This is a genomic window from Pseudoalteromonas sp. NZS71 (assembly GCF_015864715.1).
Classification (GTDB): Bacteria; Pseudomonadota; Gammaproteobacteria; order Enterobacterales; family Alteromonadaceae; genus Pseudoalteromonas; species Pseudoalteromonas arctica.
This window is the reverse complement of the sequence record NZ_JADYWS010000019.1, coordinates 57,672-106,042: the sequence shown is the minus strand read 5'-3', so window position 1 is coordinate 106,042 and position 48,371 is coordinate 57,672. Positions and strand designations below refer to the sequence as shown.

Here is a 48,371-nt window from a genome sequence, read left to right as displayed (position 1 = left end):
AAAGATGATAAGGGTATTGTGAAGCAACCAAAAGATCAGTCAACCGATCAAAAATACCTTAACTGATCGGTGTTAGCTATTAGCGGCTTTTACTGTAAAGCTTTAAACTTTGTTAAATTTTAAACTGGCCAACAAGCTGGCCTAAGTTTTCACCACGCGCAGCTAAATGCTGGCCTACCGAAGAGGTAGTTTTGCTTGAAATAGTTAGTTCATTAACGATTTCTTGAATGGCAAATACATTACGGTTTATTTCTTCTGTAACGCTACTTTGCTCCAGCGCCGCTGTCGCAATTTGCGTACTCATGTCGTTAATTGATCTAACTGAGGTTGTTACCGCACCTAAACTTTCTGAAATAGCACGAGACGATTCTACTGAGCGATTACAACTATTCTGACTCGCTTGCATTGCGGCTACAGCATCCGATACTAAATTATGTAACTCACTCAACATTTCACTAATCTCTAATGTGCTAACTTGAGTACGACTTGCTAAGCTTCTTACCTCATCAGCAACAACAGCAAACCCTCGCCCTTGCTCACCTGCTCGTGCAGCTTCTATTGCAGCATTAAGTGCAAGTAAATTTGTTTGCTCGGCAATTCCACCAATTACGCTTAGTACACTATTAATCTTTTTAGATTGATCACTGAGTGAATCAACTTGTTCTGCGGCTAAGTTTATCTCGCCCATTAGGTTAGACACCTCACTGAGTGAAATATCAACACACTCTTGAGCTTTAGCAACTTCTTGCGTTGCCGCTTGGGTTGACTCTGCCACTTGATTCGTATTTTGAGCCACCTCATGAGAAGTAGCCGACATTTCGGTAATAGCCGTCGCAACAAGGTCTGTTTCATGATTGTGATTAAGTAGCTTGTCTTCAATTAACCGTGTTTGTGTATTTATATCACTAGAGGCTGTTTTTACATCGTGTGTTACATCAACCACATTGGCAATAATGCCATGTAGCTTACTTACAAACATATTAAATGCTTCGCCAAGTTGGCCTATTTCATCGTTAGTATCAATATCTAAACGTTTGGTTAAATCGCCCTCACCTTTTGCAATATCGTCAAGGCTTTGCGCCATGCGCTGTATTGGTTTTACCATTGTATTTGCGGCAACTAACGCACATACAATAGTTAACACAACCCAAAATAAAGCAATTAGCAATAAGGTCACTACCTTATCATTCATGTGCTCTTGCATTGCTGTTTGATATTTAAGTAGTTCTGCGCCTATATCATCCATATATGCGCCAGTACCAATCATCCAGTTTGTACCTGGGATCATTGCTGCATAGCCCATTTTTTCAACTAAGCCTGTGGTATTTGGTTTTTGAAAATGATAGTTAAAAGCGCCACCGCCTTTTCTAGCTTGATCTAATAAGCCCACTATTATTTTTTTACCGTTAGGGTCAGTCATCCCTATTTTGTTTTGCCCTTCAATAGCATCACCTAATAATGCATGAAAAACACTAACGCCATTTGTGTCGTATATAAAAAAGTAACCACCTTGACCAAATGTTAAATCTCTTAAAGCGTTTTTAGCATCTTGCTCAGAGCCATTTGCTATTTGATAGCGCACAATTTTACTGGCAATTTCCACCTCGGTGCTTAGCAACGTTTGTTTGTCACTTATTAGTTTAGTTTGAAATGCTTCAAAATTTTGTTGCTGATTTTTATTCTCTAAATAATAAGAACTCAGCATCAAGCTAATCAAAAGTAGCATTAAGGGCAATATAGCTAATAACAACAGTTTGTTTTTCAAGCTTAAATTACTCATTATTTCTCCGGGGTATATAAATGCATATATAGCGACAATAGCCAAAAATTAAATTACGGCTGTTTACATTGTTTTATTGGGTTTAAAAGCATAGTAAATAAAAACAAATTGGTGGGAGTAAACTCATACTATGCTCAATTAGCAGATATTATAGTCACAAGGAAGGTATTTGGACACTAAAAACACTGAGACCTTCGTATTAATTAATATATAATTTGCCACTCTTTCATTAGAGATTTAAAGTTCTAGCAGCTGCATTGATCTAAACTTAATTTTATAGCGTACTGAGACGGCTAATCACCAGCTATGTAATGAGTTAACGCACGACTCATGTTAGTATTGATTTTAGGTTCATATAAATAATGAACATATAGATATTAAACTTCCATTAACATATAATAACCCTATATTACTAATACCAAACAACTAGAAAATCGGAACGCATCACTTTGAGTCACAGTTATAATCTAATAAAAATGAATTATTAATGAAATATATTTTATACCTTGCACTTTTAGTGTCTGCTCATGCATTCTCAGCACCTGTAAATAATAGTATCGCTTTTTACTACTCAGCGCCGATGCCATTAGCCGAAATGACCTTTTATTCTCGCGTTGTAGTCCAGCCTGATCTTGTGACTGAGCACGAACTTAATTGGTTTAAACAGCGTAATATTGCTGTTTATGCTTATTTAAGTGTTGGTGAGTCGTTTAATCAAAGTGAGTCATCACTTAGCATAAACCCCAACTGGAATAGCCACATTGCGGATTTAACATCAGCACATTGGCAACAATATATTGCAAATAGCGCTGCGGCATTAAAAGCACGTGGCTTTAGCGGCTTATTTTTAGATACCCTTGATAGCTATCAGCTATTAGATGCTACACACAGTAAACCCGATCAACAAGCTGGGTTAGTCACCATAATAAGCTCACTATCTGAGACTTTTGATAAGCACCTTATTCTTAACCGGGGCTTTGAGTTATTGCCTAAACTCGCTAATTTAGCTAAAGACTTAGTTGCTGAGGGTTTGTATAGCCACTTTAATCCAACCGACAATAGCTATAAGCTGACCAACAAAAACGACCAAGATTGGCTAAGCGCACAATTAAAAACAGCACAAGACTTAGGCCTTAACGTCCAAGTTATTGATTATGCAAAACCCGATAATCGCCTCGCTATGGCACAAAATATTATAGACGCCGGTTTTAATCCATGGGTAACCGATGGTCACCTGCAAACATGGGGAACATCATCAATTACACCGGTGCCTAGGCGCATTTTGATCCCTTATAACAGTAACGTAAAGCCACTCATTTACACTACCGTACATTTAAAGCTTGCGACCATGATTGAGTATTTGGGGTATATACCTGATTACATAGATATGGCAAAGCGCGATTTACCTTTGGTTGACCCTAGCTTACATGCCGGTATTATTTCGTGGACCTCAAGCGACGCATTTTACACACCAACACTTACCAATTGGCTTGAAGCTAATTTAGGTGTGGTGCCAGAGCTTATTTTAGGCGAGTTACCACAATCAACTAAATTATTATTAAGCTTGGGTATTGAGTCGTTAAACACACTGCCTGAAGGTCCATATAAACAAGATAGCTTTGCACCTTGGCTCAAAGGAGAATCCACAACACCTCCCCCTATTGTTAAACCATACTTACTCAAATTAGCAACTGATGCGACTCCTTTAATTACAATAAAATCATCAGATGACACAATAGTTGTACAAGCTGCTAAAACTAAATATGGTGCAGTCGTCGTTGCTCCTTGGCTAATTGATACATTTCCGATGGAAGGCAGCAAATGGGTTATTGATCCGCGTACACTACTAACTCAAGCTATGGGACTACCACCTATATTAGTGCCAGATACAACCACCGAAAGTGGCAGGCGAATGCTTACGCTGCATATAGATGGAGATGGATTTACAAGTGTTGCCCATTACGAAGGTAAGCCTTATTCAGCAGAAGTGATTCGAGATGAAATAATTAAACGCTATAAACTGCCTTTGACGTCATCTGTGATCCAAGCTGACATTGAAGAAGGCGGTATTCACTCTAAACAAAGTGCCAAACTTGAAGGCATTGCACGTAGTATTTTTAACCTACCTTACGTAGAAGTTGCTTCGCATACTTATAGTCACCCCTATTTTTGGACAGCACTGTCTGGGCGAAAAAAAATAGATGAAGACGACACCGATTACGGTTTTCATCTAGATGTACCTGGCTACAACACTATCAGCCTTAAAAAAGAAATTACAGATTCAATAAAGTACATTGATGAAAAGCTCACACCTAAAAATAAAAAAACAGTGATGATACTTTGGTCTGGTGATGCAACTCCTGGTCCTAAAGCACTTGAACTTGCTCGTGATGCAGGTGTGTTAAATGTCAACGGTGGTAACACTGATGTAAATGCCGATAATCCTAGTCTTACACATATATCACCTATTGGCCGACCTGAGCGTGATTTGCTGTATCAAATTTATGCCCCCATATTAAATGAAAATGTTTACACAAACCTATGGCATGGCCCTTATTACGGCTTTAGACGCTTAACCGAAACATTCGAAATAACAGAAAAGCCATATAGGTTAAAACCTTACACTATTTATTATCACTTTTATTCAGGTGAAGTTCTTGCGGGCTTAGACGCTCTTAAACACAACATTGATTATGTTTTAGCAAGGCCAAATACACCGGTGCATTTAAGCCATTATGCAAAAGTAGCAAAAGATTTTTACTTTTCTGCACTTGCAAAAAACAATAATAATGAATGGTTATTTAGCTCAAAGTACATTCGTACTCTACGGATACCTACCGATTTTGATGTGCCAAACATAGCTCAAAGTGAAGGTGTATCGGGTGTAACTGAAAAAGGTGACTACATACATATTATAAATAACATAGCTCGCCTTAGCTTTGATCACAGCCAAAATAGTAAAAAACCTTATTTAGCGTCTGCAAATGTTGTTATTAATAACTGGCAAGTTAACGGGCCTGTTAGTTTTAAAGCGTGGGTACCCGCTTCACTTGATTTAATGAATGCACGCTCTTGCGAATTTGTATCTAATTTGGGTGAGCACTTTAAAGGTGTAACACGCGCTAATGTGACACACTTTAATCTACCAAAGGGTCAATTTTATGGTTATCTTAACTGCAATGGAGTCGCTCGATAATGAATGCTAAAAAGCGCCCTCAGTTAATTTCTGTAAAAACAATATTAGCAATATTAGCTGTAAGTTGTTTTGCACTTTATGCATTATTTCCTCACACCTTATTTTTTGAAGATGATGAACTTTCACAAGATTATACCTTTGAAAAATCGTACCTTAATGCAGCGCTCAACACAGAGCCCGACAATGAAAAGCTTCGCGCAAAATTAGTTGAGCTGCATATAGGGCTTAGTGAGTATTCACAAGCCACTAACGAGCTTGAAAAACTACCTAGAGGTGAGCGCAAAGCGACGCTTGAAATAAAGCTGCTTTACTCATTATGGCTAGCAAGCGGGGCTAATATTGACGACCGTTTTGAAGAACTATCTTTAAAAATTGGTGCTCATAAAAATTGGAACGAACAAATACTAACTATTGCAAAAGCAGTTGGGTTAAACGCAAAAGTTGCTCAGTACTATCAAAAAAATAAACAGCCACTCCTTGCAGCCGATTACTGGTTAAGCGCAGGGGAACCTGACAAAGCACTCGCAATTTATAAAACAAATATAAATGCTGACATTGCAGTTAAAGCGATTGAAACTGCACTGGGCGCAAATAACCCGATTCAAGCTTATGCATGGTGGAAAACCTATGGTGACAAAGCCGATGTTAAACGCACCCTTTATTTAGCTAACCTAGCTGGCAATACAGAAGATGCAGCTCAAGCCATTGAAAGCTTATTAAAAGCTGAGCCAAATAACACCGACTACTTAACAAAAGCAATGCACCTGCGTTTAGCAAATGGAAATGCAAAAGAGGCTGAACAATTACTCGCAAAATTATTACTACAGAGCCCAGATGACAAAGAGCTACACTTACTAAATTGGAAGATAAAACGCTGGCAAAACAAGCCTAAAGAAGCGCTTCGAGAATTTAAATGGCTAATGTCTAACAAAGCCGTAACCCCTGCGATGCTTACCGACAGTATTAACGATGCCACCGCTTTATATTTATACCAAGATGCTAATGATATATACGAATACAAGGCGCAAAACAGAAGTCTGAAAGGCAATGGTTTTGCTAATTGGATGCAAGCTAACGAATTTATTGGTAACACAAAGCAAGAGTTAAACAATATTGAACGCTTTGAGCAAATAAATGGTAAAAGTGCATTATCACAATATTGGAAAGCAAAAGTACTTCACGATACTGGTAATTTAGAAGCGCTAAGAGCCCTGTGGCCTATATATAAAGGGCCTAAAAATGAAGAAGATTTACTTTGGATTGCCCGCGCATTTTGGCTAAACGATGACTTTGCTACAGCTCTGCAAGTACTAAAAAGTAAGCAACAAAGTTCTGATGATGAGTTTTGGAGCGCCAATGTAGATATGGCTACGCGAGTCAAAGACAAAGCTCATGAGCTATATGCATTAGAGCAGTTACAAAAAATAAGCCCTTTAAGCGTAGGCGACATGCTGCACTACCAACAACTGCGCTTTGAAGGTCGGCCTCAGGAGCTTCTTGATTATTTATGGAAAAGCGAGTCGCAAACTGACCGTCAATTGATTCAAATTGCATTATTAAGCACACAAGTAAATGATGCTAAATCAGTTGCACGTATTCATGCTGAACTTGATAAACAACGATATAATAAAGCTCTCTATCCTGCTTGGTTAATTCTTTCAAATTGGTATCAAAACCAAAGTGATTTAAATTCAGCTTATACAACTTTAAACCGCGCTGCTAAATTAAGCGAATATGACTCTGATGTTGTGCTTGCACAAGGTTGGTTAGCGCTGCAAATGCATGACACTGTAATGATTGGCCGCATTTTAACGCGCTATTCTCAAGGCGACACTTCCTATGCGTGGACGCAGCTCTTAGCTAGCTTATCTATTTATGATAAATCATATAACAGTGCCTACTTTTATTTGCGTAAATTGGTCATTGCAGAGCCAAGTGACTTAACAACACTGGTTAACTTAGCCGATGTAATGAAACAACTTGGCTACTATGCAAATGCTGCTGAACTTAATCACTATTTACTGCAACACTTACCTAAAGATAAATATGCATACAGAGGCCTAATGTTCCGCTGGGCGGGCGCGATGGCTGTTCCTCATTTAATGCAATTAAATACAATGGAAGAACTTGCTCCCTACACTATTGGTGAGCCCCAAACAAACTGGTGGTTAGCGCGCAGGGCTGCACAAAAATTAGAGCCATGGCAAAAACTACAACTTTATATGACCAACGGCGAATTTAATAAAGCGAAACAGCTTATAGCTGAAGGTTCACTAAGCAAATTAGATGAGCTAAACGCCCTACTCTATTTAAAACAACCCTATGCCACCATGCAACGTTGGTACGAAGAACTTGCTGGCGAGGCAAATGAATCGCAATTGAGTTTACTCAGAAATGCACGCGCATCCTATTTTAGAGCGCTTGAAATAAACCTATCGCCAGAGGCTGGTTTAAACAGTAGCCAGTACGATGTAAACGTTTATTTTCCTTATGCTAATGGGCAATGGAAATTAAGTTTAAGTAATCAGCAAAATCTTGATAACAACGGATTACTGTTTGCGATAGAAGATAAGATGACATTTGGTCGTTGGTATTTTGATGCAAAAATAGATTCTCACCAAGGCAGCTTAGTTAGCCGTCAAGGTTTTAGCTTAGACTCTCGTTATCAATGGGATTCGCGTACACAGGTAGGTTTAAAGCTTGAATATAATGTTGAAAACCGCCAATCAGAAGCGCTACTTAGCTATGCTCAGCTAGATAAAGCCACGGCCTATGTTAACTACAATATTGATGGTAGACAAAACGTACAGCTATCAGCAGCAGCGGTGTCTTTTTCTCGAAGAAGCGATGGAAGCTCACTAATAAATGGCCAAGAATATAATGCACGTTACCAATACAGCATTTTAAAAGACCGCCCAATTTGGAACGCTTATTTTAGTGCGCAATGGCAAGACTTTGAACGTGTAAATGCATTAATAAATACAGAATCAAGACCTCTAAGAGTTGACCTTCAACCATTTAGACGTTTTGCACTAGGGACCTCATTTGCTTCAACTGGTTCTTTAGAACCTCCTTATTTAGGCGCAAGCCCTTCATGGTTATTTGATATAAGTACTGGCTATCAAACACTTAACGATACAGTAGATGTATCAGTTTCAAGTGGCGCTGGTTGGTCTGTACTGGGCGATGATTTATTTAAATTACAGCTGGGTTACCAAAGTAGTAATAAAGTGGGTAACTCAGATACACAATTACAATTAGGTTATTACGTACATTTTTAATGTTAGGAGAGAGTATGTTTCGTTTAATTATACCGTGTTTGGTATTACTATTATCAGCATGTACCACCAGCAGAGTTGCTGATGATGTAGAGCTTAGCCCTTCAAAAATTGTGGCATTAATGCCACTTGTTAATCATGCTCAAACACCGCTTGCAGGTGAGCGTGCTGAAGATATTTTAGCCAGTATTTGGCAACAAAATAAATTACCAACTCTTATACGCGCACCTCGCGTAAACACCAAAGAGCTTCCACCACTGGACGATCAATACCGTTTAGACAATGCTATGCAGTGGTTAAGCACTCAACAAGCTGACTATGTACTAACAGGCAGCATTGAAGAGTGGCGCTACAAAGCTGGGCTTGACGGCGAACCCGTTGTTGCACTTACATTATCACTCACTGAAAATGGACAAACAACGCCGATTTGGACGGGTACTATTGCTAAAAGTGGTTGGGGCCGCGATAGCATTGCAGCAACAGCACAAGATGTGATTGCCGATTTAATTTCTTATATAGAGGTTAGTGAGTGAAAACACATTTCCTTAGACCAAGAGACGTTCCTGAGCTACAAATATGGGCTGAGGTATTTATATTTACCGCGCTTGCTTTAGGGCTGCCTGTATTATTTAACGCAGAGGACCCATTTTGGACTGAGGGAGGGTTTTCGTGGCCTGTACTTGGCCCACTTTTAGTTTCTCTACGCTATGGCTTTTCAAAAGGCTTTATTAGTATTTTATGTTTGCTTGTTGGTCAACTTTTTTTACTTCAAGCAAATATTTTATCACCACAAAGCGACTTCAATATTAACGCCATGATTGGCTACATTATTGTAATTATGATCACTGGCGAATTTAGAGATGTATGGGAGCGTACTAATCAGCAGCAAAGTATTCAGCTTGAGTACGTAACCGATCGCCTTGAAACATTTACTCGTCAGTATCACTTAATTAATTCATCTCACGATAGAATAGAGCAAATGCTTGCTGGCCATACGTTAAGTTTGCGTGAATCGCTACAAGCAGTAAGAACCTCTATCGGGCTATTAAAAGAAAGAAGGCTTGATAGCGCAGCGCAAAAAATAATCGACCTATTCGTTGAATATGGTTTATTAGAAAGAGCGGGTTTATATAAAGTTGAAAACGACACTGTTTTAGAGCCTCCACTTGCCTCTATTGGCCAAATGGGTCAAATAGCTGAAAATGATCCTCTTATATTAGCGATGATTGAAGAAAAAGAATTAGTATCAGTAAAAGACGCAAAAACTGCGTTAGGTATAAGTAAATACCATATGGCAATCCCACTTATCGACGTAAATAATACAATTTATGGCGCTATTTTAGTTGAAAGAGTACAATTTTTTGCGCTTAAAAATACCACTCTTACACTACTTGCTGTTATGGCTGGGCATATTGGCGACCTACTGCGCCATGAAATAACAAACCCAGTAATGACGTATGAAGAGTCTCCGTACTTTATTCGCCAAGTTAAACGCGCGAATAAAGAAGCAAAACGATACAACATTCCATCGCAGCTGCTAAAAATAAAAGCCAATAATATTACTGATAAATCGACTCAACTTATGAGTTATTTAAGTGAAGCACGCCGTGGTTTAGACATTTATTTGTATGATAATCAAAATCAGGTATTACTGCTATTAATGCCATTAGCTGATGAACTTGAAAAAGCAGGCTTTATTGCCCGAATGAACACCTGGTGTAAAGAGCGTACGGGTAACACTTTAGCTGAGCTTGATATTGTTATTGAGCAACAACTTGCACTACCAATAAGCTCAGATGATATAAAGAGATTGGTTTCACTTTCATGATTATAATTATTGTAGCGGCTATTTTAGGGTGTATTTGCCAGTACTTTGCACTAATAGAAGTACTGGAAACACCTAATTGGTTTTTAGCTATATTATTGCATGCTATTGCTAGCATCCTTTTTGCTATTGTTAGTTATGTTTTTATACCTAAAAAATACAAAACGACTCCTTATAGCTCTTTGCTACTCATGTTTTTATTATTGTTTACATTACCAGTACTTGGAATTATAGGTGTTGTAGTAGCGCTTACGTTTGCTCTTTGTAAACCTCTCAAAAACGACGAGATAGAAATAGAAGAGCATAAAATACCTGAGCTTCCTTTTGAAGCCAGAGCAATATCAGCAAACCCGACCTATTCTATTGGCGGACTTAAAGCAATTTTGAAGCACGCGAATGAACCAAATAAACGTTTAAGTGCTGTAATGGCAGCTCGTCACATGAGTGACTCACAAGCTATTCCTATTTTAAAGCTAGCACTTAAAGATTTAGAAGATGATATTCGACTACTCGCCTACTCAACCCTTGATGGTAAAGAAACCAAACTCAACGAAAAAATCAGTTTGTATCAGCAAGAAATAGCCGTTACGACTAAGCAGCCTAAATTGAGCCATTTACAAAAACAGCTAGCCGAACTGTATTGGGAACTAAGCTATTTAGGTTTAGCCCAAGGTGCACTGCGTAAATACGTTTTAGAAAAAGCAGAAGCACTTGCAGAGCAAAGTATTGAGCACGTAAAAACACCTGCAACCTTTATATTTTTAGGCCGTATATCTTTAGCCTTAGACAAATACGAAATAGCCCATGAGTACTTACTTAAAGCAACTGAGTTTGGTATGGCAAGGCGTCATGTTCTCCCTTATAAAGCCGAAGTTGCCTTTTGTATGAACAAGTTTGACGACTGTAAACGCTATTTAAAAGAACTCCCAGAACAACCTAAAGGCAGTGAATTACGTCATTTGCAGGAGTATTGGAATGAGTAATAAAAATGCAGACATTTTACTGCTTTTGGAAGGTACCTACCCTTACGTACGTGGTGGTGTATCTAGTTGGGTTCATCAAATAATTGAAGGGTTACCTCATTATAACTTTGAGCTTGTTTTTATAGGTGGAGCACCAGAGCATTATGGCGAGATTCAATATACTTTACCTGAAAACGTTACCAAGCTGCATGTTCATTATTTAGTGGAAAATGATACTTCTGAAATAAAAGCCAAGCATGGGGTTAAATATAAAAAAGAGCTCTTTGATTTCTGGCAACAACTACAAAATTATTTTAGAGATTGTAACGAGCCTATCCCGACTGAATTGTTAAAATTTGCATTTGAAACTTTGGCTAAAAAAGACGGTATTAACGAAGCCGACTTTTTATATAGTGAATCATCATGGCAAGTGCTCACTAATTACTATTCAACTTTTTGTGATGAATCCTCTTTTATTGACTTTTTTTGGTCATACCGCAATTTATATAAACCGCTATTTAAAATAGCCGAAATTGCACGTGGACTTCCAAAAGTTAAACTTATTCACTCAATATCTACCGGGTATGCTGGTATTTTAGGATCTGGTGCCAGTGTAATAAGCGATACTCCCTTTTTGTTGACCGAGCATGGTATTTACACCAAAGAGAGAAAAATAGATCTTATTCAAGCCAGTTGGATCAAAGAGTCTGAACAAAGCCTAGGTAAAAACTTAAATACCGAGATGGGCTTTATTCGCCGAATGTGGATCAGCTTTTTTGAGCAAATAGGCCGAACAACATACCAAGAAGCAGATAAGATCATTTCGCTATACGACGGTAACAGACAGCGCCAAATAAAAGATGGTGCAGCGCCTGAAAAAGCATTTGTTGTACCTAATGGCATTAAAACAGTGCGCCTTATTGAAGCGCTTGATCAGCGTCCAAAACAGATACCACCGGTTGTTGGGTTAATTGGACGTGTAGTGCCTATAAAAGATATTAAAACCTTTATACGTGCGATTAAAGAAGCGCAATCGATATTACCAGAGGTCGAAGGCTGGATCATCGGCCCTTATGAAGAAGATCCGCAATATTACAAAGAATGTGAACTACTTGTAGGCAGCCTTGATTTACAAAACAGTGTTAAGTTTTTAGGTATGCAAGATATTACTAAAATTTTGCCTAAGCTCGGAATTGTTGCTTTAACCTCGATTTCCGAAGCGCAGCCTTTAGTACTTTTAGAAGCAATGGCGGCCGGTGTGCCTGTACTTGCTAGTGATGTTGGCTCGTGCCGCGAAATAATCGAAGGCGGAACCGATGAAGATAAAGCATTAGGTAAAGCCGGTGAAGTTGTCTCAATTGCTTCTCCGAGCGAAACAGCAAAGCAAATATCAAACATGCTAACAAATGAACAAACTTGGCTTGAGTATCAACAAAGCGGCCTAGACCGCGTACAAAAATTTTATGACGAGAGCCACATGTTTGCCCGTTACGATAAACTTTATAAGGATACAATGGCATGGCCGGAATAGGTTTTGAGATACGAAAAATTCTCAAAAAAAATACCCTGCTCTCAGTTTTTGAAGCATACGGCTACGCAGGTTTAATAGGCTCAGGCCCCTGGCTGCTCTCTATTGTAGCGTTAATGCTAATTGGTATTTTAAGTTTAGGAATTGTATTACCTAAAGTACTTATTATTCAATTTTTAACGCTTGTTACCTACATGATGGCCGCCTCACTTATTTTAACGGGTGGCTTGCAGTTATTACTAACTCGGTTTATTGCCGATTTGTTTTTTCAAAAAGAAGAGGCAAAAGTACTCCCTAATTTACTTGGTGCACAACTTGTAACAACAATAGCTGCGTTATTGGTGGGCTTAGCTGTATGGCCTATGCTCCCTATACCCGTTGTTACTAAGATTATAATTTTAGGTGCCTTTGTAAGCTTATGTAATCAGTGGCTTGGCGCTATTTTTCTATCGGGTATGAAAGAATACCGGTTAATTTTAATAACCATGCTAAGTGGTTACGCCTTTATGGTATTGCTTGCATATTTATTAAGAGACTGGCAGTTAGACGGCTTATTTTTTGCATTTTTTGCTGGCGAAGCACTGCTCTTTTTTAGCTTTTTATTTATGATTATTCGCCGCTACCCAGGTGAAAAACTTATAAGCTTTGACTTTTTAAGCAATAAAAAAGTGTATTACAGCCTATTCTTTTGTGGTCTGTTTTATAACATTGGTGTATGGGCTGATAAAATCATTTTTTGGTATTCTCCAAGCACATCAATTCAAATTATTGGCACATTAAGAGCCAGCCCAATTTATGACTTACCTATATTTTTGGCTTATTTGTCTATTATTCCCGGTATGGCAGTATTTTTAGTAAAAATGGAAACCGACTTTGTAGAAGAGTACGACCGTTTTTACACCGCTATTCGTGGTGGCTCATCTCTTGAAGAGATCTACATATTAAAAGACAGTATGATCCAAACTGCGCGTGCCGGTTTATACGATATATTTAAAATTCAGGGTATTACCGTTGCCTGCTTATTATTATGGGGTGAGCAAATACTTACCTTTATTGGCATTGATCCAAACTATAAAACGCTTTTATTTATTGATGTAGTCGGTGTAGGGGTACAGGTTATATTTTTATCTATTTTAAATATTTTGTTTTATTTAGATAAACGCTCAACCGTCCTATTTTTAGCTGGGCTATTTCTGGTAATAAACGTTGTTTTAACTTTGCTATCAATCGCTTTTGGGCCGCAGTTTTATGGTTACGGCTTTGCACTCTCAACTATTATTACCTCTGTTGTTGGGTTATTTTGGCTTTCTAAACAATTTGAAGATTTAGAATACGAAACGTTTATGCTGCAATAATATATTATACTTAATAAGAGCGAGGATAGACTAAATCAGTACAAGCACTTACAGCTTAAACATAATATTGAAAAGGAAGTATTTAAATGGAAAAAGGAATTACAACACGTTTTAATATCTTAGCCACAATAGCCTTATGGGCTATAAGCTTTGTCTTTGCATTAACTAATTATGAAGTAGGAAGTACACACGAATCAAATGCCCTTATAGATATGTATATTGACTCTTTGATTGTAAAAACGACGTTACTTTTAGCGACATGGATCGCTAGTGCGTTAGTTTTATCAAAGTTATTTAACGAAATTTGGAATCGTTTATTTTCAGATATTTTTAATGTCCGCCAAATTAACTTTAGCGAATCGTACACATTTAGCATCTTAATGACATGGGCGTTGTTATCTTAATGCTATTAGCTTTTGATAAGCTTGTCTCAAAAAGTGTTGGTAATATGAGTTTTACCAGCACTTTTTAAATATGCTAGGTGATAATTGCGCTAATATATTTATTAATATAACTATTTACTCACCCAACGCGCTTTAAAACCACGCGTATCAACATGTATAAATGCGCCTCGGTGCGACTTAGGTCCATAAATACCTAAACCACCTAGTAAACCTTTAAATGATTCACGTCTAGCTAACGACTCCACTATATCGGCCATAGCTTTAGCGTCACCAATTGAATGCTTACCGTCATTATTTAAATCATCCATACGGTAGTTGCCATCGTTATCTATAAAAATATCGGCAGCATCACCAAATACATGTCGGCTAAGTTTTACATTACCAATTGATTTGTTGTAGTACGGAGTTCTATAACCGCTCATAACCACCATATTACTAACCGGTATACCTTCTAAAATCAGTTCTTTTCGTATTTTCTCTAGTTTAAGTAGCAACTTATTTTGTAAAAATAAATACTTTGGGTGCTTACTTCGCTGCTTACTAACAAATTCCTTTAGTGAAAAGTGAGGTGATATTTTTACGTTTTCATTTTCAGGCGTCACCTTAACAAAGCCATCGGGCACTATGTAGTGTAAAGTGTCTTTAATCTGTGAAGGTTTAGGATAGTGCCCAATGTGGTAATACTTGAGCTTTCCTCCTTCGACATTGTCTGCCGGTACTTTTACAAATACGTTGATTTTCATACGCTGTTTTTTATCGGGCGACTCAATAATTACCGTTGTTAAACCAGGCTCTTTGGGTGCTTGCCATTGCCAGCGGTTGGTGTCTGTAAGCTTAGATTTTCCTTGAGTGTTAATTAGCGTGTAAGCATTTTTTGATTGCGCAAAAAGCACTTCAAACTCAACTTGCTCTTTGGGCATTACAAATACTGAAAACACCGAATATGGCATAACTATATCGTTAATTTTTAGGCTAAATTCTGCATCTTCAAAGTTGGCTTTGTTTTTTATATCAACTACCTGATGTGCAGGCTTTGTAAGCGCTGCAGCAAATACACTATTGCCAAATATAATTGTGAATATGGCGATAGAAATGTAATGAATAAATTGCATAAACCCTCTCATTATTTATTTTTTAACAAAGCGGCAATCACCGACTGTTCATCATTTTTTAATAGTGCTTTTTTATCGCGTTGATATATGTCATCTCTAAAGTTAACCAGCTTATTTTCGTCAACCCATGCAGTCCAATAAACTAAATGAATAGGAAGAGGCTCATCTAAATAAAACGTCTGAGTACTGTTTTGAACAAGTGCGCTGTCCATATTATTGAGTGTCTGTGCTTCTCCTTCGTGCTTAATAATTTCACGCGCTAACGAAAAAGGCTTTTCTATTCTTATACAGCCATGCGATAAGGCTCGGTTTGCTTGGCTAAAACGGTGCTTTGCTGGTGTATCGTGAACATAAATTGCTTCGGCATTGGGAAATAAATACTTAACTTCCCCTAGAGGGTTTTCTTCACCAGCACGTTTTACTAAAAAGTGATCAAATTGGTACGGCTTAATAGAATCCCAATCAATATTGCTTGGATTAACAGTTTGTGAGTCTAGGTAGCTGTTTTTTCTAATTTCAATGTTATTTTTTACAAGGTAGTCAGGATCCTCGGCTACCTTTGGAGCAATTTCTTTGGTGGCAATTGATGTGGGTATACGCCATTCAGGATTAACTACAAACTTTTCTATTTCGTCGCTAAATGCAGGTGTTTCCCAACTTGGTTTACCTACAATTACGTTATTTTTTAATTTTACATCGCCAGCTTTTACAAATCGTAAGCTGTATTCTGGAATATTTACATACACATATTGCTCATCACTTGCGCCTGCAAAGTTAGTTATTCTATAAAAGTTAAGTTTTAATTTATCGAGTTTTTGCTGTGCGGGCACATTAAGCGATGCAAAAGTACGCTTACCCACTCGGCCATCAACTTTTAAACCATGGCGGCTTTGAAATTGCTTAACAGCTTGCTCTAAATCTTTATCAAACGTGCATATAGCTTCGTCGCACACATTAGTTTTTAAGTCACGCTCTTGATATAAGCGCTGTGCAAGTAAGCTCACCTCTTTATTACTGCCCAGTTCAAGCAATTCGTCGTGATATAAGTGTGTAAAACCACCTTTGTTAACTATTTCTTGATACCAATTAATAGCTTTTTCTGTACGTTCAATTAACTGCGCTGAATATTGGTCAAAGTAGTAGGTGTCATCAGCTTGCATGTACTTTTGTGAGTTGTAAGTAGTTAGTGAAGAGTTAGCGAGTACCACACTTTCAAGCTCATCGGCAGCGAGTGTTGGTGCTGAGCATAAGCCGCTCATGCCAATAAATAATGCAGTTTTTAAAGTAAAGCCCTTTGCTTTAGTAAGCGCTTGATTTGAAAATGACTCCTTCACTATGTACCTCCTCGCTAAATATCGTTGATAAATGCTTTTGTACTTACCACTAAGTAGTACACTGGAGGTGCAACGGTAATGCCAAATTAAAGTTTCAAAATAAACAATTGAAATTTAATGACTTTTTAAAAACCCTTATTCTAAACGTTAATAAATTAAATTAAAGAATATGTAATTAATATGCTCAAGTGTGTAAAGTTGCTATGGCAATTAATCTTTTAAAAAAGCTAAAAAACCACGTTCATAACGACTCAAGTACTTTGTTTTTCGTGGTAATGAAAGGGACTCTCTCCACGCAGTTTGAGTATCTTCATCTTCTTTACACAGCGTAATTAAATCGGGATGCACATAAGATTTGCGTGCTATAGCTGGAGTATTACCAAGTTGCTCAGATACGCTATCAAGCATGCTTTTTAAAGTAAGCGCCCCTTTAGCTTTAGCTAATTGTTTGAATGCAATAACGCTTGCTCGCCAAGTTCTAAAGTGTTTTGCACTAAACTCCTCGCCCATTATTTGCTGAATGTATTGGTTTATTTCGCTTGATGTAACATTTGTGCGCTCACCTTCATTTATATACTGAAATAAATGCTGCCCGGGTAAATCTTGTAAGTCTTTTATAACATGGCTAAGCACCCTGTCGGTTATATTTACTTCACGTTCTTTACCTGATTTGGCACGATATTTTAGCTGAATATTTTTGCCCGTGAGTTTTGCATGGCGTGTTCGTAATGTTGTCGCACCAAAACTTTTATTTTGCTTTACGTTACGCTCGTTACCTACCCTCAACGCACCTAAATCCATAAGTCTTACAACTGCAGCTAAAGTGCGTTCAATATTAAGCTCATCGCCTTGTAAGTCTGTTTCTAAACGCGCTCTTAACAAAGGGAGTTTATTACCAAATACTCCACATGCTTGATATTTTTTTGCTTCTTGTTGCGCCCTAAATTCAGGATGGTAGCGGTATTGCTTTCGCCCCTTACTATCAAATCCTGTCGCTAAAATATGTCCGTTTTCTTCTGGGCAAAACCAGGCGTTTTTATAGGCAGGCGGAAATGCCAATCCATTCAAACGATCAATCACATTTTGCTCTTTTATTTGCTTACCGATTGGATCAAAGTAAAGCCAACTTTTATGTTTAAGTTTACGAGTGATCCCTGGTAAATTATCGTCTACATAAATTAGCTTCATTAACCCTCCAGTTATATTTAAGCATGCGTCGGAATATAAAATGTATCACTTTAAAATAACCTTAAACTGAACAAGATTATTGATATATAATAAAAAACCAACAACAATTATAAATACTTAATATATATTAATAATTCTATTTAGGTTTTCGTAAAAGCAGGTCGAACTTACGCGCCAGCAACAAGTCTATTACGATTAAACTCAATGCACTTAGCGCTAAAAAAAGCTACTTGAGATAGATTTATTATCCTAAGTTCAGATTAATTACACTTTGTCCCCGCAATTGGGGTGCTGTTTAAATGGAGAATTCAATGGCTTTTGATTATGGATCGATTGATCTTGGACTAAAAAACCCCTTCAAACTGGAAGGTAAAGTAACAGCATTAAGAGGACTCATTGAGTCTATAGCAGGTATTAGTTTACTTGTTATTGCTGCGGGCTCTGTGAAAGAAGATACAACCGCGGGTTGGATTTTAATGGTGTTTGGCATGCTTATTTTAGCATTCGGCATTCGCTCACTATCGGCAGGTATTTACGCAACACTTAAATACTTTGTAGGTAGAAACCACCCAACTTCACTTGCTTATAACTACAGTAAATCGCAAGCATCAACCGCTCAAGAAGAACAAAAAGAAGTAGCCTACACAGCGCAATCACTTGAAGAAATGCTGGTTGGTCGTAAAAACAGTACATTTAAAGAGCCTAATGGTTTTTTATCACGCTTACTTCACAGCTTAATCCCTAAGTTATTGTTTCTACCATATCCTATTCGAAATGTTGCCCAGCGATTATTTGGCTCATGGGTAAGCACCTTTGTCGCCCTTATTGCTTATGGCCTTGTTGCATTCGTATCTTTGTCGGGCTTTACCGGTGAAGCTGGGGAATTAGCATTTCCGGTCTATAGTGCAATATTAATGTTTTACGTGCTTTTTTCTTGGCGCTCTACAGGTAAACCTATCTCTCGAAATGCAGAAAAGAATATTGAAGCACTTGGTACTGGTGCACTTGCTAAAATTATTTCGTTATCTTTTATTTTACCCATCGCTATTGGTCTTTCTATGTCATGGTTGATGAAAGAACAACACATTAGCAAACAAGAAATAGATGGCTGGATTGAGCAACTACCTAGTCTTCATGCTGGCATGTACTTAATTGCGATTATTGTATTAGCCACTCTGAGCTGCGCAATTGCTTTTATTATGATTAAAGCGCGTTTAAATGCAGTTACACCTTCGGCTGAAGTATCAGAACTACGTGAAAACTGGCAAGAGTCTGTTCATCCAGACGAAATTTTTATAAACCTAGACAACCTAGTAATGGCTAACCGTCGTTATAAAGAAGTACCTAACAGAGTTTATCGCGAATTAGATCCTAAGCTTCAAGAACAAATTGAAGGTAAAGGCGGTTTTAAAGGTGAAATGATCCAAGAGATTCAACCTAAACTGCACTCAATAGACTTAGGTAAAAACTTTACGCTAGCAAGGTTACTTGCTTTAGTAAGTGGTAACTTGCTTTATATTATAGCCTTAGCGTTTACTGTGTTTTTAGCGTATTCGTTTATTAATATTTATCATTACGTTGACGCTGCAAATATTAGTAGCTTTAAACAAGTATTTAATAACCAACATGTTATTCAATTTAGTGAGCTATTAATGACAAGCTTTCACTTATTGCTAATAGGTATACTTATTAAAGCATTTGCGCAATTGCTTACAAATACAGCTCATCTATTTTTTGCTGAAATGCAGTTTGAATCACTACTAGTGTACTTTAAATGCGAAGGCACATTTACTGAGTCTAAAATATCAACAGGTACTGGTATTCACGATAGTACTCGCTCAGAAAATACTTTAGTACGCAGTAGCATAACGCCTTGGATTATTGTTTCTCGTGTTATTTCTACTACGTTTGCAGCAACAGGTATGAAAAATCTTGAACATCCTCGCCATATTATGGAAATGCATAAAGACGAAGGACAATTGCAAGCAATCAAAAAAGACGTTATCGCGTTCTTGAAAGACCGTGAATCTATCGCCTCAATCACCAGTGAGCGTGATTTAGGTAATGCGTCACAAATACATCAATTAAATCAGCAAACGCGTGCTATACCTACTCAGCAAGCGATAGCTAAAGATGACGAAGAAGCTGCAGGGTATTTAAGACAAGAAGAAAACTTATCTCCCGAGCCAAAGGGTTAATTAACTTAAACTCTGGGTTATTAGTATTAATGCCACCTTGTAAATTAGGTGGCATTTTTTTTAACCTCTATTCAATACTTTTTAACTTTATTACCTCTTTTGCACTCAACAACATGATTAATATTGGATTAGTTCACAAAGCCCTTGCTTTATGTGCCAAAACACAAATAATGAAAGGATTAATTACAGGGTAAGAATGAGGACAATGAGCTATATACTAACCACCCAATGTGCTGATGACGTAGGCTTAATAGCTAAAATTACAGGGCTTTGCCATAAAAATAATTTAAACATTACGCGTAACAACGAATTTGTAGATAAAGACGCGCAGCGATTTTTTATGCGTACAGAGCTTACAGGCGAGCCACAAAGCGACTTTTTAGATCAACTACGCGCACTGTTGCCACAAGGCGCTAAACTTGCCCTACATTGCGGTGCAAAAACTAAAGTAGTTTTACTTGCAACTAAAGAAGCCCATTGTTTAGGTGGTATGTTGCTAAAGCAATTTGAACAAACTCTTAATATTGAAGTATTAGCCGTTATTGCTAACTACGCTGATTTAGAGCCTTTAGCAAAAGGGTTTGATGTGCCCTTTCATGTTGTATCGCACGAAGGACTAACTCGTAGCGAGCACGATCAAAAAGTAGGTGATTTAATTGCCAGCTACAACCCTAATATTATTGGTCTTGCCAAATACATGCGTATTTTAAGCCCTGAATTTGTGGGTCGCTTTGAAGGCAAAATAATTAATATTCATCATTCATTTTTACCCGCATTTATAGGTGCTAAACCTTATCATCAAGCATTTGAGCGCGGCGTAAAAATCATTGGTGCTACCGCTCACTTTGTGAATAATGAGCTTGATGAAGGCCCTATTATTTTGCAGGATGTAACAAGCGTTACACATGCTAATACCGCCGAAATGATGGCTAAAATGGGTAAAGATGTAGAGAAAACAGTGTTTTGTAAAGCACTCCAACTTGCATCAGAGCATAAGCTATTTATTAATGGTAATAAAACTGTAGTGTTTTCTTAGCATTGTACCAATTCGCTTAATTAAGTAGTTTATTTTGAGGTAATAAAACAGTGTTGATAACAAGGTATGCATTTTGTTATTAACCTGAATTCTGATTAACTATTCTACACATAAAAATATGCCAGCATTGTTGCTGGCATTTTTTTGCTCATAAATAAGCAAGTGACTTTTTAAATGTAAATTATGCCTGCTCTATTGGCTCGAGTTTTAATTTCGCGGCAATTAAAACTGCTTGGGTACGATTGTACACGCCGAGTTTTCTAAATATGGCTGTAATGTGTGCTTTTACTGTTGCTTCTGATATGTGCAGTTCATAAGCAATTTGCTTATTAAGTAAACCTTCGTGCAGATATTGCAGCACTCGGTATTGTTGAGGTGTTAATGAGGCAACTTGCGCTGCTATTTCTCGGTCTTCACCTTCAATTTCAGCTACTTTGTTTTTTAGCTCTTTTGGTAGCCATGTATCGCCTTCAAGTATTTGGTTAATTGCACTGGCAATATCATCAGACGATGACGATTTAGGAATAAAACCCATAGCGCCGTAACCCATTACTTTAGAAACTATATTAGCGTCTTCACTACCCGAAACAACGGCAATAGGTAAGCTTGGGTATTCTTCTCTAATACGAATAAGACCATATAAATCACCATTACCTGGCATGTGAAGGTCTAGCAGTAATATATCAAGATCCTCTTGCTCGCTTAACACTTGCAGTGTGCTGTCAAAATCGGATGATTCAAAAACCTCTAAACCTTCAAATTTTGCGCTCAATGCGCCCTTTAGTGCTTCACGAAATAACGGATGGTCGTCCGCTATTAAAAACTGACTCATGGTTCACTCCTAATAAATTCGGCTGCCAGTTAGGTATAAAACCATTACTGACAGCCGATATACTACGTTTAGAATCAACTTGTAATCAAGTTTTTAACGCACATTTAACGATTTAATCTGTTCTCGATTAGTTCATCGACTACAGATGGATCTGCAAGCGTTGACGTATCACCGAGTTGTTGGTGCTCATTTGCAGCGATTTTACGTAAAATACGACGCATAATCTTGCCTGAGCGCGTTTTAGGTAAACCTGGAGACCATTGAATCATATCTGGTGATGCTATTGGGCTAAGCTCTTTACGAACCCAGTTACGTACCTCTTTAGTTAATTCATCGCTTACTGTTACACCTTCGTTTGGCGTAATATAAACATAAATACCTTGGCCTTTAATGTCATGCGGGTAACCTACAACAGCGGCTTCTGCTACTGCTGGATGTGATACAAGAGCACTTTCAATCTCCGCAGTACCTAAGCGATGGCCTGATACGTTAAGTACATCGTCCACACGTCCTGTGATCCAGTAATAACCGTCTTCATCACGACGACACCCATCACCAGTAAAGTAAACACCTGGGTAGGCGCTAAAATAAGTTTGTTCAAAACGTTCATGGTCGTTGTAAACAGTTCGCGCTTGCGATGGCCAACTATCTAAAATAACTAAATTACCATCTACGGCACCTTCGAGTGTATTACCTTCAGCATCAAATAATGCTGGCGCAATACCAAAAAATGGATGGGTTGCAGAGCCAGGCTTTGTATCAGTTGCACCCGGTAAAGGCGTAATCATTATGCCACCGGTTTCTGTTTGCCACCACGTATCAACAATCGGACAATTAGATTTACCAATACTCTCGTAATACCACGTCCATGCTTCTGGATTAATTGGCTCACCCACCGAGCCTAAAATACGTAAACTATCGCGATTTGACGAAGCAGTTGGCTCATCACCTTTCGCCATTAGCGCACGAATTGCTGTAGGCGCAGTATATAAAATAGTTACACCGTGTTTATCAACAATTTCGCCCATACGTCCTGCAGTTGGATAAGTTGGTACACCTTCAAATAATACTTGTGTACAACCGTTTACTAATGGCCCGTATGCAATGTAACTGTGGCCTGTGATCCAACCTACATCGGCACTACACCAATACACATCGTCTTCTTTTAAATCAAATACGTATTCATGTGTCATTGATGAGTAAACTAAGTAGCCGCCAGTCGTATGCACAACCCCCTTCGGCTGACCTGTTGAACCTGACGTATATAGAATAAACAATGGATCTTCAGCGTTCATTGGCTCTGGTTCACACTTTGCTGGTAAATCAGCAACTAGGTCATGCCACCATATATCGTGCTCATTCCAATCAACTTCACCGCCGGTTAATTGGTGCACAATAACATGCTCAATTGAGGTTACAGTTTCTTGCGCTACCGCTTCATCTACATTTGCTTTTAATGGAACACAATTACCTGCTCTGCGCCCTTCATCCGAAGTAATAACTATTTTGGCACCCGAATCTCGAATACGATCTGCAATCGCAGAAGGTGAAAAGCCACCAAATACAACCGAATGAATAGCACCAATACGTGCACAAGCTTGCATTGCATAAACCGCTTGTGGGGTCATAGGCATATAAATCGCTACACGATCACCTTTTTGAACACCTAGCTTTTTTAAACCATTGGCAAACTTGGCTACTTCATCATGCAATTGTTGATAAGTAATATTCTCACTTTGAGATGGGCTGTCACCTTCCCAAATAAGCGCAGTTTTGTCTGCTTTGGTTTTTAAGTGACGATCGATACAATTGTACGAAGCATTAAGGTAGCCATCCTCATACCATTTAATATTTATATGGCCTTTGTCGAATGATGTGTTTTTAACTTTTGTATAAGGGGTAGACCAATCAAGACGTTTGCCATGCTCACGCCAAAAACTTTCTGGGTCATCAATAGATTGCTTGTAAAGCGTATTATATTTATTTTTATCTACAAGAGTCGCATCTTTAATATGCGCAGGAACTGGATAGATACTTTGTGACATCTTAGTCTCCATTTAAATTACTTGCCTTAAGCTTTTATCAAGGATTACTCAGCAGTGCTACATTAAGTATTAGACCTTAGTTGTACACCCCTTCAATTTCCTCATTTGTAGTTTATAATCCTTCTGCTTTCAATTTTTTTACATAAATAATACAACGCGTTAAATGTAAGTAAATACAAACTAATCTGTTCTCAAACCTTAGTCTTATAGACCAATAGGTAATTGAGTAAATATTGCACATATTCAACAGTGTTCTCGTACTCTAAATAAAGATATTTTGTTGTACTTACTAAAATGCTTTATTTAACGAATGAAAATAGAAAGTGAATGAAAGCCAAATTAACAACCCTTTTTATTCGTAAGTAATACTCGTAGCAAGTAATACAAATATCTATGAAAAAAAAGTAATAAATAACAAGTAGCCTATAAAGGACACCACAATGAAATTTACCCCATTAAAAACATTGGCAGCAAGCGCTGTACTATGTGCACTATCAAGTACTGCATACGCGGCAACTGCTGCAAAAATTGGTGATACCGAATTTACTTACGGTGGATACATTAAACTCGACTCTATGTGGAGTGATTATTCAGCGGGTGCGCCTGCAGGTTCAAACGTAGGTCGTGACTTTTACGTACCAAGTACGCTAACAGTTGGCGACGATAACAGCTCAGATGCTGTGTTTGATATGCATGCTCGCGAGTCACGCTTTAACTTTGGCACAGCCACTGTTATGGATAACGGTAAGACCGTTAACACTAAAATTGAGATTGATTTTTTAGCCTCAGCTGCTGGCGGCAATGAACGTGTATCAAACTCTTATGCTCCACGTATTCGCCATGCGTTTGTGACATACGACGGTTGGTTATTTGGTCAAACATGGTCTAACTTTCAAAACGTGGGTGCCCTTGCTGAAACGCTTGATTTTGTAGGCCCAGCTGAAGGCACTATATTTGTTCGACAATCGCAAATTAAATATACCACTGGCGCATGGTCTTTCTCATTAGAGAACCCAGAAAGTACAATTTCTACTACTAGCGGTATGGTAGTGACTGATGATGCATCATTGCCTGACTTTACAGCTCGTTACACACACAAAGCTGATTGGGGTAACATTGTTGTTGCAGCACTTGCTCGCCAACTTACCTATAAGGTAGGCAGTGTTGATGCAGATGAAACATCTTTTGGTATTAGTGCGTCGGGTAAAATAAACCTTGGTGAAGACAACCTTAAATTTATGCTTACTCAAGGTAAAGGCTTAGGCCGTTACGTAGGCTTAAACGTTGCTCACGGCGCAGTACTTAATGGCGATGAACTAGATGCCATTGATTCGACTTCTGGTTTTGTTGCTTACCAGCACAAGTGGACAAGCCAATGGCGTTCAACATTCTTATACTCTTTCTTCTCTGCTGATAACAACACTGATTTATTAGCTATTTCTGGTGATCCGACTGAATCAAGCCAAAGCTATAGCGCTAACATTTTATATTCCCCTGTTAAACGCCTAACATTTGGAGCTGAGCTAAAACATGCTGAGCGTGAAACTGAAAGTGGCGTAGATGGCGATTTAGATCGTTTACAATTCTCTGTTAAATACTCTTTTTAATAACTAAAAAGCTAACTACTTTAAATAAGCGGCCTAGGCCGCTTTTTTTATAATTCAATTTAAGTTAAAAAAAACAACCATATTTTTATAAGTCATATCGCTTATCCTAATCATAATATTATTTACAGACTAAGTAATTTTCCCTAAAACAGCGTAAACGCGTTTACAAATGATAATAGTTTTTGTTTGAGTTTGTTAATTCTAAATAGTAGAATGTCCCAATTATTTAAATAAACTCAAATAATATTAAATATTAATTAAGGGAAAACATGAAACTCAATCGCACTTTTGCACTTTCTTCATTAGTTTTAGCTATGGGTTTTTCAGCTCAAGCGCAAGAAACACCAACTAAGAATACAGTTGAAAATAACAATGAACAAATGGAAGAAATATTAATAGTAGGTGTACGCCAAGATCGAGTTAGCCAAGGTGCTACCGGTTTAACTATGGAGCTTAACGAAACACCACAATCTATTAGTGTAATTGGCGCAGAGCAACTTCAAAACTTTGCAGCAAATAGTATTAATGACGCATTGAAAATGGCTACGGGTATTACTGTAGAACAAGGTGAAACTAACCGCACACGATACACGTCTCGTGGTTTTGATATTAAAAGCACTCAAGTTGATGGTGTTGGTCTACCTAATAACTGGGGCCTTGTTACTGGTGCTATGGAAAGTTACGGTTATGAAAAAATAGAAGTTATTCGTGGTGCTAATGGGCAATTAACAGGCGTTGGTAATGCAGCTGGTACTATTAATTATGTTCGAAAACGCCCAACAAATGAGAATGAAGGTGAAGTAGGTATTTCTGTAGGTACTTATGGTTTAAAGCGCTTACAAGCTGATTATTCATTTTTATTAACAGATTCTGGTAGCTGGGCTGCACGTGTTGTTGGGGCTGCAGAAAGCTCTGATTCATACCTTGATGGTTTAGAAAACGATCGTACTTACTTCTCTGCTGTAGTTGATGGACAACTTACTGGTAATTCAACACTTTCATTTGGTGCTTCACATCAAGATGCGAATACAGATGGAACCATGTGGGGAGGATTACCACTTTCATATGCCGATGGCACACAAGCGCAGTGGGATGTAAGTACAAGTACAACCCAAGAGTGGACTAAATGGGATACTCTTAATACCACAGCTTTTATTGAATATACTTATGTATTCGATAATAACTGGGAAATTAAAACAACTTATAATTACCAAGACTCAGAAGATCAAAGTAAATTACTTTACCTTTATGACGCTTATGGAATGTTTGATAGTGAAACTAATTTAGGTTTAGTCAGTATTCCTGGACGATATGATACAGAATTCTCAGCTGATTTATTTGATATAACAGCTAAAGGTGAGTACAGCTTGTTTGGTCAAGAGCATGAGTTAATGCTTGGTGGTAGTATTTCACAAAGTACATCTTACTCTTTTACTAACTCTTACGATGCAGCAACAACTGAAGCTTATGGTTTAGCGCCTGCTTTTCCATACGCATTAGATGCGATTGCTGAACCTATTTGGGGTGAACGAACTAAGTATGCTGATATTGATGTTACTTTAAAGCGTTTTTTTGGTTCTACTAAATTAAACCTAACAAGTGACTTATTTGTTATTGCGGGCTTTAACGCTATCGATTATGAGCGCACAGGCTTTAGCCAAGGCGTTGATATAGATAATGATGAAAGTGAGGTAAGCCCTTACCTTGCAACAACGTATGCAATTAATGATGATGTTAATGTATATGTAAGCTATTCCGATATTTATCAGCCACAAGAGCAGTACGATTACGATGGTAACTTTTTAGATCCAAGTAAAGGTGTTAATTACGAAGTTGGAGTGAAAACTCAATGGTTTGATGATCAACTACTTGCAACCTTTGCCGTATTTAGTGCAAAACAAGATAATATTGCAACTTATGCAGGGCTAAACGCATCTGGATTTACTTACTATAAAGGAGCTGATCAAGATACCCAAGGCTTTGAATTAGAATTAACCGGACACATAACTGATGATCTAAATGCTGTATTTGCATATACATACTTAGATATAAATGATGACGCAGGCGACAGTTCTCATGAATGGGAACCTGAAAATGTTGTTAATTTTTCATTAGATTATACGCTGCCTCAACTACCTGAGTTTCAGTTTGGTTTAGCCGGTAAATGGCAATCAAAAACAGAAAATATAGCCAGCAATGTTAAGCAGGATTCTTATTTACTTATGAACGCATTTGCTCGATGGGATGCTAGCGAAGACTTATCAATTCAAGCTAACATTGATAACATCACAGATGAAAAACATATTACTAGCTTAGCTAATGTCGGTTTTTATGGCTCTCCTATTAGCGGAAAAGTTAGCTTAACTTATCGCTTTTAAAGTTCTATTTTAATTAGGTCGCATTCTTTAACTATTAGGGCGTGCTTATCTTTGGTGGTTGAATTTGCAGCAGCATGTTTGGTTTTTAGGCAAGGCAGAGCCTATATAGTGTGGTTATTCCCCATAAATAGGCAATAACGCAGCATAAATACCAAACATGCGCTGCCCTTTGGGTTCTTTCTAGGGACGATTAACTCTTTGTTGCTCGATTTTTACTTAGTCCACTAGGTTACAAATCTCACGCCGCGATTTAACCGCCCCTAGATTGAACAAATTTTAATCCACAAAGATCAACACGCCCTAAAGAATGCTTTTATCTGATTAAAACGTATAGCGTATGATCGCTCTGCTCTTCATTTAGTATAGTAATTACTAATACAGTGCCTACTCATGCGCGATGTAACCGTAGATTTTTATAGGTTAAATTAAAAAACGACACATTTTTAATGTGTCGTTTTTATTTTTATCCGCTTTAAGTTTTTAATAACAAAAAAACGCTAATCATTACTGATTAACGCTTTTTAAAGCTCGGGTCAAATCAAGCTTAAAAACTCATTTGAGGCTGTTAAAGATCAGCGTCATCGCCCAACTTATCTTCACCATCATCTGGTTCAATAGTTGCTTTTAATAAAAGCATTTCGCGTAACTTGCCTTCAATCTCATCTGCAATTTCTGGGTTTTCTTTCAAAAACTTAATTGAGTTAGATTTACCTTGGCCAACCTTGTTGCCACAGTAGCTATACCAAGCACCAGCTTTTTCAACAATTTTATGCTTAACGCCTAGGTCAATTAGCTCGCCTTGCTTAGAAATACCTTCACCATACATGATGATAAATTCAGCTTGTTTAAACGGCGGCGCTACTTTGTTTTTAACAATTTTAACGCGAGTTTCGTTACCAACAACTTCATCGCCTTCTTTAACAGAACCAATACGACGAATATCAATACGTACCGATGCGTAAAACTTAAGTGCATTACCACCCGTTGTTGTTTCTGGGTTACCAAACATAACACCAATTTTCATACGGATTTGGTTAATGAAAATACATAACGTGTTAGAGCGTTTAATGTTACCAGTAAGCTTACGTAATGCTTGCGACATTAAACGTGCTTGTAAGCCCATGTGCGAGTCGCCCATGTCGCCTTCAATTTCAGCTTTTGGTGTTAGTGCAGCAACCGAGTCAATTACAACAACGTCTACCGCGCTTGAGCGTACTAACATGTCACAAATTTCTAGTGCTTGCTCACCAGTATCTGGTTGAGATACAAATAATTCATCTATATTTACACCCAATTTCTGGGCATATACTGGATCTAGAGCATGCTCTGCATCAATAAAGGCACATGTTTTGCCTTCTTTTTGTGCCTCTGCGATAACTTGTAAAGTAAGCGTTGTTTTACCAGATGACTCAGGTCCGTATACTTCAACAATACGTCCCATAGGTAAACCACCTATGCCTAAAGCAATATCAATACCTAATGAGCCTGTAGATACAGATTCAATGTTTAACGCTTTGTTATCACCCAATTTCATAATTGAGCCTTTACCAAATTGACGTTCAATTTGTGATAGTGCAGCGTCCAACGCTTTTTGTTTGTTATCGTTCATTTTATTCTCCAAATCCAGCTAATGGAATCAAGTATACTGTATGAAATCACAGTATCAAGCTAATTTTTTTATTTTATCTCATCTATTACACTTTTCAATGCAAATACAATAGCTTGCAGTCTAACTTGAGCCCTATCGCCAGAGAATACTTGTTTAAAGGTCAGTACTTTGTCATTAATTTGTATGCCAAACCACACAAGTCCCACAGGTTTACCTTCTGTTGCCCCGCCAGGTCCTGCAATACCCGATACAGCTATAGATATATTTGCATTTGTTGCTTTAATAGCACCTAATGCCATTTCACGCACTGTTTGTTCGCTCACAGCACCGTACTTTGCTAATGTGCTTGCACTTACATTTAGCAAATCTTGCTTTGCTTGGTTGCTGTAAGTCACAAATGCGCGGTCAATATAAGCAGAGCTTCCGGGCGTATCTGTAAGGGCATAACTCACTCCGCCACCAGTACATGACTCAGCACTAGTGATCCATAAGCATTTATCCGTTAAAATAGCGCCTAATTGCGCAGCAAGTGTTTTAATCTCTTGATGTAATTCCATATTCAGCCTTTGGGTAAATACATGTCGTTTGATCTTTATGCACCACACACTATAAAACAACAAACCCCTATGATGCAGCAGTATCTAAAAATAAAATCAGAGCATCGCGATATTTTATTGTTTTATCGTATGGGCGATTTTTACGAACTCTTTTTTGATGACGCTAAACGCGCCGCTCAATTACTCGATATTTCGCAAACACATCGCGGTAAAGCCGGTGGCGATCCTATCCCTATGGCGGGCGTGCCTTATCATGCAGTAGAAAACTACCTAGCACGCTTAGTTCAAATGGGTGAATCAGTGGCTATTTGTGAGCAAGTTGGTGACCCTGCAACCAGTAAAGGTCCTGTCGATCGTAAAGTTGTTCGTATAGTTACACCTGGTACAATTTCTGACGAAGCGCTTTTACAAGAACGACAAGACAACCTCCTTACCAGCGTTTGGCAAAGTAAAAAAGGTCTGTACGGTATCGCGTACCTTGATATTAACTCTGGTCGCTTTAACGTTGTAGAGGTTAACACCGACGAAGCCTTTAGCTCAACTATTCAGCGCTTAGCTCCGGCAGAACTTCTGTATAGCGAAAGCTTTGAAAACTTTCATTTAATTGAGCATATAAAAGGTGCCCGCCGCCGCCCAGAGTGGGAGTTCGACTTAGATACGGCTCAGCACTTATTATGCGATCAGTTTGGTACTAAAGATTTAGTTGGTTTTGGTGTTGATAAAGCCCACAGCGCGCTTGTTGCTGCCGGTTGTTTAATGCAATACGTAAAAGATACACAACGTATTGCACTGCCACATATTCGTGCAATTACACTTGAGCACAACGAACACGCTGTTATTTTAGATGCCGCTACTCGTAAAAACTTAGAACTTACCGTTAATTTATCAGGTGGGTTTGAAAATACACTTGCCCAGGTACTTGATAAAACAGCAACACCTATGGGCTCTCGTTTACTTAAGCGCCGTATTCATACACCTGTACGTAATAAAGACGAGCTAAATTCTCGCTTAAATGCAATTAGCGCTATTTTAGATGTACAACTGTGCGGCGAATTACACGAATCATTAAAAGAGATTGGTGATGTAGAGCGAGTTATTGCACGCCTAGCTTTATGCACAGCTCGCCCGCGCGATTTAACTCGCCTTCGCAGCGCATTACAAGCACTTGCGCCACTACACACTTTGTTAGGTGATGCTAACGATCCTCGTATAGCGGGTATTATCAAGCACTCGCCTGAGCTCCCTGATTTACAAGAGTTATTAGAACGTGCAGTGATAGAAAACCCACCGGTACTTATTCGTGACGGTGGCGTTATTGCCCCTGGTTACAACAGCGAACTAGATGAGTGGCGTAACTTAAGTAAAGGTGCAACCGATGTACTTGATCAACTAGAGTTGCGTGAACGCGAACGCACGGGTATTAGTACGCTTAAAATTGGTTATAACCGCGTACATGGCTTTTTTATTGAAGTAAGCCGCGCCAATGCCCACTTAGTGCCAGCCGACTACATTCGTCGTCAAACACTCAAAAATAACGAACGTTACATTATTCCAGAGCTTAAAGAGCACGAAGATAAAGTACTTGGTAGCCAATCAAAAGCCTTAGCGCTTGAAAAACAACTATACGAGGAGCTGTTCAGATTTATCGCTCCACATATTGAACAGTTGCAAATGATGGCAGCAGCACTGGCCGATTTAGACGTATTAAATAACTTGGCCGAACGTGCATTTGCACTCAATTATGCAAAACCAGAACTGTGCGATAACGACAATATAAGCATTAAACAAGGTCGTCACCCTGTTGTTGAACAAGTAATGAAAGAACCGTTTATTGCTAACCCTGTTGAATTAAACAGCCAACGTAAAATGTTGATTATTACGGGTCCAAACATGGGCGGTAAATCAACCTATATGCGCCAAACAGCACTTATTGTACTAATGGCTCACATTGGCAGTTATGTACCTGCAGACAGCGCTAAAATTGGTAATATTGACCGCATATTTACACGTATTGGTGCTAGCGATGATTTAGCATCAGGTCGCTCAACCTTCATGGTAGAAATGACCGAAACAGCGACTATTTTAAATAATGCCACGGCGCAGTCTTTAGTGTTAATGGATGAAATTGGTCGCGGTACAAGTACCTACGATGGGCTCTCGCTTGCGTATGCAACAGCCGATCATTTAGCGTCAAAAATATCTGCTAAAACATTGTTTGCTACGCACTACTTTGAGTTAACAGAACTTGCTGAACAAACAACAGGCCTTGTAAACGTGCACCTCGATGCAATAGAGCATAACGATACAATCGCCTTTATGCATACAGTACTTGATGGCGCAGCAAGTAAGAGCTTTGGCTTACAGGTAGCTGCTCTTGCGGGTGTGCCAAAAGCTGTTATTGCACAAGCAAAGCAAAAACTTAAGTTACTTGAAAATCATCAAAGCGTTACTGCACCAAATACAGAGCAACAAGCCTTTACTTTTAATAACGAAATTGCACAAAGTACACCTTCAGAAGTAGAAGAACAATTAAGCGCAATTGACCCTGATAATTTATCGCCACGCCAAGCGCACGATTTGTTATATAAACTAAAAGCATTGTTGTAATTTATATCATCTAATTTACAAGCATAAAAAAGCCGAAGAATAAATTCTTCGGCTTTTTAACACACATAGTCTCTTATACTATTTAACTAGTTACGAAAACTGATTAAACAAGCTATCTGTACTTAAACCTTCTTGTTGCAAAATGTCTTTTAAACGACGTAATGCCTCTACCTGAATTTGTCTTACACGCTCACGTGTTAAGCCTATTTCACGACCTACATCTTCAAGTGTAGATGGCTCGTAGCCAAGTAATCCAAATCGACGAGCTAACACTTCGCGTTGTTTAGGGTTCAATTCACCTAACCAATCTACAATGTGTTTATTAATATCATTATTTTGTACTTCGCCTTCAGGGCCTGCACTTTTTTCATCTGGGATGATATCAAGCAGTACACTGTCGTTTTCACCACCAATCGGCATATCAACCGATGCTATTCTCTCGTTTAAACGTAGCATTTTAGTTACGTCTTCAACGGGTCTGTCTAGGCAAGCTGCAATTTCGTCAGCTGTTGGTTCATGGTCAAGTTTTTGAGTTAATTCACGCGCTGTACGTAAGTAAACATTAAGCTCTTTAACTACATGGATAGGTAAGCGAATGGTACGCGTTTGGTTCATAATGGCACGTTCAATTGTTTGACGTATCCACCATGTAGCGTAAGTAGAAAATCTAAAGCCACGTTCAGGGTCAAATTTTTCAACAGCGCGAATTAAGCCTAAGTTACCTTCTTCAATTAAATCGAGTAGAGCAAGGCCACGGTTATTGTAACGGCGTGCTATTTTAACAACTAAACGTAAGTTACTTTCAATCATACGTTTGCGTGAGGCTTCACAACCTCGAAGTGATTTGCGAGAAAAAAACACTTCTTCTTCTGCGCTAAGCAAAGGAGAAAAACCAATTTCGCCTAAATAAAGTTGGGTTGCATCAAGGTTTTTAGTTACTTCTTCTTTTGCAAAGATTTCATCGTCTTCTACTTTATCTAGTAAAGTTGTGCTTTCATCAGCAGCGATGTCATCGAATTTCTCGTCAGTCGTAGTGTGTTTGTCAAGTTTTGCTGCGCTAGCCATAAGCCTTCTCCCGAGCAATTATCAATACCTGAAAATTAGGGTAGGTATTTAGCAGGATTGACAGCTTGCCCTCGGTAGCGAATTTCAAAACGAAGCGCGGTGACCGGAGATTCTGAATTACCAATTTCTGCTATTTTTTGTCCTGCCTTAACCTTCTGCTTTTCTTTAACAAGTAATTTCGAGTTATGTGCATAAGCACTTAGGTAATCATCATTATGTTTCAATATGATTAAACTACCATAACCTCGTAGAGCGTTACCCGCGTATACCACTGTTCCTTGTGCCGCAGCTAAGACTGAAGCCCCTTTACGATTAGTAATCTGTAAACCTTTATAACCGTTTTCCTTATTAGAAAAGCGTTTGGTAATTTTGCCCTTTGCAGGCCAAAACCAATTAACTTTACTGCTCGACAAACGTTTAGCATTACTAACTTTGTTACTGGCTTGTTTCTGAACATACTCTCGTTGTTTTGGAGGATCAAGCTCTTTCTTTAATATTATGTTATTTTTTTGTGTGTTTTTTATAGACTTTTTACTCGAATTCGTATATTTTTCATCCCTTTTTGTTTTTTCGGGCTTGGGGGTTAAGGAGATGTTTTGCCCAGGGAAAATTGTGTAAGGTGATGGAATTGAATTGTTTTTTGCAAGTAATCTAAAATCTTTACCGGCGCTAAAGGCTATTGAATAGAGCGTATCACCTTTTTGCACCTTATAAATATCGCCATTTATGTTAATGGTATGACCTAAATCATTAACATTATTATTTAGGCTGCTAACAGGCGCTGGAATATGGTGAGAAGAGCAACCAGAAAGAAAAACACCAACAAATATAGTCACATACAGTAAAAACTGTTTATTCATTGTATTTTTCTCCCAAATTAGACAATTGATATTTTTAACGCTTAACGCAATAAAAAGTACGCTAGCGCAATTAATACCACTAATCCCCAACCAAGTATTTCAATATATTGACGTAATTTTGCTTCCATTTTAGCCCCGCCCCACTTCATTAAGGCTGAAACTAAAAAGAATCGCGCACCACGTCCAATCGCCGATGCGAGTAAAAATGGTAAAAATGCCATTTGTAAAACACCTGCGCCAATGGTAAATACTTTATATGGTATAGGCGAAAAACCAGCTAAAAACACAACCCAAACACCGTAATCTTTAAACCAATTTAATGCGATATCAAACTTTTCTTGCCAGTGCATTTGTGCAATCAATGGCTCAACAACGGGTTCAAATAGCCAAAAACCAAGCAAATAACCAACTACTCCACCAACAACCGATGCTATTGTGGCAAAGCTTGCAAAACGCCATGCTTTTTTGGGTTGCGCAAGCGACATAGGTGCAAGCATTACATCGGGCGGTATTGGAAAAAAAACTGACTCTGCAAAGCTCATTGCAGCTAAATAACGTTCCGCATGGCGGTGCTTTGCCCACACTAGGGCCATATCGTATAACTTGGTAAACAACTTCAAAATGAATTCCTATTCAATATCGCCAGGTACTAACGGCACAAATCTAACGGGAGCAATAACATGCTCTTTATAATTATCGCCTTCGCGGATAACCATTACTAATTTTTGATCGCTCTCACCAATGGGCGCTAATAACACGCCTCCATCGGCTAACTGAGCAAGTAAGTCTTGCGGAACTTTAGAGGCCGCAGCAGTCACTATAATACCATCAAAAGGTGCTTGTGATTGCCAGCCTTGCCAACCATCACCATGCTTCATGGTTACATTATATAAATCCAGTTGCTGCAATCGACGCTTTGCCTGCCACTGAAGCGTTTTAATACGCTCTACCGAATAAACCTTTGTAAACGTTTTGGCTAATATTGCAGTTTGATATCCAGAGCCAGTACCAATTTCCAGCACTTTATTGCGCACACCAGCTAAGCGAAGTAGCTCTGTCATGCGCGCTACTATATAAGGCTGGGAAATAGTTTGCCCTTGCCCAATAGGTAGCGCCGTATTTTCATAAGCTTTGTGTTTTAGCACATCGTCTACGAATATATGTCGCGGAATATCAGCTATAGCACTCAGTACTTGTGTATCTTCAACGCCTTCGCGCTTTAGTAAGTCAGATAGCGCTTTTGCACTGCGGGTATAATTAGCGAGCACGATTAATCTCCAAATCGGCTAACCAGTCTCCTACTGCTTTTAGGCTGTCTTTGGCTGTCATATCAACACTTAATGGCGTAACAGAGGCATAACCGTTATTGATTGCGTAAAAGTCGGTACCCTCACCTGCATCGCTTTCTATGCCCAGCGATCCATACCAATAAATATCTCGACCCCAAGGATCGGTTTGTTTGGTCATGGTTTCGGCTTTATGACGAGCACCTAAACGTGTTACTTGCACCCCTTTTAATTCACTTAATGGAATATCTGGCACATTTATATTTATTATTTGATCTTTTGGAAGCGGATGCGAAGCCAAACCTTTAATAATATTTACGGTAACAGCAGCGGCTGTTTCAAAATGCTCGCCCTTATGTGAGCAAAGCGATACTGCAATTGCAGGTAAGCCTAAATGGCGACCTTCAGTTGCAGCTGCAACAGTCCCAGAGTAAAGCGTATCATCGCCCAAATTGGCACCATGGTTAATACCAGCAACAACAAGGTCTGGTTTTTCATCAGCTAACTGATTTACACCTAAATGTACACAATCAGTAGGTGTGCCATTAACCGACATAAAACCATTTTCGAGTGTAGTCGCTCGTAGCGGGTTCATTAGTGTTAAAGAATTACTTGCGCCACTACAGTTGCGATCAGGTGCAACAAGGGTTACATCTGCAATTTGTATAAGCGCCTGATATAAAACCGCAATGCCTTTAGCATTTACGCCATCATCGTTACTTAACAGTATCTTCATTTATGTCATTATCCTTTTCTTTGCGCTCTCGAGGGCTAGCATCTTTATAATCCACCAGCTCACGTAATAATGCAGTTGCAAAACACCCTTTTGGCAAACCAAAACTCAGTTTTAAACTGGTTTCATCTATGGTCTCAACCGTTAAGTTTTGCGGAATTAAACGCAGCATCCTGCGCTCATTTTTAAGGCCTAGCTCACCTAAGCCATCGCACCATGTTTGGAAAGGTTCAAGCCATATTTTTTCTTGTTCGGTTAAACCTTTTTCGCTTTTACCCACCATAGGTGCCGACATCATAATATCGCCAGTGGCTAATCGCTCTATGTTTTCGTCGTTAATTGCATCTTCAAAAAATGCATTACTGCCGCTGAGCATAAATACTTCACGGTGCATTGTTTTAGCTAAACCATGCTCTTTAACACGTAAATTTACTATTTGATTAAACACATGAGAACGCGCTGCTGAAATAATAATACCGCGCAGTTTTTTATCGCGAATGCGCTCCCCGGCAAACATTTTTTCAGCCATTACTAAGTTATGACCGCCATGCCCAAAGCGCTGTTCGCCAAAGTAATTAGGCACGCCTGCGCGTACTGCGTTAATACGGCATAAAATATCAAGGGGCTTGGTTACATTACGAAGCGTAATCGTAAATTTATTACCTTTGTGGCAGCCCGTGCGTAATTTACGGTCGTGGCGCTGTTGCGACACAATAAAAATACTCTCGCTATTTAAATCGCTAAAATCGATAGGCTTTTTAATCGGTACTTTTACACTAAACCACTGTGAGCACACACCGTGACGATCTTTCATGCCGGCGTAACTTACGTCTCGCGGTGAAACACCCGCACGCTGCGCAATTAGCTTGGCAACATATTGCGTATTTTCGCCTTTTTTAACCACCTGCAAACACACGTGTTCGCCACTGCCTGTAAATTCTATACCTAGGTCTTCATCAACCATAAAGTCTTCAGCGGTGGTTTTAAAATCAGCTTTAGAAAGCGGAGCACCGTATAAATAATTTAAATCGCTCATGCGTTTTTTGTACTCATAGACTCTTTACTCATAATAACCACTGCATGGCTCGAAATACCTTCCCTGCGCCCTTCAAAGCCTAGCTTTTCGGTTGTAGTGGCTTTAACGTTAATTTGGCAAAGGTCACAATTTAAATCGCTGGCTAAATTAGCGCGCATAGCTTGAATATGTGGCAGCATTTTTGGCGCCTGTGCAACAATAGTCACATCGCCATTGCCAATTACATAACCTTGCTCTTTAGCTAAGCTCACCACATGGCGAAGTAAAATACGGCTGTCGATATTTTCATACTCGCTAGCCGTATCTGGAAAGTGCTTACCAATATCACCCATTGCAAGCGAGCCTAAAATAGCATCGCATAATGCATGAATAGCGACATCGCCATCTGAGTGCGCTAAAAAGCCTTGTGGGTAATCAATTTTTTCACCACAAATAGTTAACGGGCCTTCGCCGCCAAATTTATGTACGTCAAAACCATGGCCAATTCGTATCATAATGCACTCTCGTTTTGTTGTTTATGTAATAAAAACCCAGCCAAGTCTAAATCCTCTGGCGTGGTTATTTTAATATTATCGCTGCGACCTGCTACAAGCTTAACCGGTTTACCCGCCCACTCAATTGCACTGGCTTCATCGGTAATAGTAGCCCCGTTTGCTAATGCGTTTTGCAATGCATTTTTAAGCTCGTCATATTTAAAAAATTGTGGGGTAAGTGCTTGCCATAAATCGTCTCGTGGCACAGTTTGTAGGGCATGAGTGTGGCCGCGTTTTATGGTGTCTTTTACTTTGCTAGCTAAAATACCGCCTTCATCAGCGCGTATACATTCATCAATTAAACGTTCTATATCACTAATATTAACTAGCGGACGCGCAGCATCATGTACAAGCACCCATGTAGGCGGGTTAGGCGCTAAAAAAAGCAAGCTATTGAGTACTGAATCTGCACGCTCTCTACCGCCACTGGCGCGAACAATGCGCTTATCAAGTATTGGGAGTTCGTCAAAATAGGGGTCGCTGTCGCTAAGGGCAACAACAATAGTGCGTAATTGAGATAATTGAGAAAGTTTAGCTAAGGTGTGTTCTAAAATGGTTTTACCGGCTAATTGTATATATTGCTTAGGCGCATTGTGCTGCATTCTACTGCCAACGCCCGCAGCAGGAACAATTGCTGCAATAGTCTGTTTATTTGTCATATTGTTTGCCCGGTAAAACACGAATAAATGTTTCGTCCGGTTTAATCATTCCCAATTCGTTGCGTGCACGCTCTTCAATGCCTTCTTGGCCAAGCTTTAAGTCTTCAATATCGGCTTTAAGTACTTTATTACGTTTAATGAGCTTTTCGTTGGTTTCTTGATGCGACGCTACAGCACCTTTTAGCCGTGTGTAGTCTTGTAAACCATTATGACCAAACCATAATCTGTATTGTACAAACAGTGCTAAGCACAGTAAGCCAACTTGAAAAATACGCATTTAACACTCCTTATTTTAAATTCCAAATACCTTAACTTTAATACGCTAAGGGGCGCTTTAAATTGCGCCAATTAATACTACCCGCTAAAAGCATTTCGCGTAGTGATAAAACCCGTGGCATACAACGCTTCGAAAATTGCCACTGATGCCCGCAACATGCAGCGGTTAAACTCACTTTACTTGGCTTTATTAACTGAGCATTTTGCTGCTCTAGCCCATTTCCTAAAAAATCAAACCAACCAAGCTCGTTACAATGAAGCTTATTTTCGCCTAACTGATCGATACTGTCTATTCTAAGACGTACCTGATCGTAGCCATGTAATATAACGGGCACTATAAGCCCCACTTTGGCATACGTTTGATAAAAAAGTTCATTAGCTTGAACATTCACATCGGGTGGGGTCGGTTTTTGCTTTTCAAGCCACGTACCATTTTGCGCGTCCAGCGTAAAAGGCGTGTCACCATTGGCAACTAACGTTGCAGCTCGCTCAATATAATAAGGTAGGCTTTTTAACTGGCGGCGCAGTTTATCGGCATTAGGCTCTGCAACTAATCGCTGAACCTCACGCTGATAAAACGCATTACACAATTGTGCATACAACACTTTTTGTGCATCAGTTTGCCAAATTTCAACTTGCTGCTGAGCACCAAGTGACTGATTTTTAGCGACCAAAAGCTGTACTCAAAAATATTCAGGTAAATGTTTTATAACACAGTATTGAATGTTTTTTAAGCGCAGCGCACTAATTAAGCGCTTGGCTTTTCACCTAATTTTGCTTTACCTGATTCTAAAAATTGCACAACCGTATTACGCTTTTTACCAATCAGCAAACTGCCATCAGCTAAAAACATAAAGTTTTGCCAATTGCGTTTAAATACATCAAATGTTGTTTCGATAATATTATCGCGTGCCATACAAAAATAAACAGTGGTGTTAGCTTCCCAATCTAAAAACGTTAAGATTGCTTCTGGTGGTTGCGCATCACCATTTTCCCACGCATCTTGCCAATCTACTTCTTGGCTAAAGCTTTTTTCTTGGCCACACCAATCGGTGTCTTCAAAAAAATCTGGGTGATCAAACTCACGGCTTACCATGGTTGTCCAAAGTACAGCTGCGCGCTCATCTCCCATAGGCTTTATTTTTACTGCGTCTTCATCTGATACAGGTAAGTCTTTATGACGAAAAACCCATGCTTTTTTGTAATCATCTAGCGAAATATAGTTCATAGTATTGGCAAATTAGTTAACATTAAAAGTGCAAAGCCAAATTATACAAGAGATCAAAACATGACTACAGCAATAAAACCACTTTCACTCAAACCAGGCATATACCAACACTACAAAGGGCCGCAATACAAAGTTGTTCATGTTGCCACCCATAGCGAAACCGAGGAGCAGCTTGTGATTTATCAAGCGCTATATGGTGAATTTGGTATGTGGGCGCGCCCACTTAGTATGTTTTTAGAAACTGTTGAAAAAGGAGGTGAGGTCATACAGCGTTTTGCCTACCTTGGACCTGCCGTTTAACTATGGCATTATAACAAAATAACTTACTCCTCAGACCAGACAAGGGTACACCGTGCAATTTAATTCAACTGATAATTACATAGCGAGTAGCGCGCTTAAACAAGCTGTAAATGCTGCCATTATGCTTGAAAAACCACTTTTAATTAAAGGCGAACCAGGCACAGGTAAAACCATGCTGGCTGAGGAGTTGGCTAAAAGCTTAGATACCACGCTTATTCAGTGGCATATAAAATCGACTACTAAAGCACAGCAAGGTTTATACGAGTACGACGCGGTTTCGCGCCTGCGCGACAGCCAATTAGGTGACGAACGTGTACACGATATTGGCAACTACATCGTTAAAGGTAAGCTTTGGCAGGCATTTACGTATGCAGAGCTCAACGGTAAGCGCCCAGTGCTTTTAATTGATGAAATAGACAAAGCCGACATAGAGTTCCCAAACGACTTACTACTTGAGCTTGATAAAATGGAGTTTCATGTTTACGAAACTAATGAACGCATTGTCGCAAAAGAGCGCCCTATTGTGATCATCACTTCCAATAATGAAAAAGAATTGCCGGACGCATTTTTACGCCGCTGCTTTTTTCATTACATTGATTTTCCTAGCTGCGACGAAATGCAGCAAATTATCGACGTGCACTACCCTAACGTTAAACAGGATTTAGTACGCCAAGCACTTGAGGTGTTTTTTAACCTGCGCGAAGCTAACGGCCTTAAAAAGAAGCCATCCACTAGCGAATTACTCGACTGGTTAAAGCTTTTAATGGCTGAAGACATAGACGCTAAAACACTGCACGATAAAGCTAAAAAAGGCGGATTAATGCCCATGTTTGGCGCATTACTTAAAAATGAGCAAGACATAAGCCTAATCGAAAAACTCGCGTTTATGAGCCGCTAGGGCCTGTTGACCTTTCAGGATTAAAATTTGTTCTAACTAGGGACGATTTAATCGTGGCGCGAGGTTTGTAACCTAGTGGGCTAAGTAAAAGCCGAGCAACAAAGAGTTAATCGTCCCTAGGACGAACCTTCAGGCAGCGCGTGTTTGGTATTTATGCTGTGTTATCGCCTATTTATGGGGAATAACCACACTACATAGGCTCTGCCTTGCCTAAATACCAAACACACTGCTGCAAATTCAACCTCGAAAGATAAACAGGCCCTAATATGTTAGTACAGTTTTTTTTCACGCTACGTAAATACCGCTTACCGGTAAGCCTGCGCGAGTTACTCGACTTAATTAACGCCTTAAAAAAAGGCGTTATATTTGCCGACGTAGACGCATTTTACCATTTAGCACGCACTATAATGGTAAAAGACGAAACGCACTTTGACCGATTTGACAAAGCCTTTAGCGACTATTTTAGTGGTATTGCTGACCTTGATTTGCTCGAGAGCTTAAAGCAACAGCACAACTTACCTGAAGACTGGCTACGTAAAGAATTTGAAAAAAACCTAAGCGATGAAGAAAAAGCTCAACTTAAAACCATGGGCGGACTCGACGAGCTCATGAAAACCCTAAAAGAGCGTTTAGAAGAGCAACAAAAACGCCACGCTGGCGGCAATAAATGGGTGGGCACTGGCGGCACATCACCTTTTGGTGCATACGGCTATAACCCAGAAGGCGTACGCATAGGTCAAGACGGCAATCGTAACCGCCAAGCGGTAAAAGTGTGGGATAAACGAGAATACAAAAACCTCGACACCGACAGAGAAATTAGTTCGCGCACAGTTAAACTCGCCCTTAAAAAACTACGTAAATTTGCCCGCACTGGCGCAAGCGACACGCTAGATTTAAACGAAACTATTCGCGCTACTGCAAAACAAGGCGGCATGCTTGATGTAAAAATGGCGCCCGAACGCCACAATGCAGTAAAAGTATTGATGCTGTTTGATATTGGTGGCTCAATGGATGACTACATTCATACCTGCGAAGAGCTATTTAGCGCCGCCCACAGCGAGTTTAAACACCTAGAGTTTTACTACTTTCATAACTGTTTATACGAGCACGTTTGGCAAGACAACGCGCGCCGCCATTCAAACGTAATAGACACCATGACGCTGATTAATAAATTTACCAGCGACTATAAAGTAATATTTGTTGGCGATGCCACTATGGGACCTTACGAAATAGCTTATGCGGGCGGCTCGGTAGAACACTACAATGAAGAGCCTGGCAGTGCCTGGTTATCACGTGTCACCAACCACTTTGATAAAGTCGCTTGGCTCAACCCACAGCCTGTTGAACACTGGCCGTACTATCAATCAATTGGCTTTATAAAAGAGCTAATGAACAACCGCATGTATGCGCTGAGCTTAGATGGGATAAGTAGAGCGATAAAAGAGCTGAGTTAATTTTTAGCTTAAACATCATAAGTTTTATTAACAATTTATTCACCCTGAAAATCCAGTATTTACCTATGTATTCTAGGTAAATACTGGGGCATAAGATGATTAAAAGCTAAAACAGTGGGATGATACTGCTAAAGCCCATTTACCTATGAACATTTACACCTCTAGATTTTAAATCGCTTAAAATTAACTCCTTAGTTTCACTTACTTTTTTCTTAGAATTGATAATCAAAAACCTTAGACTTTTAATTTTATAAAGAAAACTAATATCCTTAATGCCATCAATAGAAAGGTCCAGTTCTTGTAATTGACTTAGCTCACCTAACAAACTCCAATCGACATTTTTATCAATGCCACAGTGTGATATGGCCAACCTCTCAAGATTCTTTAGTTTTTCTATACCTCGAAATTCGTTTATTTTCGAAGCTATTAAACTACAGCTTTTTAAATTCTTTAAGTCTATTAAAAAGTTAAAGTTTTTAATCTCATTACCAAAAATTGATATTTTACTTAGATTTTCAATATTTTTTCCGAACTTGACCTCAGTTATATCCATCAGACTTAAACTCAGGGAGGTTAATGTTTTACTAGTTATGTCGTTCAATAAATCACTTGATTTAATATGGCTCAAACTAAGCGTTCTTAATTTATTAAAGCCTTTAAAGTCAGGTAAAAACTCAAGCTTTCGGGATCTAATAGATAGATCTGTTATATCATCGCAAACACTGAAATAAGGTAAACTTTCAAACTCACCATCGAAGTTAATACTTACTAAACTTTTGAAATTGATATCTTTTATTTCATGAAAATCATTGGAGCAATTAAAATCACGAAGCGTAAGAGACTCTATATTTGAAAGTTCTTGTAACCAAAAAAAGTTTTTCAACCTGTTAAAGTAAATAGTTATCTTTTTTTCATCTTTTAAAAGCCGAACTAACTCACTCTCATTTTCGATCTTTTCATCAACTGGTAATATAGCAGCTAAAGCCTGACATCTACTTTTAGTGTAAATAGCTTTAAGAAGCTCTAATTCTAGGCTCCTTTCCTTTTTTACAGGTAACTTAATTGCTGTATTATCTATAAACTCTTTTTGTAAGAGGAAAATTCTATCTTCATAGAATAGCTTTAATCCTGAAAAATCAACATTATCAAAAATTTTATCATAAAAAATTCCTATTTCTTTTCGGTTCTTCCCTTGTGTAGATAATTCTTCAAAAACCAAAACCCAAATTTCTTTCCAAGCTGCTTCATAAGTGCTATTTACTAGAGATTGAAAACCACTCTTATTATCCTGTAACGAATCTAAATTTAAACTTATGAAGTAGGCGCAAAAATATTCTTGAAATGATAAATGACTAAAGCCAAATACGTTTTCTCCATCTTCTACCCCTTTAGGTATTAAGAAACCCGTTCTATTTTGTAAATAATCAACTAAGTTATTACTATGTTCCGATAATGAATCAACATCTATTATTTCAGATAACTGTAACTCTAAAAACAGCTTTAGTTGCGATTCTTTGACTGTAAAAAAGCTACTATTGCAGTTTGGGTTTGGTAGGCGCTCTCTAGCTTTTTCTAATTCAACATCGTTAAATGAGGATATTTTATTGTCTGGTAAACATAAATCTCCAGCATGCATAAAATAGGCAAGCTTTGAGAGCCAGTTTTTAATATCCTGGTAGTCATATTCATGACTTAGTTTGTGCTCTAACCTTCTGGCTTTATCCATTGATTCAAGATATGTTCCAACAATTCGTTGATATAACTCAGCTCTACCGTGAGGTAACCGACCTCTACGCCACTGAATAAAACAAATTAAGTTAAGCAATACAGGTATTCTTGATAAAGCATTTATCTGAATTAATTGAGCACTAATATTAGTGATATTTTCAATAAACTCTTTTCTTAGCTCCATTTTAGGAGGTAAGTATTTTTTTACCCAGTTTTCTGAAAATGCCCTTCTCTGCTCTGGAGAAAAAGGCGCCAGATATAAAATAGTGGGTAAATTTAGAGCTTTATCCAAAGAGACTTCCATATCGTTGCTTAACTCATTATCCGCGCTGATATTGGCTATCATTTCTTTGCTGAATTGTTCAATACTGTATTTTAAAGGGGTATCTGCCTTTATAAATTTACTTCTTATATCTTTTTCATACCAAAAGTTCTGATTATTAAAACCAACAATACGGCTGGTCATCAAAAGTCTTGTTTTAGGATACTCACGCAATAATTGCTTAATTTGCTTAGCAAGCCAACTTGTTAACTCGTATGAAATTTCATCCAAACCATCAATTAAAAAGAAAACTTGTCCTGTAGTTAATAAATCAAAAAAGCTGTTTTCAGTGCTTTTCTCATTTAATATCAAATTAGAAAGAGCATCACCTTGCTGCATAAATATTAAATTTATGAATTTTTCATTTGATAGCTCAGATAAATTTACTTGTGATAATTTACGTACAGTAAGTAAAAGAGGGAAAAGCGGGCCTAAGCGTTTTTTTGCATAATTGTCACTCCAATGGCACAGTGAACAAACCAGCCATTTTATTAATGTACTTTTACCAACTCCCGGATCACCCAACAAGACTGTTCTTGGATTTTCAACTATTAAATCCGCGACACTATTTAGAGGCAAAGACTTTGTCGCTTTATCATCTCCATCAATTTTCGCTAAATATTCAGCTGTGATACGGGTTTTGCTTAGTTTTGGTATAACGTAAAGCTCATCAATGTGAACTAACTTTTTGTCACCATCGCTATCATCTAAAGCTAAGCCTTGGTTATCTAAATAGCGCTCTTCTTTTAAAAATTGGTCTAAATAACGATACAATGGTGATTTTTCTAGATCCTTAAAATCACTAACTATTGGGTCTATAAACTTAGGTACAATTCCAGAAAACAGATCCACAGATTGTTGTGTCCACATTTAGTTCACCTGATTATGGTTAAAGTAGTTAACAAATTGATGCATAATTTCGCTAATAGTCTTAGGTGTAGATTGAGTATATATATGTAGACCTGTTACCTCGTCAAATAAAGGCTTTAATTTGAAGATACTTAAATCACTTGGGTGCTCATATTTTGCTTGAACATCAGTAGTACGATGGTCTTTATTTAATTCATAGAATGCAGAGCTCGGAGTAGTATAATTTGTACCTTTTTCTGCTGTAACAAAGTCAAAAATATCCCGAGCTGCATCCGCTCTTAATTCAATACTTTCGTATATTCTCCTATAACTTACCGAAAGGCTTGATACAATGAGAGCTATAGCAGCAAAAGACTCGGATCTTTTTGGCTCTATTATGTTATTAAACTCTTTAAAAAGTGAGCAATCTTCATTAACTACACCCTTTACATTTGATCCATCCACTTTCCTTAAATACCCTGCTAGTTTATTTGAGATCATTTTTAACCGCCTAGGGTTGGCAGGCAAAACATCATAGCTTTCCAGTATTTCGTTTAAATCCTCAATAACGGTAGAGCCATTTTCATCCTTAAACAATAACTTTAGATGGGATATAAAAAAGTCTGATTTTTGTTTTTGATTAGGAATGGGTAAACGATAAGCTTCCTGACATAGCTTTTCTAAATACTCTACACCTAAATAACTATACTGATTATCAATCTCAGTTTTTCTTTCAGGCATTAAATTAATAAACTGTTTCTGTAAAAATCGCTCGATTTGCTGCTGGTCAATAGCAAGAACAACAGTGCAATTTGGTATACTCAAATATAGCTTTAATCCCTCAAGCAATTTATAAGCATTTTCTGGTTCACAACGATCTAAGTCATCAATAAAAATTACAAGCTTCTCTTTATTCTTACCTAATAAAACACTTACAGCCTGAGTAAGGGCATCATTGATTTGATCTGCAGCTAAGCGACTCAATAGATTATCTTTTTCGTATTTTTCACCGATTTCGCTTATTTTGCTAAAACCCGATAAACCTGAAACCTGCTTTATCACACCATCTAAAACAGTTAATGCACCAAGTACACTTACACTAGCTAACTTGCCTGCTTCATCAATAAATTTCTTACTCGATGAAAAGTGATTTTTAATACAATGTAGTAATGCAATAATTGGTGATACTTCATTTTGATAACGCCAAGCTTCAAACCAGATACCGGTATATTTACCTGTTTGTTCTTGCTTATTATTAGTAATTTCGGCTGGAGAAGTTGCGGTTACTTTTTTATATACACCAGCTAAACAGGACGTTTTTCCGCTACCCCAATATCCGGTTATAGCTATAGTACGAGGGCTATCTGACTTTTCAATATCTTCAGCTACTGTATTGACAAAGGATTCTGTGCCTAAAAAAAGACAAGTTTCAGCAGTTGCCTGATCATTATGGCTATGTTTTAAACTCATTCAAGCTATCCCTTTCTTTTATAAATTAAATCAGGTTCATATAGTAATTATCAACTATATCAAAATTAAGAGTTCTAAGTTAATCATAACCTACAAAATACTGTTACTTAGACTTCCCTTATTTTAATTAGTTAGGTAATTAAGGGGTAAAAGGCCTATGTAATATTTTTATAACTTTTAGCATAAATGATTTATTAGATTTAAAGCGCTTTACTCATAAACAAGCTGTACGGATCTAGCTCATAACCCCCAAACGGCTCGCATTCTTTAAAACCAAATTGAGTGTAAAGCTTTTGTGCGGGCAAAAATGCCTTTGCCGTGCCGGTCTCTAAACTTAACTTTTTATAACCTCGCAAAGTTGATTGCTCAATAATATGCGTGAGTAACTTAGCGGCTATGCCTTGGCGTAAATAGTTGCTTGATGTGCGCATTGATTTAATTTCGCCTTCGGTCGCATTTAGTGCTTTTAAAGCGCCAACACCCGCTAAATTATTATCAATCAATAAGCTATAAAAAGTTATGTCGGGCTGAGTGAGTTTACTCACATCAAGTGCATGTACGCTCTCAACGGGTGAGTGTTTTAACATATCGTTATGATGCGCTTGTAGTAACTTTATAACGTGTGGGTTTGAAAGCTCACCTATTCTAATATCCATTTATACCTCGTTTAATCCTAGAATTTAATGCTTGAGGGCTTTAATTAAAACCCTAAAGTAAGTGGCTGTATTTAGAATGCTAGTTTCCACACTACAAACGCGACAGCAAACCCAACTAAGTACACTAAACCTAACCACGTTAAACTATGTAGTAACACGCTATGCTTAATAGCAGGCTCTGATCGCA

At 38.4% G+C, this 48,371-nt stretch carries 39 protein-coding genes (1 of these 39 only partly in view); 16 read left to right on the top strand and 23 right to left on the bottom strand.

Annotated features, from left to right (window positions below):
* Nucleotides 1–112: 112 nt before the first annotated feature.
* Nucleotides 113–1,780 carry a methyl-accepting chemotaxis protein gene (locus I6E85_RS13770; RefSeq protein WP_024591499.1) on the bottom strand — a complete coding sequence of 556 codons (1,668 nt, stop codon included), beginning with the start codon at nt 1,778–1,780 and terminating at the stop codon, nt 113–115.
* 487 nt (nt 1,781–2,267) lie between these two features.
* Between I6E85_RS13770 and I6E85_RS13765 the strand changes: the two genes are divergently transcribed.
* The 8 genes from I6E85_RS13765 (at nt 2,268) to I6E85_RS13730 (ending at nt 14,328) form a co-directional block, all read left to right on the top strand.
* Nucleotides 2,268–4,976 (top strand): endo alpha-1,4 polygalactosaminidase, encoded by a 2,709-nt coding sequence (locus tag I6E85_RS13765; RefSeq protein WP_024591498.1) that lies wholly within the window; start codon nt 2,268–2,270, stop codon nt 4,974–4,976.
* Nucleotides 4,976–8,257, top strand: a complete 3,282-nt coding sequence (locus tag I6E85_RS13760; RefSeq protein ID WP_024591497.1) for a tetratricopeptide repeat protein — start codon at nt 4,976–4,978, stop codon at nt 8,255–8,257. Before I6E85_RS13765 ends, I6E85_RS13760 begins: the two co-directional genes overlap by 1 nt.
* Nucleotides 8,258–8,271: 14 nt before the next feature.
* Nucleotides 8,272–8,787, top strand: a complete 516-nt coding sequence (locus tag I6E85_RS13755) for a hypothetical protein (RefSeq protein WP_007584808.1) — start codon at nt 8,272–8,274, stop codon at nt 8,785–8,787.
* Nucleotides 8,784–10,082, top strand: coding sequence for a PelD GGDEF domain-containing protein (locus I6E85_RS21200; protein WP_007584806.1), 1,299 nt, complete (start codon nt 8,784–8,786; stop codon nt 10,080–10,082). Before I6E85_RS13755 ends, I6E85_RS21200 begins: the two co-directional genes overlap by 4 nt.
* Nucleotides 10,079–11,062, top strand: coding sequence for a hypothetical protein (locus I6E85_RS13745; RefSeq protein WP_024591496.1), 984 nt, complete (start codon nt 10,079–10,081; stop codon nt 11,060–11,062). Before I6E85_RS21200 ends, I6E85_RS13745 begins: the two co-directional genes overlap by 4 nt.
* Nucleotides 11,055–12,572, top strand: a complete 1,518-nt coding sequence (gene pelF / locus I6E85_RS13740) for a GT4 family glycosyltransferase PelF (protein ID WP_024591495.1) — start codon at nt 11,055–11,057, stop codon at nt 12,570–12,572. The genes I6E85_RS13745 and pelF overlap by 8 nt, the downstream gene beginning before the upstream one ends.
* Nucleotides 12,560–13,924: an exopolysaccharide Pel transporter PelG gene (gene pelG / locus I6E85_RS13735; RefSeq protein WP_024591494.1), complete on the top strand. Its 1,365-nt coding sequence runs from the start codon at nt 12,560–12,562 to the stop codon at nt 13,922–13,924. Before pelF ends, pelG begins: the two co-directional genes overlap by 13 nt.
* 86 nt (nt 13,925–14,010) lie before the next feature.
* Nucleotides 14,011–14,328, top strand: a complete 318-nt coding sequence (locus tag I6E85_RS13730; protein ID WP_024591493.1) for a hypothetical protein — start codon at nt 14,011–14,013, stop codon at nt 14,326–14,328.
* Between the two features lie 110 nt (nt 14,329–14,438).
* Here I6E85_RS13730 and I6E85_RS13725 read toward each other — a convergent pair whose 3' ends face one another.
* The 3 genes from I6E85_RS13725 to I6E85_RS13715 form a co-directional block, all read right to left on the bottom strand.
* The gene (locus I6E85_RS13725; protein WP_024591492.1) at nt 14,439–15,440 is read right to left on the bottom strand and encodes a D-Ala-D-Ala carboxypeptidase family metallohydrolase; all 1,002 of its coding nucleotides are present in this window, start codon (nt 15,438–15,440) and stop codon (nt 14,439–14,441) included.
* A gap of 11 nt (nt 15,441–15,451) precedes the next feature.
* Nucleotides 15,452–16,774, bottom strand: coding sequence for a murein L,D-transpeptidase (locus I6E85_RS13720; protein WP_024591491.1), 1,323 nt, complete (start codon nt 16,772–16,774; stop codon nt 15,452–15,454).
* A gap of 210 nt (nt 16,775–16,984) precedes the next feature.
* On the bottom strand, nt 16,985–17,962 hold the full coding sequence (locus I6E85_RS13715) for a DNA topoisomerase IB (RefSeq protein ID WP_024591490.1): 978 nt from the start codon (nt 17,960–17,962) through the stop codon (nt 16,985–16,987).
* 311 nt (nt 17,963–18,273) lie between these two features.
* Between I6E85_RS13715 and I6E85_RS13710 the strand changes: the two genes are divergently transcribed.
* The gene (locus tag I6E85_RS13710) at nt 18,274–20,160 is read left to right on the top strand and encodes a hypothetical protein (protein ID WP_024591489.1); all 1,887 of its coding nucleotides are present in this window, start codon (nt 18,274–18,276) and stop codon (nt 20,158–20,160) included.
* Nucleotides 20,161–20,365: 205 nt separating this feature from the next.
* The gene (gene purU, locus I6E85_RS13705) at nt 20,366–21,196 is read left to right on the top strand and encodes a formyltetrahydrofolate deformylase (protein ID WP_197101406.1); all 831 of its coding nucleotides are present in this window, start codon (nt 20,366–20,368) and stop codon (nt 21,194–21,196) included.
* A 181-nt stretch (nt 21,197–21,377) separates the two neighbouring features.
* On the opposite strand, the gene I6E85_RS13700 is transcribed toward purU, so the two are convergent.
* The gene (locus tag I6E85_RS13700; RefSeq protein ID WP_007584799.1) at nt 21,378–22,028 is read right to left on the bottom strand and encodes a response regulator transcription factor; all 651 of its coding nucleotides are present in this window, start codon (nt 22,026–22,028) and stop codon (nt 21,378–21,380) included.
* 104 nt (nt 22,029–22,132) lie between these two features.
* Nucleotides 22,133–24,073 (bottom strand): acetate--CoA ligase, encoded by a 1,941-nt coding sequence (gene acs / locus I6E85_RS13695; protein ID WP_197237025.1) that lies wholly within the window; start codon nt 24,071–24,073, stop codon nt 22,133–22,135.
* A gap of 440 nt (nt 24,074–24,513) precedes the next feature.
* Here acs and I6E85_RS13690 point away from each other — a divergent pair, with 440 nt between their 5' ends.
* Both I6E85_RS13690 and I6E85_RS13685 read left to right on the top strand, forming a co-directional pair.
* Entirely contained in the window at nt 24,514–25,680 is a 1,167-nt protein-coding gene (locus I6E85_RS13690; protein ID WP_010554447.1) for a DcaP family trimeric outer membrane transporter, read from the top strand.
* A gap of 269 nt (nt 25,681–25,949) precedes the next feature.
* Nucleotides 25,950–28,058, top strand: a complete 2,109-nt coding sequence (locus I6E85_RS13685) for a TonB-dependent siderophore receptor (RefSeq protein WP_101164193.1) — start codon at nt 25,950–25,952, stop codon at nt 28,056–28,058.
* A gap of 565 nt (nt 28,059–28,623) precedes the next feature.
* Here I6E85_RS13685 and recA read toward each other — a convergent pair.
* A complete protein-coding gene (gene recA / locus I6E85_RS13680) occupies nt 28,624–29,667 on the bottom strand; it encodes a recombinase RecA (RefSeq protein ID WP_024591486.1) in 1,044 nt (347 codons plus the stop codon).
* Nucleotides 29,668–29,735: 68 nt separating this feature from the next.
* Nucleotides 29,736–30,224, bottom strand: a complete 489-nt coding sequence (locus tag I6E85_RS13675) for a CinA family protein (RefSeq protein ID WP_024591485.1) — start codon at nt 30,222–30,224, stop codon at nt 29,736–29,738.
* Between the two features lie 21 nt (nt 30,225–30,245).
* Between I6E85_RS13675 and mutS the strand changes: the two genes are divergently transcribed.
* The gene (gene mutS, locus I6E85_RS13670; protein ID WP_197237024.1) at nt 30,246–32,831 is read left to right on the top strand and encodes a DNA mismatch repair protein MutS; all 2,586 of its coding nucleotides are present in this window, start codon (nt 30,246–30,248) and stop codon (nt 32,829–32,831) included.
* 90 nt (nt 32,832–32,921) lie between these two features.
* Here mutS and rpoS read toward each other — a convergent pair whose 3' ends face one another.
* The 11 genes from rpoS to I6E85_RS13615 form a co-directional block, all read right to left on the bottom strand.
* The gene (rpoS, locus tag I6E85_RS13665) at nt 32,922–33,896 is read right to left on the bottom strand and encodes an RNA polymerase sigma factor RpoS (RefSeq protein ID WP_007584786.1); all 975 of its coding nucleotides are present in this window, start codon (nt 33,894–33,896) and stop codon (nt 32,922–32,924) included.
* Nucleotides 33,897–33,931: 35 nt separating this feature from the next.
* A complete protein-coding gene (locus I6E85_RS13660; RefSeq protein ID WP_197237023.1) occupies nt 33,932–34,756 on the bottom strand; it encodes a peptidoglycan DD-metalloendopeptidase family protein in 825 nt (274 codons plus the stop codon).
* 41 nt (nt 34,757–34,797) lie between these two features.
* The gene (locus I6E85_RS13655) at nt 34,798–35,376 is read right to left on the bottom strand and encodes a YqaA family protein (protein ID WP_007584782.1); all 579 of its coding nucleotides are present in this window, start codon (nt 35,374–35,376) and stop codon (nt 34,798–34,800) included.
* A 9-nt stretch (nt 35,377–35,385) separates the two neighbouring features.
* On the bottom strand, nt 35,386–36,024 hold the full coding sequence (locus tag I6E85_RS13650; RefSeq protein WP_007584780.1) for a protein-L-isoaspartate(D-aspartate) O-methyltransferase: 639 nt from the start codon (nt 36,022–36,024) through the stop codon (nt 35,386–35,388).
* Complete coding sequence (surE, locus tag I6E85_RS13645) at nt 36,014–36,778, bottom strand: 5'/3'-nucleotidase SurE (protein WP_007584778.1); 765 nt, start codon at nt 36,776–36,778, stop codon at nt 36,014–36,016. Before surE ends, I6E85_RS13650 begins: the two co-directional genes overlap by 11 nt.
* On the bottom strand, nt 36,759–37,811 hold the full coding sequence (gene truD, locus I6E85_RS13640) for a tRNA pseudouridine(13) synthase TruD (protein ID WP_197237022.1): 1,053 nt from the start codon (nt 37,809–37,811) through the stop codon (nt 36,759–36,761). The genes surE and truD overlap by 20 nt, the downstream gene beginning before the upstream one ends.
* Nucleotides 37,808–38,305, bottom strand: coding sequence for a 2-C-methyl-D-erythritol 2,4-cyclodiphosphate synthase (gene ispF / locus I6E85_RS13635; protein ID WP_007584774.1), 498 nt, complete (start codon nt 38,303–38,305; stop codon nt 37,808–37,810). Before ispF ends, truD begins: the two co-directional genes overlap by 4 nt.
* Entirely contained in the window at nt 38,302–39,003 is a 702-nt protein-coding gene (gene ispD / locus I6E85_RS13630; protein WP_197237021.1) for a 2-C-methyl-D-erythritol 4-phosphate cytidylyltransferase, read from the bottom strand. Before ispD ends, ispF begins: the two co-directional genes overlap by 4 nt.
* On the bottom strand, nt 38,993–39,280 hold the full coding sequence (gene ftsB, locus I6E85_RS13625; protein ID WP_007584772.1) for a cell division protein FtsB: 288 nt from the start codon (nt 39,278–39,280) through the stop codon (nt 38,993–38,995). The genes ispD and ftsB overlap by 11 nt, the downstream gene beginning before the upstream one ends.
* 37 nt (nt 39,281–39,317) lie before the next feature.
* On the bottom strand, nt 39,318–39,953 hold the full coding sequence (locus I6E85_RS13620; protein WP_002958964.1) for a hypothetical protein: 636 nt from the start codon (nt 39,951–39,953) through the stop codon (nt 39,318–39,320).
* 74 nt (nt 39,954–40,027) lie between these two features.
* Entirely contained in the window at nt 40,028–40,507 is a 480-nt protein-coding gene (locus tag I6E85_RS13615) for a DUF2947 domain-containing protein (RefSeq protein WP_010554439.1), read from the bottom strand.
* 60 nt (nt 40,508–40,567) lie between these two features.
* Between I6E85_RS13615 and I6E85_RS13610 the strand changes: the two genes are divergently transcribed.
* The 3 genes from I6E85_RS13610 to I6E85_RS13600 all read left to right on the top strand — a co-directional run bounded on the left by I6E85_RS13610 (nt 40,568) and on the right by I6E85_RS13600 (nt 43,159).
* Nucleotides 40,568–40,807, top strand: coding sequence for a DUF1653 domain-containing protein (locus I6E85_RS13610; protein WP_197237020.1), 240 nt, complete (start codon nt 40,568–40,570; stop codon nt 40,805–40,807).
* Between the two features lie 52 nt (nt 40,808–40,859).
* Complete coding sequence (locus I6E85_RS13605; protein ID WP_197237019.1) at nt 40,860–41,705, top strand: MoxR family ATPase; 846 nt, start codon at nt 40,860–40,862, stop codon at nt 41,703–41,705.
* A gap of 266 nt (nt 41,706–41,971) precedes the next feature.
* A complete protein-coding gene (locus I6E85_RS13600; RefSeq protein ID WP_197237018.1) occupies nt 41,972–43,159 on the top strand; it encodes a VWA domain-containing protein in 1,188 nt (395 codons plus the stop codon).
* A 139-nt stretch (nt 43,160–43,298) separates the two neighbouring features.
* Here I6E85_RS13600 and I6E85_RS13595 read toward each other — a convergent pair whose 3' ends face one another.
* The 4 genes from I6E85_RS13595 to I6E85_RS13580 form a co-directional block, all read right to left on the bottom strand.
* On the bottom strand, nt 43,299–46,079 hold the full coding sequence (locus tag I6E85_RS13595; protein WP_197237017.1) for an NACHT domain-containing protein: 2,781 nt from the start codon (nt 46,077–46,079) through the stop codon (nt 43,299–43,301).
* On the bottom strand, nt 46,080–47,528 hold the full coding sequence (locus tag I6E85_RS13590) for a P-loop NTPase fold protein (protein ID WP_197237016.1): 1,449 nt from the start codon (nt 47,526–47,528) through the stop codon (nt 46,080–46,082). It lies immediately after the preceding gene.
* Between the two features lie 200 nt (nt 47,529–47,728).
* Entirely contained in the window at nt 47,729–48,184 is a 456-nt protein-coding gene (locus I6E85_RS13585; RefSeq protein WP_197237015.1) for a GNAT family N-acetyltransferase, read from the bottom strand.
* Between the two features lie 71 nt (nt 48,185–48,255).
* Nucleotides 48,256–48,371: the 3' portion of an NRAMP family divalent metal transporter gene (locus tag I6E85_RS13580; RefSeq protein WP_197237027.1), read on the bottom strand. The gene runs 1,054 nt beyond the window's last position; the window shows 116 of its 1,170 coding nt (coding positions 1,055–1,170); its start codon lies off the right edge, out of view; the stop codon is at nt 48,256–48,258.

Excerpts from the sequence above, each read along its gene's own strand:
- I6E85_RS13755 (WP_007584808.1), top strand. The coding sequence starts at position 8,272 with ATGTTTCGTTTAATTATACCGTGTTTGGTATTACTATTATCAGCATGT.
- surE (WP_007584778.1), bottom strand. The coding sequence starts at position 36,778 with ATGAAGATACTGTTAAGTAACGATGATGGCGTAAATGCTAAAGGCATT.
- I6E85_RS13765 (WP_024591498.1), top strand. The coding sequence starts at position 2,268 with ATGAAATATATTTTATACCTTGCACTTTTAGTGTCTGCTCATGCATTC.
- I6E85_RS13615 (WP_010554439.1), bottom strand. The coding sequence starts at position 40,507 with ATGAACTATATTTCGCTAGATGATTACAAAAAAGCATGGGTTTTTCGT.
- recA (WP_024591486.1), bottom strand. The coding sequence starts at position 29,667 with ATGAACGATAACAAACAAAAAGCGTTGGACGCTGCACTATCACAAATT.
- ftsB (WP_007584772.1), bottom strand. The coding sequence starts at position 39,280 with ATGCGTATTTTTCAAGTTGGCTTACTGTGCTTAGCACTGTTTGTACAA.
- I6E85_RS13760 (WP_024591497.1), top strand. The coding sequence starts at position 4,976 with ATGAATGCTAAAAAGCGCCCTCAGTTAATTTCTGTAAAAACAATATTA.
- I6E85_RS13725 (WP_024591492.1), bottom strand. The coding sequence starts at position 15,440 with ATGCAATTTATTCATTACATTTCTATCGCCATATTCACAATTATATTT.
- I6E85_RS13700 (WP_007584799.1), bottom strand. The coding sequence starts at position 22,028 with ATGAGTCAGTTTTTAATAGCGGACGACCATCCGTTATTTCGTGAAGCA.
- I6E85_RS13770 (WP_024591499.1), bottom strand. The coding sequence starts at position 1,780 with ATGAGTAATTTAAGCTTGAAAAACAAACTGTTGTTATTAGCTATATTG.
- I6E85_RS13690 (WP_010554447.1), top strand. The coding sequence starts at position 24,514 with ATGAAATTTACCCCATTAAAAACATTGGCAGCAAGCGCTGTACTATGT.
- I6E85_RS13600 (WP_197237018.1), top strand. The coding sequence starts at position 41,972 with ATGTTAGTACAGTTTTTTTTCACGCTACGTAAATACCGCTTACCGGTA.
- I6E85_RS13590 (WP_197237016.1), bottom strand. The coding sequence starts at position 47,528 with ATGAGTTTAAAACATAGCCATAATGATCAGGCAACTGCTGAAACTTGT.
- I6E85_RS13730 (WP_024591493.1), top strand. The coding sequence starts at position 14,011 with ATGGAAAAAGGAATTACAACACGTTTTAATATCTTAGCCACAATAGCC.
- pelF (WP_024591495.1), top strand. The coding sequence starts at position 11,055 with ATGAGTAATAAAAATGCAGACATTTTACTGCTTTTGGAAGGTACCTAC.
- ispF (WP_007584774.1), bottom strand. The coding sequence starts at position 38,305 with ATGATACGAATTGGCCATGGTTTTGACGTACATAAATTTGGCGGCGAA.
- I6E85_RS13585 (WP_197237015.1), bottom strand. The coding sequence starts at position 48,184 with ATGGATATTAGAATAGGTGAGCTTTCAAACCCACACGTTATAAAGTTA.
- I6E85_RS13595 (WP_197237017.1), bottom strand. The coding sequence starts at position 46,079 with ATGTGGACACAACAATCTGTGGATCTGTTTTCTGGAATTGTACCTAAG.
- I6E85_RS13660 (WP_197237023.1), bottom strand. The coding sequence starts at position 34,756 with ATGAATAAACAGTTTTTACTGTATGTGACTATATTTGTTGGTGTTTTT.
- I6E85_RS13685 (WP_101164193.1), top strand. The coding sequence starts at position 25,950 with ATGAAACTCAATCGCACTTTTGCACTTTCTTCATTAGTTTTAGCTATG.
- truD (WP_197237022.1), bottom strand. The coding sequence starts at position 37,811 with ATGAGCGATTTAAATTATTTATACGGTGCTCCGCTTTCTAAAGCTGAT.
- I6E85_RS13675 (WP_024591485.1), bottom strand. The coding sequence starts at position 30,224 with ATGGAATTACATCAAGAGATTAAAACACTTGCTGCGCAATTAGGCGCT.
- acs (WP_197237025.1), bottom strand. The coding sequence starts at position 24,073 with ATGTCACAAAGTATCTATCCAGTTCCTGCGCATATTAAAGATGCGACT.
- mutS (WP_197237024.1), top strand. The coding sequence starts at position 30,246 with ATGTCGTTTGATCTTTATGCACCACACACTATAAAACAACAAACCCCT.
- I6E85_RS13610 (WP_197237020.1), top strand. The coding sequence starts at position 40,568 with ATGACTACAGCAATAAAACCACTTTCACTCAAACCAGGCATATACCAA.
- I6E85_RS13745 (WP_024591496.1), top strand. The coding sequence starts at position 10,079 with ATGATTATAATTATTGTAGCGGCTATTTTAGGGTGTATTTGCCAGTAC.
- I6E85_RS13715 (WP_024591490.1), bottom strand. The coding sequence starts at position 17,962 with ATGAAGCTAATTTATGTAGACGATAATTTACCAGGGATCACTCGTAAA.
- purU (WP_197101406.1), top strand. The coding sequence starts at position 20,366 with ATGAGCTATATACTAACCACCCAATGTGCTGATGACGTAGGCTTAATA.
- I6E85_RS13710 (WP_024591489.1), top strand. The coding sequence starts at position 18,274 with ATGGCTTTTGATTATGGATCGATTGATCTTGGACTAAAAAACCCCTTC.
- pelG (WP_024591494.1), top strand. The coding sequence starts at position 12,560 with ATGGCCGGAATAGGTTTTGAGATACGAAAAATTCTCAAAAAAAATACC.
- rpoS (WP_007584786.1), bottom strand. The coding sequence starts at position 33,896 with ATGGCTAGCGCAGCAAAACTTGACAAACACACTACGACTGACGAGAAA.
- ispD (WP_197237021.1), bottom strand. The coding sequence starts at position 39,003 with ATGACAAATAAACAGACTATTGCAGCAATTGTTCCTGCTGCGGGCGTT.